General features: G+C 69.5%; 49 protein-coding genes and 1 pseudogene (1 of these 50 running past the window's edge). 27 read left to right on the top strand and 23 right to left on the bottom strand.

Annotated features, from left to right (window positions below):
* Positions 1-91 precede the first annotated feature (91 nt).
* Positions 92-1,297, bottom strand: a complete 1,206-nt coding sequence (locus AB0C19_RS04990) for a chitosanase (protein ID WP_357179556.1) — start codon at positions 1,295-1,297, stop codon at positions 92-94.
* 271 nt (positions 1,298-1,568) lie between these two features.
* On the opposite strand from AB0C19_RS04990, the gene AB0C19_RS04995 reads away from it, so the two are divergent.
* The 3 genes from AB0C19_RS04995 to AB0C19_RS05005 all read left to right on the top strand — a co-directional run bounded on the left by AB0C19_RS04995 (position 1,569) and on the right by AB0C19_RS05005 (position 3,702).
* Entirely contained in the window at positions 1,569-2,168 is a 600-nt protein-coding gene (locus AB0C19_RS04995; protein ID WP_357179559.1) for a sigma-70 family RNA polymerase sigma factor, read from the top strand.
* A complete protein-coding gene (locus AB0C19_RS05000) occupies positions 2,165-2,878 on the top strand; it encodes a hypothetical protein (protein WP_357179562.1) in 714 nt (237 codons plus the stop codon). The genes AB0C19_RS04995 and AB0C19_RS05000 overlap by 4 nt, the downstream gene beginning before the upstream one ends.
* A 140-nt stretch (positions 2,879-3,018) precedes the next feature.
* A complete protein-coding gene (locus tag AB0C19_RS05005; RefSeq protein WP_357179565.1) occupies positions 3,019-3,702 on the top strand; it encodes a hypothetical protein in 684 nt (227 codons plus the stop codon).
* 46 nt (positions 3,703-3,748) lie between these two features.
* Here the strand turns inward: AB0C19_RS05005 and AB0C19_RS05010 are convergent, their stop codons facing one another.
* Positions 3,749-5,374 carry a glycoside hydrolase family 43 protein gene (locus tag AB0C19_RS05010; RefSeq protein WP_357179568.1) on the bottom strand — a complete coding sequence of 542 codons (1,626 nt, stop codon included), beginning with the start codon at positions 5,372-5,374 and terminating at the stop codon, positions 3,749-3,751.
* 206 nt (positions 5,375-5,580) lie between these two features.
* Between AB0C19_RS05010 and AB0C19_RS05015 the strand changes: the two genes are divergently transcribed.
* Positions 5,581-6,600: a LacI family DNA-binding transcriptional regulator gene (locus AB0C19_RS05015; protein WP_357179570.1), complete on the top strand. Its 1,020-nt coding sequence runs from the start codon at positions 5,581-5,583 to the stop codon at positions 6,598-6,600.
* A gap of 6 nt (positions 6,601-6,606) precedes the next feature.
* Here AB0C19_RS05015 and AB0C19_RS05020 read toward each other — a convergent pair whose 3' ends face one another.
* Entirely contained in the window at positions 6,607-7,314 is a 708-nt protein-coding gene (locus AB0C19_RS05020) for an ElyC/SanA/YdcF family protein (protein WP_357179572.1), read from the bottom strand.
* 528 nt (positions 7,315-7,842) lie between these two features.
* The gene (locus tag AB0C19_RS05025; RefSeq protein ID WP_357179574.1) at positions 7,843-9,051 is read right to left on the bottom strand and encodes a PHB depolymerase family esterase; all 1,209 of its coding nucleotides are present in this window, start codon (positions 9,049-9,051) and stop codon (positions 7,843-7,845) included.
* A gap of 446 nt (positions 9,052-9,497) precedes the next feature.
* On the opposite strand from AB0C19_RS05025, the gene AB0C19_RS05030 reads away from it, so the two are divergent.
* A complete protein-coding gene (locus AB0C19_RS05030; protein ID WP_357179577.1) occupies positions 9,498-9,626 on the top strand; it encodes a hypothetical protein in 129 nt (42 codons plus the stop codon).
* A 224-nt stretch (positions 9,627-9,850) separates the two neighbouring features.
* Positions 9,851-11,910 (top strand): annotated as a pseudogene (locus AB0C19_RS05035) (cellulose binding domain-containing protein).
* A gap of 81 nt (positions 11,911-11,991) precedes the next feature.
* On the opposite strand, the gene AB0C19_RS05040 reads toward AB0C19_RS05035, so the two are convergent.
* Positions 11,992-14,751, bottom strand: a complete 2,760-nt coding sequence (locus AB0C19_RS05040) for a BTAD domain-containing putative transcriptional regulator (protein ID WP_357179581.1) — start codon at positions 14,749-14,751, stop codon at positions 11,992-11,994.
* 147 nt (positions 14,752-14,898) lie between these two features.
* Here AB0C19_RS05040 and AB0C19_RS05045 point away from each other — a divergent pair, with 147 nt between their 5' ends.
* Complete coding sequence (locus AB0C19_RS05045) at positions 14,899-15,276, top strand: hypothetical protein (RefSeq protein WP_146766342.1); 378 nt, start codon at positions 14,899-14,901, stop codon at positions 15,274-15,276.
* Positions 15,273-15,650 (top strand): hypothetical protein, encoded by a 378-nt coding sequence (locus tag AB0C19_RS05050; RefSeq protein WP_146766340.1) that lies wholly within the window; start codon positions 15,273-15,275, stop codon positions 15,648-15,650. Before AB0C19_RS05045 ends, AB0C19_RS05050 begins: the two co-directional genes overlap by 4 nt.
* Positions 15,651-15,776: 126 nt before the next feature.
* Here the strand turns inward: AB0C19_RS05050 and AB0C19_RS05055 are convergent, their stop codons facing one another.
* The 3 genes from AB0C19_RS05055 to AB0C19_RS05065 all read right to left on the bottom strand — a co-directional run bounded on the left by AB0C19_RS05055 (position 15,777) and on the right by AB0C19_RS05065 (position 19,621).
* Positions 15,777-18,131, bottom strand: coding sequence for a VWD domain-containing protein (locus tag AB0C19_RS05055; RefSeq protein WP_357179585.1), 2,355 nt, complete (start codon positions 18,129-18,131; stop codon positions 15,777-15,779).
* On the bottom strand, positions 18,128-18,730 hold the full coding sequence (locus tag AB0C19_RS05060; RefSeq protein ID WP_357179588.1) for a hypothetical protein: 603 nt from the start codon (positions 18,728-18,730) through the stop codon (positions 18,128-18,130). The genes AB0C19_RS05055 and AB0C19_RS05060 overlap by 4 nt, the downstream gene beginning before the upstream one ends.
* 147 nt (positions 18,731-18,877) lie before the next feature.
* On the bottom strand, positions 18,878-19,621 hold the full coding sequence (locus AB0C19_RS05065) for a helix-turn-helix transcriptional regulator (RefSeq protein ID WP_357179591.1): 744 nt from the start codon (positions 19,619-19,621) through the stop codon (positions 18,878-18,880).
* Positions 19,622-19,675: 54 nt separating this feature from the next.
* On the opposite strand from AB0C19_RS05065, the gene AB0C19_RS05070 reads away from it, so the two are divergent.
* On the top strand, positions 19,676-20,821 hold the full coding sequence (locus AB0C19_RS05070) for an MFS transporter (RefSeq protein ID WP_357179594.1): 1,146 nt from the start codon (positions 19,676-19,678) through the stop codon (positions 20,819-20,821).
* 49 nt (positions 20,822-20,870) lie between these two features.
* Here AB0C19_RS05070 and AB0C19_RS05075 read toward each other — a convergent pair whose 3' ends face one another.
* On the bottom strand, positions 20,871-23,675 hold the full coding sequence (locus AB0C19_RS05075; protein ID WP_357179597.1) for a M14 family zinc carboxypeptidase: 2,805 nt from the start codon (positions 23,673-23,675) through the stop codon (positions 20,871-20,873).
* Positions 23,676-23,850: 175 nt separating this feature from the next.
* On the opposite strand from AB0C19_RS05075, the gene AB0C19_RS05080 reads away from it, so the two are divergent.
* Positions 23,851-24,207, top strand: coding sequence for a hypothetical protein (locus AB0C19_RS05080; protein ID WP_357180711.1), 357 nt, complete (start codon positions 23,851-23,853; stop codon positions 24,205-24,207).
* A gap of 57 nt (positions 24,208-24,264) precedes the next feature.
* Here the strand turns inward: AB0C19_RS05080 and AB0C19_RS05085 are convergent, their stop codons facing one another.
* Positions 24,265-25,608 (bottom strand): glycoside hydrolase family 18 protein, encoded by a 1,344-nt coding sequence (locus tag AB0C19_RS05085; protein WP_357179600.1) that lies wholly within the window; start codon positions 25,606-25,608, stop codon positions 24,265-24,267.
* 146 nt (positions 25,609-25,754) lie between these two features.
* Between AB0C19_RS05085 and AB0C19_RS05090 the strand changes: the two genes are divergently transcribed.
* The gene (locus tag AB0C19_RS05090; protein WP_266302110.1) at positions 25,755-26,639 is read left to right on the top strand and encodes a bile acid:sodium symporter family protein; all 885 of its coding nucleotides are present in this window, start codon (positions 25,755-25,757) and stop codon (positions 26,637-26,639) included.
* 59 nt (positions 26,640-26,698) lie between these two features.
* Here AB0C19_RS05090 and AB0C19_RS05095 read toward each other — a convergent pair whose 3' ends face one another.
* On the bottom strand, positions 26,699-27,118 hold the full coding sequence (locus AB0C19_RS05095) for a PPOX class F420-dependent oxidoreductase (protein ID WP_196926210.1): 420 nt from the start codon (positions 27,116-27,118) through the stop codon (positions 26,699-26,701).
* A gap of 140 nt (positions 27,119-27,258) precedes the next feature.
* On the opposite strand from AB0C19_RS05095, the gene AB0C19_RS05100 reads away from it, so the two are divergent.
* Positions 27,259-28,152 (top strand): NAD(P)-dependent oxidoreductase, encoded by an 894-nt coding sequence (locus AB0C19_RS05100; RefSeq protein ID WP_357179606.1) that lies wholly within the window; start codon positions 27,259-27,261, stop codon positions 28,150-28,152.
* A gap of 1 nt (position 28,153) precedes the next feature.
* On the opposite strand, the gene AB0C19_RS05105 is transcribed toward AB0C19_RS05100, so the two are convergent.
* Positions 28,154-29,257, bottom strand: a complete 1,104-nt coding sequence (locus AB0C19_RS05105) for a glycoside hydrolase family protein (RefSeq protein WP_357179609.1) — start codon at positions 29,255-29,257, stop codon at positions 28,154-28,156.
* 332 nt (positions 29,258-29,589) lie between these two features.
* On the opposite strand from AB0C19_RS05105, the gene AB0C19_RS05110 reads away from it, so the two are divergent.
* Together AB0C19_RS05110 and AB0C19_RS05115 are read left to right on the top strand one after the other, a co-directional pair.
* On the top strand, positions 29,590-31,380 hold the full coding sequence (locus AB0C19_RS05110; RefSeq protein WP_357179612.1) for a hypothetical protein: 1,791 nt from the start codon (positions 29,590-29,592) through the stop codon (positions 31,378-31,380).
* Positions 31,373-31,924: a hypothetical protein gene (locus AB0C19_RS05115; RefSeq protein ID WP_357179615.1), complete on the top strand. Its 552-nt coding sequence runs from the start codon at positions 31,373-31,375 to the stop codon at positions 31,922-31,924. The genes AB0C19_RS05110 and AB0C19_RS05115 overlap by 8 nt, the downstream gene beginning before the upstream one ends.
* Positions 31,925-31,934: 10 nt before the next feature.
* Here the strand turns inward: AB0C19_RS05115 and AB0C19_RS05120 are convergent, their stop codons facing one another.
* Together AB0C19_RS05120 and AB0C19_RS05125 are read right to left on the bottom strand one after the other, a co-directional pair.
* A complete protein-coding gene (locus AB0C19_RS05120) occupies positions 31,935-32,441 on the bottom strand; it encodes a nucleoside deaminase (protein WP_357179618.1) in 507 nt (168 codons plus the stop codon).
* 429 nt (positions 32,442-32,870) lie between these two features.
* Entirely contained in the window at positions 32,871-33,824 is a 954-nt protein-coding gene (locus AB0C19_RS05125; protein ID WP_357179621.1) for an AraC family transcriptional regulator, read from the bottom strand.
* A 224-nt stretch (positions 33,825-34,048) separates the two neighbouring features.
* On the opposite strand from AB0C19_RS05125, the gene AB0C19_RS05130 reads away from it, so the two are divergent.
* The 4 genes from AB0C19_RS05130 (at position 34,049) to AB0C19_RS05145 (ending at position 39,010) form a co-directional block, all read left to right on the top strand.
* Positions 34,049-35,590, top strand: coding sequence for an NAD(P)/FAD-dependent oxidoreductase (locus AB0C19_RS05130; RefSeq protein WP_357179624.1), 1,542 nt, complete (start codon positions 34,049-34,051; stop codon positions 35,588-35,590).
* Between the two features lie 115 nt (positions 35,591-35,705).
* Positions 35,706-36,905, top strand: a complete 1,200-nt coding sequence (locus AB0C19_RS05135) for a low temperature requirement protein A (RefSeq protein ID WP_357179628.1) — start codon at positions 35,706-35,708, stop codon at positions 36,903-36,905.
* Between the two features lie 158 nt (positions 36,906-37,063).
* Positions 37,064-37,960: an acetyltransferase gene (locus AB0C19_RS05140; RefSeq protein WP_357179632.1), complete on the top strand. Its 897-nt coding sequence runs from the start codon at positions 37,064-37,066 to the stop codon at positions 37,958-37,960.
* Positions 37,961-38,035: 75 nt separating this feature from the next.
* Positions 38,036-39,010: an alpha/beta fold hydrolase gene (locus tag AB0C19_RS05145; RefSeq protein WP_357179634.1), complete on the top strand. Its 975-nt coding sequence runs from the start codon at positions 38,036-38,038 to the stop codon at positions 39,008-39,010.
* 44 nt (positions 39,011-39,054) lie between these two features.
* Here the strand turns inward: AB0C19_RS05145 and AB0C19_RS05150 are convergent, their stop codons facing one another.
* From AB0C19_RS05150 to AB0C19_RS05185, 8 genes are all read right to left on the bottom strand, one after another.
* Complete coding sequence (locus AB0C19_RS05150) at positions 39,055-40,317, bottom strand: MFS transporter (protein ID WP_357179637.1); 1,263 nt, start codon at positions 40,315-40,317, stop codon at positions 39,055-39,057.
* Positions 40,314-41,567 carry an ATP-grasp domain-containing protein gene (locus tag AB0C19_RS05155; RefSeq protein ID WP_357179640.1) on the bottom strand — a complete coding sequence of 418 codons (1,254 nt, stop codon included), beginning with the start codon at positions 41,565-41,567 and terminating at the stop codon, positions 40,314-40,316. Before AB0C19_RS05155 ends, AB0C19_RS05150 begins: the two co-directional genes overlap by 4 nt.
* Positions 41,564-42,838, bottom strand: coding sequence for a hypothetical protein (locus AB0C19_RS05160; protein ID WP_357179643.1), 1,275 nt, complete (start codon positions 42,836-42,838; stop codon positions 41,564-41,566). The genes AB0C19_RS05155 and AB0C19_RS05160 overlap by 4 nt, the downstream gene beginning before the upstream one ends.
* Positions 42,835-44,151 carry an acyl carrier protein gene (locus AB0C19_RS05165; RefSeq protein WP_357179646.1) on the bottom strand — a complete coding sequence of 439 codons (1,317 nt, stop codon included), beginning with the start codon at positions 44,149-44,151 and terminating at the stop codon, positions 42,835-42,837. Before AB0C19_RS05165 ends, AB0C19_RS05160 begins: the two co-directional genes overlap by 4 nt.
* A gap of 47 nt (positions 44,152-44,198) precedes the next feature.
* The gene (locus tag AB0C19_RS05170) at positions 44,199-44,486 is read right to left on the bottom strand and encodes a MoaD/ThiS family protein (protein WP_357179650.1); all 288 of its coding nucleotides are present in this window, start codon (positions 44,484-44,486) and stop codon (positions 44,199-44,201) included.
* 37 nt (positions 44,487-44,523) lie between these two features.
* Positions 44,524-45,426: a formylglycine-generating enzyme family protein gene (locus AB0C19_RS05175; protein ID WP_357179653.1), complete on the bottom strand. Its 903-nt coding sequence runs from the start codon at positions 45,424-45,426 to the stop codon at positions 44,524-44,526.
* On the bottom strand, positions 45,423-45,908 hold the full coding sequence (locus AB0C19_RS05180) for a hypothetical protein (protein WP_357179655.1): 486 nt from the start codon (positions 45,906-45,908) through the stop codon (positions 45,423-45,425). Before AB0C19_RS05180 ends, AB0C19_RS05175 begins: the two co-directional genes overlap by 4 nt.
* A gap of 264 nt (positions 45,909-46,172) precedes the next feature.
* Positions 46,173-47,213 (bottom strand): hypothetical protein, encoded by a 1,041-nt coding sequence (locus AB0C19_RS05185; RefSeq protein ID WP_357179658.1) that lies wholly within the window; start codon positions 47,211-47,213, stop codon positions 46,173-46,175.
* A gap of 486 nt (positions 47,214-47,699) precedes the next feature.
* Here AB0C19_RS05185 and AB0C19_RS05190 point away from each other — a divergent pair, with 486 nt between their 5' ends.
* The 5 genes from AB0C19_RS05190 to AB0C19_RS05210 are packed head-to-tail and all read left to right on the top strand — an operon-like array spanning position 47,700 to position 51,390.
* Positions 47,700-48,197, top strand: coding sequence for a hypothetical protein (locus AB0C19_RS05190; RefSeq protein WP_357179661.1), 498 nt, complete (start codon positions 47,700-47,702; stop codon positions 48,195-48,197).
* Positions 48,190-48,942, top strand: coding sequence for a formylglycine-generating enzyme family protein (locus AB0C19_RS05195; protein ID WP_357179664.1), 753 nt, complete (start codon positions 48,190-48,192; stop codon positions 48,940-48,942). The genes AB0C19_RS05190 and AB0C19_RS05195 overlap by 8 nt, the downstream gene beginning before the upstream one ends.
* The gene (gene araD, locus AB0C19_RS05200) at positions 48,939-49,664 is read left to right on the top strand and encodes an L-ribulose-5-phosphate 4-epimerase AraD (protein ID WP_357179667.1); all 726 of its coding nucleotides are present in this window, start codon (positions 48,939-48,941) and stop codon (positions 49,662-49,664) included. Before AB0C19_RS05195 ends, araD begins: the two co-directional genes overlap by 4 nt.
* The gene (locus AB0C19_RS05205; protein ID WP_357179670.1) at positions 49,661-50,482 is read left to right on the top strand and encodes a 1-deoxy-D-xylulose-5-phosphate synthase N-terminal domain-containing protein; all 822 of its coding nucleotides are present in this window, start codon (positions 49,661-49,663) and stop codon (positions 50,480-50,482) included. Before araD ends, AB0C19_RS05205 begins: the two co-directional genes overlap by 4 nt.
* Entirely contained in the window at positions 50,479-51,390 is a 912-nt protein-coding gene (locus AB0C19_RS05210) for a transketolase (RefSeq protein WP_357179673.1), read from the top strand. Before AB0C19_RS05205 ends, AB0C19_RS05210 begins: the two co-directional genes overlap by 4 nt.
* A 130-nt stretch (positions 51,391-51,520) precedes the next feature.
* Here the strand turns inward: AB0C19_RS05210 and AB0C19_RS05215 are convergent, their stop codons facing one another.
* Positions 51,521-52,624 (bottom strand): aldo/keto reductase, encoded by a 1,104-nt coding sequence (locus AB0C19_RS05215; RefSeq protein WP_357179676.1) that lies wholly within the window; start codon positions 52,622-52,624, stop codon positions 51,521-51,523.
* Between the two features lie 132 nt (positions 52,625-52,756).
* On the opposite strand from AB0C19_RS05215, the gene AB0C19_RS05220 reads away from it, so the two are divergent.
* From AB0C19_RS05220 to AB0C19_RS05235, 4 genes are all read left to right on the top strand, one after another.
* The gene (locus AB0C19_RS05220; protein ID WP_357179679.1) at positions 52,757-53,368 is read left to right on the top strand and encodes a TetR/AcrR family transcriptional regulator; all 612 of its coding nucleotides are present in this window, start codon (positions 52,757-52,759) and stop codon (positions 53,366-53,368) included.
* Positions 53,369-53,580: 212 nt separating this feature from the next.
* Positions 53,581-55,206: an ABC-F family ATP-binding cassette domain-containing protein gene (locus tag AB0C19_RS05225; protein WP_357179682.1), complete on the top strand. Its 1,626-nt coding sequence runs from the start codon at positions 53,581-53,583 to the stop codon at positions 55,204-55,206.
* Between the two features lie 184 nt (positions 55,207-55,390).
* Positions 55,391-56,494 (top strand): LacI family DNA-binding transcriptional regulator, encoded by a 1,104-nt coding sequence (locus AB0C19_RS05230; protein ID WP_357179686.1) that lies wholly within the window; start codon positions 55,391-55,393, stop codon positions 56,492-56,494.
* A protein-coding gene (locus tag AB0C19_RS05235) for a sugar ABC transporter permease (RefSeq protein WP_357179688.1) crosses the window boundary here: on the top strand, positions 56,491-57,230 show its 5' portion. 196 nt of this gene lie beyond the right edge of the window; the window shows 740 of its 936 coding nt (coding positions 1-740); its start codon is at positions 56,491-56,493; its stop codon lies off the right edge, out of view. The genes AB0C19_RS05230 and AB0C19_RS05235 overlap by 4 nt, the downstream gene beginning before the upstream one ends.

Consider the following 57,230-nt stretch of genomic DNA (forward strand, 5'->3'; position numbering starts at 1 on the left):
CCGCTGACAGTCACGGCGACGAAGCAGCCCAGGGCGAGGCGGCTGTACCGGGCGGCGGCGTCGGCCAGCAGCCGACTGCGTCGCCAACCGCTCAGCCGATGCGGAACTGGTCGCCGTAGACGGCGAACACCAGCGGCGTGTTCAGGTTGAAGTTGCCGTTGTTGAGGAACACCCGCTGGGCGGTGTCGACGCGGGAGGTGTCCGAGTGGGCCACTTCCTTCTTCATCTCGACGACCCGCTCGTCGAGGAACGCGTTGAGCCAGGTCCGCTCGTCGCCGCCCTGGGCTGGCGGCTTGGCCCGGTTCAGGGCGCGGCTGCGGATCTGGCGCATGCCCTCGTACCCGTGCATGACCGCCGCGTCGTAGTAGGCGAACTGACCGAGCGCCCGGACCTGGTCGTTCTTGCCGTCGCGTACCGACGGGTTGAAGTAGACCCTGTCGCGTTCGGCCTCCTGGGCGGCCTGGAATACCGAGTCGGTGGCCGCGGTCCGCCAGTCGCGGGGGAAGTTGGGGTCGAGACCGGCGTGCGACGGGGTGCCGTTGACGTTGCGCAGCGCCGGCAGGTAGCCGGCGAGCACGTTGCCCGGCTTGGTGCGGGTGTACGCCTCGACCAGTTCGAGCATGTCTCCGGTGCCGGAGCAGAAGCCGATGATGCCGGCGGTGTAGCCGCGTCCGTCGCCGATGTCCTCGATGTAGGAGAACTGTGCGCGCCAGTCGAGCGAGGAGTTCTCCGCGGCCGAGACGAGCTGCATGGCAACGATCTTCTTCGCCGGGTCGTCGAGGTTGGTTCCGCTCGGGGTGGTGGGCGTGGGGGTGCTGCCGCCGCCCGGCAGGGTCCACCGCTGGTTCGTGGTGCCGCCGCAGGTCCAGATCTGCAACCGGGCACCGTTCGCGGTGCTCCGGTCGGTGACGTCGAGGCACTTGCCGGAGCCGGAGTTGACGAGCGCGCCGTTGCTGGCGGTCCACTTCTGTGCGGCGGTGTTGTTGCAGTCGTACAGCTGCACCTTGGCGCCGTTGGCGGTCGACGCGGCGGTCACGTCGAGGCACTTGCCGAGTGCCCGGATCGAGTTGTCGGTGTTGCCGACGGTCCACGTCTGGGCCGCGCTGCCGTTGCAGTCGTAGAGCTGGACGGGCGTGCCGTTTGCCGAGCTGGCGCCGGCCACGTCGATGCACTTGCCGCCGAGCCCGGTGATCGGGCCGGCGGTCGCGGCGCTCGCCGACGGCAGGCCGTAGCCGACGGCGGCGACGCCGATCAGCAGGGTGCCCACGACGTAGGCGGCTGTTCTCTTGTGAACCATTGGTGTTCCTCGGGGAAGGGGCGGCGTGCCGCCAGCCGGTCGGTTCGCGGTGCCCTACGGCGCCGAACCGCCGCGCCGGGCCAAGCATCAGGAAACTGTATTAACAGATACCAGTACGTCGATTCCTCGTCAATCGACGACCGCGAGGCGTGACGGCACCTGTTCATCCCGTCGTTGGCGGGACGTACCTGCCGGTGGCTATCGTCGGGCCCTAACTGATCTACGGGCCGGTCCATCGGAACCAGCACCGTCCGACGGACAGAAGATGGTCATGGAGTCGAGTCTGCGCGCTCGGGTGCGAGCCGGTGACCCCGGCGCGTTCGCCGAGCTGTTCGACGCGTACGCGCGTTCGGTGTACAACCACGCGTTCCGGCTGACCGCCGACTGGGCCACGGCGGAGGACGTCATGGCCGCCACGTATCTGCAAGCCTGGCGTTCCCGGGAGCGGGTCACCGAGGAGGGCGGGTCGCTGCGGCCCTGGCTGCTCGGCATCGCCACCAACGAGGCCCGTAACCAAGCCCGCGGCAACCGTCGCTACCGCAGGGCCGCCGCCGTGCTGCTCGCCTCCGACTTCACACTGCCCGACCACGCCGACGAGGTCGCCGGCCGACTCGACGACAGCCGACGCATCGCCGCCGCCATCGACGCGCTGGCCCGGCTGCGCCGACCCGAGCGCGAGGTGCTGACCCTGTGCCTGTGGGAGGGCCTCGACTACGAGTCCGCGGCGCAGGCGCTGGGCATTCCGGTCGGCACGGTGCGCTCCCGGCTGTCGCGGGCCCGCGCCCGACTCCGTACCCTCGTCGACGCCCCGCCGCGCGCCGCCCGGCCGCCGGTAGTGGACGCCTCGCTCGTACGGGAGGGCAGCAAGTGAGCGCGCCGGACCCGGCCGAGTGGGCGAAGATCGCCCCTCACCCCGGTGACCACGACCTGCCGGCGGGTCGGCACGAGCTGCACCGCGGCCGGCTGCTGGCGGCGATCACGCAGGAGCCGCGTACCCGAAGAAGGGCTTTCGTGCCGTTGCGGCCCGCGCTCGCGGCGGCCGCGCTGGTAGTGGTCGTGGCGGGGATCGGCGGAGGGCTCGCGACCCGGTCCGGCGACGCGCCCCCGGCCGCGCTCCCGTCACCCGAGGCGACAAGTCCGGCCGCTCGCCCGGCGCAGCCGGGCACGGCCGCCAAGAGCCGTGGGTACGGCACGGTGCGCCAACTCACCGACACGGCCGACCTGGTGGTCCGCGGCGAGGTGGCGTCGGTGACGGACGGGCGGGCGGTCTACCGGGTAGCGGAGGTGCTCTACCGCGCCCCGGGTGCTTCGGTGCCCACCGAGATCATGGTGGCCGCGGAGCCGGCCGGGGCGGCCGGCCGACCGACGGTCCTCTACCTGGGCCTCGCCGACCCGGGTGCGGGCGTCTACCACCCGCTCGGCGGCGAGTTCGGGATCTTCGACCTTGCCGGGGAGACGGCCACCAGCCGGTCAGCGGCGATGTCGGTGACCGGTCTGCGTACCGAGGACGCCACTGCGGCGGGTCGCGCGTTCGTCACCACGGTGGCCGAGCTTCGTCAGGTCGCGCGCGAGCGGCGCTGACCCCCGGAAAGCTCATCCCGAGAAAAGAAGCCCGGAAAAAAATGGAACTCGGTGCCCGGGACGCACAGATAGAAGGCGTAAGCAGTGCCGCGTTCCGGGCGAGACGGCCCGGGACGGCACCGAGACGCGAGGAGCGTTCCATGGCAGTCGACAGTCGCCGTACCCGGTCGCTGCGGGCCACGGCCGCCGCCGTGCTGTCTGCCGCGGCCTTGGCCGCCTGCGGCAGCGGCGGTGGCGCCGGCCCGGCCGCCGCGCCCGCCCCGAGCAGCGCCGCCCCGAGCAGCGCCGCCCCGAGCAGCGCCGCCCCGAGCAGCGCGGCCCCGAGCAGCGCCGCCCCGAGCAGCGCGGCCACGCCGACCGACGTCGCGCCCCCGCCGGTCAAGGGCAAGCTGCGCGGGTACGCCACGGTGCGGCAGCTCAGCGACACCGCGGACCTGGTGGTACGCGGTGAGGTCGAGGTGGCCGGATTCCGGGTCGACGAGGTGCTGCGCGCGACGACCGGATCGACGGTGCGGGCCGGGGCGCGCATCACGCTCGCCCCGCTGCCCGACGGCGTGCCGGACATGGCGCACATGTCGAAGCTCGAGGCCAGCCAGGTAGTGGTGCTCTACCTCGCCCAGGACCCGGCGGCCCCGACGTTCCGGACGCTCAGCGGCGACTTCGGCGTGTTCGACGTGACCGGGTCCGACGCGGAGGCCGTCGCCACGACCCGCTCGCAGACCATGGCCGTCAGCGGCCTGAACGCCGAGGACCCGGCCGCGTCCGGCCACGGTTTCCGCACCACCCTCGGCCAGCTCCGGACCGTCGCCGCCCAGGCCAAGTAGGACGAGTGGGCACGCGGACGGCACCCGCCGAGTGCCGTCCGCGTGGTCACTGTTCCCGGTAGGTGGCCAGGTCGAAGTCGGCGTGCACGCCGTCGCCGCCCAGGTCCTGCACCCACAGGCCGAGAAACGCACCGGTGAAGCCCCACGCCGCCGGCTCACCGTCGATGATCAGCGCGGCGTGCTCGTCGGACAGGATGGTCGCGTCCAGCTCGACCGGTAGCCGCTGCCAACCGGCGTCGAGGTCGTAGTCGAAGCGCACCGCCGGCCCGTCGAAGACGGCCCGCAGGCCGACCCGCGTGACGCCCTCGACATCGACTGTCAGCTCGGGGTACGCGGTGCGCCGCCCATTGTCGGAGCTGAGCAGTTCCAGCACCGTCCGGCCGTCGTCGGCCCGGGTCAGGTAGAGGTGGTGCCAGTTGAGCGTGTTGTAGTAGGCGGTGATCCCGGCGAGCTGACGGTGGTCGGCCGGCTCGAACTCCACAACGGTCTCCAGCGAGCACTCCCGTGCGCCGACGCGTCGCCCGACCAGGCTGGGTGCCTGTCGACCCACCGGCGACTGCCCGCCGTGGACCCGCAGGTACGACGGCCGGGTGTGCAGGTCGACCCAGTCCGGGGTGGCTGGTCGACGCAGCGTCGACCAGCACCGGCCCAACTCGGGGGCGTCGAAATGGTCCGTCTCGGGCTCCGCCGGCCAGGGGTGCGCGGGCAGGTCGGGTGCGATGACGTCGTCCGCGGGCACCCCTCCAGCGATTCGCGGCCAGCCGCCCGACGGCCACTCGACCCGCTGGATCGCTGTCTCCCGACCCAGCACGCAGTTGCCCAGCGGGGAGTACGGGCGGCCAACAAGGTGGGCCAGGTACCACTCGCCGTTCTGCGTGTGGACCAGGCTGCCGTGACCCGCCTTCTGCAACCGCAGGTCGGGCCGTCCGAAGGAGGTGAGCAGTGGCCCGTCCGGGTCCACCTCGTACGGTCCGAACAGCTCCCGGGACCGCGCCACTGTGACCTGGTGCTCCCAGCTGGTGCCACCCTCGGCGGTGATCAGCCAGTACCAGCCGTCGTGGCGGTACAGGTGCGGACCCTCGGTGACCCCGACCGGGGAGCCGGTGAACAGGATGCGGGGGCTGCCGACCAGACGGCGAGCGGCCCGGTCGTACTGCTGGATCTCGATGCCACCGAAGCGGTCGCGGCCGGGCCGCCAGTCCGCGCTCATGCCCAGCAGCCAGGTGGTGCCGTCGTCGTCGTGGAACAGCGCCGCGTCGAACCCGCGCCCGTGCAGTTTCACCGGATCGGACCAGGGGCCGGTGATGTCCTCGGCGGTGACCAGGAAGTTCTGCGGATCCCAGTAGCCGCTGGCGAAGCTGGCCACGTCGCTGTAGACGAGGTGGAACTGACCGTCGTGGTACGTCAGGTCGGGTGCCCACACCCCGTTGGAATCACCGCATCCACGCAGATCGAGCAGGCGCCGGTCGGTGATGATCCCACCCAGGCTGCGCCAGTTCACCAGATCACGCGAGTGGTGCACGAGCACGCCCGGATACCACTCGAAGGTCGAGGTGGCCAGGTAGTAGTCGTCGCCGACGCGCAGGATCGACGGGTCCGGGTGGAACCCGGCGAGGACGGGATTGCGGATCGACCGGGTAGCGGTCGCCACGTTAGCGATGTCGGTCGACACGATCACTCCTCTGGACGGGCTGTCTGAAACTTCCGGAAAATCATCGTCCCGGATCACTGGAAGCCCTGCTTACGCTAGCCGGTCTTTTCGCAATAGGACAGAGGTCTTGACCGCTGGGACAACAGCTCGTAGCGTGCCGGCCATCGATCAGCATTACCGGCGAAGCATTGAAAGTTTCGGAGATCCATAGCTCCGCAGGGGGGACCGTGGGCACGGAGAACGGCCGAAACGTCACCATCGCCATGATCGCGCGGTTGGCCGGAGTCTCCGTGCCCACCGTCTCCCGGGTCATCAACGGCCGCTCCGACGTCGCCCCCGACACCCGGGAGCGCGTCGAGGCGCTCCTCAACAGGCATGGCTACCGCCGCCGCTCACCGTCCCGGCGTACCGACGCCGCCCTCATCGACCTGGTCTTCAACGACCTGGACAGCCCGTGGGCCGTGGAGATCATCCGTGGGGTGGAGGACGTCGGCCAGACCAGTGGCGTCGGCACCGTCGTGTCGGCCATCCACTGGCGCATCTCCTCGGCCAAGCAGTGGCTCGACAACATGCGTACGCGCTCCACCGAGGGAATCATCTTCGTGACCTCGATGGTGAACCCACCGTTGCAGGCCGAGTTGCGCCGGCTCCACCTGCCTGTCGTCATCATCGACCCGGCCGGGGTCGACCCGCAGGAGTCACCCACCATCGGCGCCACCAACTGGGCGGGCAGCCTCAGCGCCAACCAGTACCTGATCAGCCTCGGCCACCGCCGCATCGGCTTCATCGCCGGCCCGCCGCACCTGATGTGCAGCAGGGCCCGGATGGACGGCTACCGGGCCGCCCTCGGCGCGGCCGGGATCCCCGTCGACGACGCACTGATCCGCCCCGGCAACTTCTACCACGAGGCCGGCTTCACCGCGGGTACGCAACTGCTGGCCCTGCCCGACCCGCCCACCGCCATCTGCGCCTCCAGCGATCAGATGGCGCTCGGCGTCTACGAGGCGGTGCGTAAACGGGGTCTGCGGGTGCCCGACGACGTCAGCGTGGTCGGCTTCGACGATCTGCCGGAGGTGCGCTGGTGCTCGCCACCGCTGACCACCGTCCGGCAACCCCTGGCCGAGATGGGCATGCTGGCCGCGCGGACCGTGCTGCGCCTCGCCAGCGGCGAGAGGACCGAGAGCCCCCGGGTCGAACTCGCCACCGAGCTCATCGTCCGCGACAGCGCCTCACGACCGCGGTCCTGACCTCCCTCAGCCGACGCGCAGAGCGTCGTCGACGCCCGTCTCCCGGCGGCCGAGATGCGCCGGGTCCCGGCCGGAGAGCAGTTCCAGCGCTGCCTTCACGCACGCGCCGTTCTCCCGGGACGAACTGAACCACCACGTCTGGGCGTACCGCTTCGCGCTGTCGTCGCCCACGCCGTTGGCGTCGATGCCGAGGCGCCGACACAGCGCCACGGCACGCGGAAGGTGGAAGGTCTGGGTCACCACAGTGGCTTGCCGCACCCCGAAGATCCGCTCAGCGCGCGCACACGAGTCGTACGTGTCGAAGCCCGCGTAGTCCGGCACCACCTTGTGCGCTGGCACACCCCGTTCCACCAGCCAGTTCCGCATCGCGGCGGGCTCGTTGTAGTCGGCGTTCATGTTGTCGCCCGACACGAGGATCGCCCGCACCTTGCCGGCGTCGAACAGCCGCCGCGCGATCTCCAACCGGGCGGTGAGGACGGGTGAGGGAGTGCCGTCGGCGTCCACCTTGGTGCCCAGGACCAGGGCGACCGGGGCGTCCGGCACTTCGGCCTCACCGTAGAGGTGGCCCTCCGCTGTGTCGCGGATCCACGTCACGCTGGCCACCGTGCCGCCGGTCAGGACCACGATCCCCACCGCGAGCGCGAGGACCGTACGGCGGACCAACCGCCGGTGCTCCCCGTACCACCGTCTGGCCGCGCCGAATCGTCCCCGCATGCCGCAAGGCTATTCCGCCCGCGCTCACGACTGTCGTCGGCGTACCCGCGAACCGCCCCGACCAGCAAACGAAGATCGTTGTCTATGGACAATCGCTCACTGTTAACGCTAACGTGACGGACAGTCGTCGATCCTCGACCGACTTCGGGTCGCTGTGACGGAGCTGTCGCCATTGGCCCGAGGGGTGCTGGACGACGATCGTGGCGTGGGGCGGGTGGCACGTGGCCGGCGCGAGACGGCCCGAGACCACCAACGGGCGACCCGCGCGCCACGCGGCCGAGGCATGAACGGCCACCGGGATTCCAGGGCACCGCAGCAGCCGGAAAGTCGTGCGCCGACAACCGGTTTCGCTCACCTGCCCAGCGGACGCCGATGGGCAGGAGTCCGCACCTGGGCCGCCCTGATGGCGACCGTCGGCCCCAACCCTGGCCGCCGGGTCGCGTCCCGCTGTTCGGAGTCCGGGCCCGAGCAGCGGGACGCCACCCGCACGAGCGACCGGCGGGGTACGCCGAGTCGTCGGTCAGCGCGTCAGTTTCGGGACCACCGCTGGCTGTTCGAGCCGTTGCAGCTCGACAGAACCGCGGGGGTGCCGTTGGCGGTTGCGGCGGCGTTGGGCGTCAGGCACAGGCCGGACTGCATGCCGGTCACAGTGCCATCGGTGTTGACGTTCCACTGCTGGTTGGTGCCGCCGTTGCAGTCCCACAACGTCAGCTGCGTGCCGTTGGTCTGCGACCGCGACGGAACGTCGAGGCAGCGGTTGGCGCCGGTGTTGCGCAGCGGCGCCGACGTGCCGCCGGGTGGTGGGGTGGTGGCGCTCGTGGCGTCGAAGCCGAGGAACCGGATGGCCTGCGCGGCGTCGAACGGGATGGAGTGGCCGTACCCCTGGAAGCTGATCGCTTCGACGGGCGCCGTGCCGCCGGTGCCCCCGTACCGGGTACGGGTGGCGCTGGTCTGCGGGGAGTCGGTGAAGCTGGGGGTCTGCGACACGCCCTGCACGTTGGTCCACTGCTTGATCTGCTCGCCGAAGTTGACGTAGCTCAGCGTGGTGTCGGTGGTGCCGTGCCAGATCTGGAAGCGGGGACGCTTGCCGGAGTAACCGGGGTAGGCGTTGCGGACCAGGTCACCCCACTGCTGCCCGGTCCTGACGATGCGTCCGCCGGAGCACTCGCTGTTCCACTCCGCGCCGTTGGTGGTGGCGAAGCACCCGAACGGGACCCCGGAGGAGCTGAACCCGGCGTGGAACAGGTCCGGGTAGAGGCCGACCATGACGTTCGTCATCATGGCTCCGGAGGAGAACCCGCCCACACCGATCCGGTTGGCGTCGACCGGGTAGCGGCTCCGGACGTGGTCGACCATGGACTTGAGGCCGACCGGATCGCTGCCGCCGTCGCGCCGCAGTGCCTGCGGCGACGAGACGTCCCAACACTTGCTGCTCCGGGTCACCGACGGGTAGATCACGATGAAGCCGTAGCGGTCGGCGAGGGTGCTCAGCCCGAAGCCGCTGTGCACCGCCGGACCACTGCCGGTGCAGTAGTGCAGGGCGAGGAGCAGGGCCGGCTGGGCCGCGACCCGGTCCGGCACGTACAGGTGCATCTGGAGGTTCGTCGGGTTGGCGCCGAAGTTGGTCACCTGGGTGAGCGACGCGGCCGACGCCGGGGTGGCGACAGTGACCACGGCCGTCATCGTGGCCAGGGCCGTCGCCAGCGCGGCGGCCAACAGTGCGATCCTTGATCTCATCGGCGGTTCCTCTTGTCGTGAGTCGGGGGACCCGGCGGCAGCCTGGCGCAGGCGGTCGACGACGGCACCCGGGCGGTCCCGAGGCGCACGGCGTCCGCCGCGCGTCACCGGCGGCTGCTGACAAATCCTGATGCGACGTCCACCTGCCCAGGGGCGTCCTGACCATCGAGGTCAGACCAGCGAGGGGGCCTCCCGGTGAGCCACTGACGCTGATCGCCTCGCATCGACTGTGAGCGATAACATCCTGTTCGTCAAGCTGTAACGTATGACGTCTGTCGATCTCATGTCGAGCGTTGACGCCTTCCGCTCGGTGGAGAGTGGGTGCCACAATGAGGGCGGCGCTCAAGCGGTCACCGCTGGGCCCGGGGGAGGGCCTTCCGCAGGAAGCGGACGGTGGGCACGAACCCGGAGGCCGTCTCATGACCCATCTGCCAGACGCTATCGCCATGTCCGGCGTAGTCGATCTGCTCGTCGGTGTGCTGCAACTGGTCGCCGCGGTCGTCACTCTGGTGGCTGCCGTGAGTGTCCGGGGGCGTCGTTCAGGGCGCGGCGAGCGCGGCGAAGACGACGCCTGACGCACCTTGAGATTGTCGAACCGACAGTGCCATTGTGGTATGTCGATGAAGAGCCGCGCGCGGGGCTGACGTCCGTCCACTGGGCAGCCGGGATCCAGATGTGATCTCCGGGGGACGGCGATACGAGCGATGGACCAACCAGAGTCTGCCGTCCACGAGATCGCCCGTCCCCGGGTCGCACCCTGACCGGTCGGGCGGCCCATCTGCGCTAAGGAACCCCGCCCATGCGTAAACCGAAGACCCGAGCAGCACTCCTGGCGGGCCTGCTGCTCGCCGCGAGTGCGCTCGCGGGCGTCAACCCACCGACCGCCAGCGCGGCGGCCGACCCGGTCACCGTGACCGTCAACACCCGCGCGGGACTGGCGACAGTGCCGGACACCGCTCTCGGCGTCAACCACGCCATCTGGGACTCGAACCTCGGCACCGCCGAGACGTCGGACCTGCTCAAAGATGCCGGCGTGCAGATGATGCGCTACCCCGGCGGCTCGTTCGCCGACATCTACCACTGGAAGGACCACACAGCGCCCGGCGGTTACGTAGCGCCGGGGACCGACTTCGACACCTTCATGGCGGCCGTCCGGCGCGTCGGCGCGCAGCCGATGATCATCGCGAACTACGGCACCGGTACGCCCGCCGAGGCCGCCGACTGGGTGCGGTACGCCAACGTGACGAAGGGCTACGACGCGCGTTACTGGACCGTCGGCAACGAGAACTACGGCAACGGCCACTACGGGTCCGCGTGGGAGGCCGACGACCACCCCGACAAGAGCGCGACACAGTACGCGAGGCTTGTCGTCGAGTACGCCGACGCGATGAAGGCGGTCGACCCCACCATCAAGGTCGGAGCGGTGCTGACAATGCCCGGCAACTGGCCGGACGGGATCACCGCCGGCAGCGACCCGGCCCCTGGAACCAGACAGTGCTCTCCATCGCCGGCCCGAAGATCGACTTCGTGGACGTGCACTGGTACCCGGGCGGCACCGCCGCCGAGTCGCTGGCCCGCGTCAACCACCTCCCCGACGCCAACTACCTGCTGCGGCAGCAGCTCTCCCGGTACACCGGCCCGAACGCCGACCGGATCGGCATCAGCTTCACGGAGCTGAACGTCGACGCCGGCCGGAACACCCAACCGGCAGCGCTGTTCCTTGCCGACGTCTACAGCGGTCTGCTGGAGAACGGCGTCTTCACCGCCCACTGGTGGAACGTGCACAACGGCATGGGCACCGTGACGCAGGTGGCCGGTCAGACCGACTACGGCGACTTCGGGATGCTCTCCAGTGGGGCCTGCACCGAGGACGGCTCGGTCTGCCAACCGTCGCTGAACACACCGTTCGCGCCGTACCACGGGCTGAGCATGATGAAGCTCTTCGCGAAGACCGGCGACCAGTTCGTTCGCGCCGGCACCGACGAGCCCCTGGTCACCGCCCACGCCGTCCGCCGGAGCAACGGGGAACTCGCCGTGCTGTTGCTGAACAAGGACCCGGACAACGACCACCCGGTCACCATCGACTACGCCGGGTTCACCCCGTCGGCCGTCGCGCCGACGGTGTCCACCCTCACCAACGGCGCCACCGGCATCGTCACCAGCCAGTCCGGCTCGGCGACCAGCCGGACCCTGCCGGCGTACTCGTTGACAACGCTGGTGCTGCGCCCGGCCGGCGCGGCAGCCGGCCGGCCGGCCGCACCCGGGCAGCCGACCGCGAGCGGTGTCACCGACCGCGCCGCGACGATCACCTGGCCGGGGTCCACCCCGGGCGCCGACCCGATCGCCAAGTACGAGGTGCACCGGCAGCACGGCGCCGTCAGCGAGCAGGTCGGCGAGACGACGACCACCTCGTTCACCGTCGACAACCTCGTGCCGGGCAGCAGGTACACAGTCAACGTGCTGGCCCGCGACACCGCCGGACGGGTCTCCTGGGCCTCACCGCCGCTCACCTTCGCCACCGGCAGCCCCGCCGCGAGTGCGTGCACCGTCCGCTTCAGCGCCAACAACGACTGGGGCAACGGCTACATCGGTGGCGTCGAGATCATCAACAACGGGTCCAGCCCGATCAACGGCTGGACGCTCACCTGGACCTGGCCCACCGGCTGGCAACAGGTGAGCAGTGGTTGGAGCGCCACCTGGGAGCAGGTCGGCACCGGGGTACGGGTCACGCCCACCACCGACAACCGGCAGATCGCCGCCGGCGGCACCGTGAGCGCCGGCTTCGTCGGCGCGTACGGCGGGCCGAACGTGCTGCCCACGGCGTTCACCCTCAACGGCACCATCTGTAGCACCGGCTGACACCACAGTGGTGGTCCGGCCGACCCGTTCGTCTGGTCGACCGGACCACCACGTGCCACCTCCCGATCCGCGGTCGGGGTGTCACGGCGGGCCGACGCCGTCGAGTCGACGGCGCAGCTCGGCGATCTCCACCGGATTGTCCTCGGTGAGCTGGCGCAATGCCCGCAGCCAGTTGCCCCGGGCCGCCTCGACGTCACCCGCGTCGTGCAGGACGTCGCCCAGCCGGGTCAACGTCTCGGCCACGCCCCACCGGTCATCCGACTGCTCGTAGAGCTCCAGCGCCCTCCGATAGCAGGCGCAGGCCTCAGCGGAGTCACCCCGCTGGTGGTGGACGTAGCCGAGGCTGTCCCAGGTCTTGGCCGCCCCGGTCCGGTTGCCTACCTCCTCGTGCAGAGCGAGGGCCCGCCGGCAGTGGTCGGCGGCCCGGTGATGGTCGCCAAGGCGGGCGTGATCCCAGCCGATGGCGTTGAGGGCCTTCGCCCGTCCGACCAGGTGGCCGACCTCGCCGAAGAGGACGAGGGCCCGCTCGTCGCACTCCAGCGCCTGCCGGTGCTGACCCTGCCCCTCGTGCACCCAGCCCAGGTAGAGCGCGACGTACGCCTCGCCGGCGCGGTCGCCAAGCCGCCCGAACAGCTCGCCGGCGCGCCGAAGGTGGTCCAGCCCGTTGGTCACCTCGCCGAGCTGGTGCAGCGCCAGGCCGAGATCGCGGTGGCCGTGTGCCTCCCCGACGAGGTCACCCGCCCGTCGCGCCGCGGTCACTGCGGTGCGCTGGGCCGAGGCCAGATCCGTCCACCGGGACAGCCTGCTGAGGTAGGTCGCGACGGCCCAGGCCAGCCGCCAGGCGTGACCGTCCAAGCCGGATTCGACTGCCTGGTCGATCGCGGCGAGGAGCACGAGCCGTTCCGCGTCGAGCCACAGCTGTGCCTGCTCGCTGTCGGTGAACGACGCGACGGCTGTCCCGGCGGCCGTCGGCGGCAGATCGATGCGGTCCCGATGCGGCTCGATCGTCAACGCGGCAGCGTGAGCCCCGTTCAGCCAGTGGTCGTACAGCCGGCGCATCGCGGATGCCCGTTCGCTGTCGTCCAGCAGCTCGCCGGCGTACGCCCGCAGCAGGTCGTGGCACGCGTAACGATCCGGACCGGTCAGGTCCACCAGGTGGGCCCCGAGCAGCTCGTCGAGCGGTTCACGTACCTGCTGGGCGGGAAGCCCGACAAGGCTGGCCACCGCCGGCAGGCTGACGTCCGGGCCGGCGTACAGAGCGAACAGGCGGAACAGCGCTGCCGCCGGCGCGCTGAGCGCCCGATAGGACGCGGCGATGACCGACCGCACGTCGGCAACGGCGTCGCGGTCGGCCAGGGCGTCCAACCCATGGTGTTGGTCGGCGAGTTCGTTGGCCAGGTCGCGAAGTGACAGGGCCGGATTCGTGGCGGCCCGGGCCGCCACGATCGACAGGGCGAGCGGCAGGCCGGCGCAAGCCCCGACGATGCTGCCCGCCGCGTCAGCCTCCGTCGAGAGCCGATCCCGGCCGAGCCGGCCGGCGAGGAGGTGAAGGGCCTCGTCCCGGCTCAGACAGCCGAGCGGCAGAGGACGGAGCCCTTCGGTCGCCACCAGGCCCGACATCTGATTCCGGCTGGTCACCACTACCGCGCAACTGGCCGAGCCGGGCAGCAGCGGGCGGACCTGATCGGGGTCCCGGGCGTCGTCCAGCACGATCAGCATCCGTCGGTCGGCCACCAGGCTCCGATACAAGCCGATCTGGGAGTCGAGATCGGCCGGCACAGCGTTCGGGGCGACGTCGAGCGCGTCCAGAATCGCGCGTACCGCGCCAGCCGGGGTCATCGGCGGTTCGGTGGGGTGAAAGCCGCTGAGGTTGACGAAGAGTTGACCGTCCGGGTACCGGTCGAGGTGGGTGGCCGCCCAGTGCAGCGCGAGCCAGGTCTTGCCGATTCCGCCGGTGCCGCTCACGGCCACCGCGGTACCGGTCGTTTCACCGCTCGTCAGCAGGGCCGCGTCGAGCTGCGCCAGATCGTCGGACCGGCCGGTGAACGACCCGGACGGCATGGGCAGCTGTCGGGGGACAGGTGACCCGGTCTGAGGCGTGTCCGCCGCGACATCCGGCGCCAGGATCGACAGGTGCAACTGCTGGAGATGCGGGCTCGGCTCCACGCCAAGTTCCTCGACCAACAGGTCCCGAAAACGCCGGTAGTGCTCCAGCGCCTCGGCCGAGCGGCCGGCGCCGGAGAGCGCGAGCAACATCTGGCCGGCCAGGCGCTCGTTCAACGGTTGCCCGGGCACGAGCCGCGACAGGTCCGCCAGAACCTCGTCGTGGTGGCCGACCCGCAGTGCAGCATCGATGCGTTCGAGTTCCGCTGTCAGCTTCTCCTGCTCCAGATCCGTCCGCACGGTGTCGAGCCAGAACGCGTCCAGCCCGGAGAACGGGTCACCGCGCCAGAGGCCGAGTGCCTTGTCGAACAGGGCGAGGCGGTCGTCCTCGGACCGCTCGGCGCGGGCCTCGTCACGCAGCTGGCGGAAGCGGTGCAGGTCCACCGCCATCTCGTCGGCAGCCAGCAGGTAGCCACCGGATCGGCGCGTGATCGTCGCGTCGGGAACGTCGGCCAGGTTGCGGCGCAAGCGGTACAGGTAGCCGTAGAGGGTGTCGCGGGCGCGTTGCGGTGGGCTCTCGCCCCAGACCCGGTCGATGAGCTGGTCGACGGAGACCGCCCGGTTGACGTCGACGAGCAGCGCGGCCAGGACGCATTGCTGTCGGGCATGCCCGAGGGCGACCGGGCGGTCGTCGACTGTCGCCACTACGTCACCGAGCAAACCGAATCGCACCGCCACCCGCATCTCCTCACCCAGGCGCCGTTTCTGTCTTACCCCGGTTCCACCAGCGGATACCAGGTCCGTCCCAGACCGTCCCCAGACCCGACGCCGATAGTCGATCGGGACAGCCCAGGACGGGCTGCCAACGAGATGGAGGAGAACGACATGGGATGGCTGAAACGACCACTCGTCGTCGTCGCCACGACCGCGGCGGTCCTGGTGGGCACGGGCGGCATCGCACAGGCCGGCACCGACCGGGTTGCCACGGTGTCCGGCGCGAAGGTGACGTTCACCAGTTACGGCGACTCATTCTCGGTCTGCGACACCGAGACCGACGGGTTGAACGTCTACAACGAGTACAAGTACATCCGCAAGGACGGCACTGTCCAGCGCGACCTCGAGTACAACGGCCTCGGAAGCGGGACCTGCGCCTCGTACGACCACAACTTCGGCGAGGGCCGCAGCGTCACCTTCCGTGCCTGCCTCGACATGCCGGGAATCATCCCGGATCCCTGCAGCAACTGGGCGGTGGGTGTCGCATGAGGACGCTTGGGAAGCTCAGTGTGGTAGCCGTCGCCGCGACGGCGACGATTCTCGCGACCGGGACCAGCGCATACGCCGGGACCGACGCGGTGTCCGAGGTCACGGGCTCGTCGTCGCGGTTCATCAGCTACGGAGACAAGTTCGAGAACTGCGACACGTCCTCGGACGGCCTCATCTCGTACGTCGCGTTCGAGTACGTCCGCATCGACGGATCCCTACAGACCGGCTCGCACTACAACCCGGGAAGCAGCGGTGACTGCTCCCAGTGGAACCACAATTTCGGTGAGGGGCGCACGGTCCGGTTCCGCTCCTGCGTCGACCAGCCGGCCTGGGCCACCGACACCTGTGACCGGTGGCGCAGCGGGGTCGCCTAGCGCCGGGTGACCTGGGCGTCGACCACAGCGACAGGTCACTGCCACGCGCGAAGGACGCTCAACGGCCCGTCCCCGACCGATGCCCGGTCGGGGACGGGCTGGCGGGGTGGCCGGCGGACGGCAGGTTCAACCGACCTGGCGGACGGTGATCGTCGCCGACCCGGTCTCGTCGGCCCACGGGTCCAGCACGAGCGTGTAGGTGCCACCGGTGGGCAGTGGTCCCACGTCGAACCGCCCGGCACCGCCAATGACACAGCCGCTGCCCAGCACCTCGCCCCCCGGGCCGGTGACGGTCAGAATCGCGCACCGGTCGGGAAGGCTGGCGCCGCTCACCTCGACGGTGAGGCGCTTGCCGCTGTCGGCGGGAAGCCGCAGACGGCTCACCGCACCGGGGCGGCTGACCGACAGGGTGTTGGCCCGTCCATCAGCGACGGTATCCCGCTGCTCGTCGGTGGCGTCGCGCAACCGCACGTCCGCCGAGCCGGTGTCGGTGGAGGTCCCGTCGACCTCCAGCACGTACCGGCCGGTGGCCGGCAGGACGAACCCGTCGACATGTCCCTGACCGCCGATCACGCAGCCGCTGGTCACCTGGTCACCGGCCGGGTCGCGCAGGCGCAGCAGGTTGCACCGATCCGGCACTGTCGCGTCGGTGACCTGGAGGAATACCTTCTGACCGGCGCGGCCGTCGAAGGACAGGCGGCTGACCGCGCCCGGTTGGGCGAGCGTCGCCCGGACCGCGGGCCCGTCCAGCGTGAGCGTCTTCGCCTCGTCGGTGACCGCAACGACCCGTACCGTCGCTCGACCGAGGTCGGCATCCCACGGGTCGAGTACCACCTGATGGTCGCCGGTGGTGGTCAACGTGGTCGTGTCGATGAAGCCGATGCCGGAGATGACGCAGCCGGTCGCCAGTTGACGGCCCTGCGGGTCGAGCAGCAGCAACACCCCGCAGCGATCCGGCACCGTGGCGGCGGGCACCTCCACGAAGATCTTCTGACCGGCCCGGCCCGGCACCTTCATCGCGGCCGTGGCGCCGGCCCGGGTCACTGCCAGGTCGACGTCACCGGCGGCGGGCGCGTCGCGCTGCGCGCGGGCGGCGTCCTCGGCGAACGCCACCTGCCCGGTGAGGCCGACGTCGAGCACACAGTCGGCGAAGATCTGCGGATCGGTGACACCGGCTCGCCGGCAGATGAGTTCGGCGGTGGCCCGGTTGGGTAGGTCATCGACGGTGGTCAGCCGGTCCGGGAACCGCCGGTCGGTGAACGTGCCGGTGTTCTGCCCCGGCTCGTAGTCGAACAGCGACCGTTGCGCCTCGGCACGCCAACTGTCGGCGAAGCCGGGGTACAGCGCCTCGAACGTGGGCGGCTGCGTTACCCGCTTCCCGCCACGGACGGTCAGGTCGTCGCCGGGGTCACCGTCATGGTCGCCGAGCAGACCCTCCAGCGTCCCGGCCCGGGCGGTGGGCGCGCTGACGCTCACGCTCAGCCCCCACACCCCGATCGGCTGTGCGGTCAGCCGAGCGCCCCCCGGCCACTCCACTGTCACAGTGCCGTCTCCCCAGGCGGTGACGGTGCCACCGCGCGGCAGCTTCACCCCGTCGGGCGCGGACACCGGCGCGGCACCGTTCACCCGGACCGCCGGGCCGTCGGGTGTGACGTACACGCCGACCCGGTCACCGGCCACCCGCGCCGCGACGGCCGAGTTGACGGCCACCACCGAACTGGCCGGGAACATCGTCTGTCGTACCTGGACCTCGAAGTCGTCTGTCGTCGAGCGGGTCAGCACGAACTCCCCGGCGGCCTGGAAGTCGTACCGCAGACCGTCGTAGGTGAGCAGGTGCGGGTCGCCGTTGCTGTTCGCGCACCGGTAACCCTTGCCGATCACCGAGATCGAACAACCACCACCGCCGGGTGGTCGGGGCCTGGGCTTGTCGCAGTCCTTGCCGTTCGACGGCAGCTTCATTCCGCTGTACGTCGTGCGCAGTGGCACACCGACCGCCTTGCGGTACGCGTTCTCCGCCAGCACCGCGTGCACCTCGGCGGGGTCCACGGTGCTGGCCTGTTGGCCGCCCTGCGTGCAGAACTGGCCCCGGTCGGTGTCGTTCACCTCATCGAGGGCGTGGTTCATCTCGTGGATGAGGGTGGCGCACTGGTCCTCGGTGAAGCCCGCGCCCTCCTCCGGCAGCGCCCGCCCGTCGTTCTCCGGCACCCAGTTGATCTGCACGTCACTACCCGGGACGTACGTCGTGGTGCTGCTCTCCGAGCCGAAGATGGGTCTGCGCACCTTGATCTGCTTGCCGGAGCGCTCCAACTCGTCGAGCACCGCACCGTTGCCGGAGCCGCGGATCTGTCCGACGCAGCCCGCGTACTCCGTTTGCAGGTCGGCGTTGACGCTGACCACCGCGGATGCCGCCTGTGGGGCGATCAGCACCAGGACGCCCGCCAGCACGACGCCCATTCGCACCGGGCTCCGCAACCCTGTCACCCGCCTCTCACCTCGAACGCGACGGTGCCCTGCTCGGCCGTCGCGGCGCAGGCATCCGCCGGCACACCGCGCAGCGGCGCTCGCAGGTAGCCCAGCACCAGCCGGTACGCCCCCGGTTGGTCGACCGGCCACCAGGTGATGGTGGCCCCACCCCGCCCGTCCGGCGCGCTGGTGGTCAGCGCCGCGCCGACCGGGCTCTGCGGGTCGCTGCCCAGCGTCAGCTCCACCGACCCGCGCGGCGGCACCTTCACCAGGTTCTCGACGAGGTACGCGGTGAAGTCCCGGTAGTAGGCGGCGCCACCGACCGCGGGTGCCACCGCCGTGCCGTCGCGGGTCAACGACATGACCGTCACCGCCCCGTCCGGCACCCGACTGAGTTGGCACTCGGCGTCGCGATTGTTGACCAGTTTGAGGCGCATACTGATCTGCTCACCCACCCGGTACGACGGTTGCCCGGCACTGACTGTCAGTCCGACCGTCGCCGTGCCGCTGGTCGGCTTCGGTGACGGACGTGACCGTCTGCATCCAACCGTGGTGACCATCAGCAGTATCGCGAGACCACCGGCGAGCACCGCCGTCCCCGCGCGGGGTACGCCCATGGGCCGCGAGCCTCCTCCGGGTGCCGACGGTCGGCACAGATCCCGGCCAGCCTGCGCCGACGGGTGCCGGGGCGCTGTCGTGATCCGGCCCGGTGGATGTCCGCTAGCCGACCCGCCGGGTCCTGGAGAGGGCGGTGGCCGTCAGTGCTACCGGCGTTCGTGTCTGCCCGGGGTGTGCCCGAAGGCGCGCCGGAAGACGTCGATGAACGCGCTGGCCGAGGACCATCCACACTGGTGCGCCACGGCGGTGACCGGAACATCCTCGGCCAGCATCACCAGAGCGCGGTGCAGCCGCAGCTGGGTACGCCACTGCGGGAAGGTCATGCCGAGGTCGGAGCGGAACAGGCGGGACAGCGTACGGTCACTCCCGCCGACCTGCCTGCCGAGCGCGGCCAGGGTGCGGTTGTCGGCCGGGTCGGCGTGCAGGATCGCGCAAAGTGCCCTCAATCGGGGCTCGGTGGGCGTGGGCAGGCGCACGGGCTGCGTGGCCGAGGACCGCAACTGGTCGAGCAGAACGGCGCGCAGCCGCGCACGCGCGGGGCTGTCATCCCGGGGAGCGCGGGTGTAGGCGAGGATCAGCTCACGCAGCAGCGGCCCGACGGCCAGCACTGTCGGCTCCGTCAGATTCAGCGGGTCCTCGCTAGCGGGCAGGCCGATCAGGTGCAGTTCAAGTGCACCGTGGGCCTCGTGGGCGTGCGCGGTGCCGGCGGGCACCCAGATGGCGCGGCTGGCGGGGACGACCCAGGCACCCGCGTCGGTGGTGATGGCCAGCACGCCACGGGCGGCGTAGACGATCTGATGGTCGTCGTGGCGGTGCACGTCGATCACGGACCCGGACGCCAGCCGCTGGGCGCGAGTCGGTGCCACCGGCCGGTGGCGGATTCTCGTCATTGGTTGGCAGGTTATCGGAAGCCCGACAGGTCCGGAAGCGGCGAGCATGGCGGCGTGCGGAGAAACAGAACGATCATCCTGCTGTCCGTCGGGCATGGTTGCGTGGACGTCTACCAGGGTGCCGTGGCCGCGCTCGTACCGTTCTTCGTCGCCGAGCGTGCCTACACCTACGCGGCGGCCTCCGGCGTGGTGCTCGCCGCGTCGCTGCTCTCCTCGGTGGCGCAACCGCTGTTCGGTGCGCTGACGGACCGGTGGGCAATGCCCTGGCTGTTGCCACTGAGCACGATCCTGGGCGGACTGGGAATCGCGTGCAGCGGGATCACCGGTTCGTACCCGTTGACGCTGGCGTTCGTGGCCGTCTCGGGGATCGGAGTCGCGGCGTACCATCCCGAGTCCGCCCGGGTCGCGCGGATCGCCAGCGGCGGAAGCCACACCGGGATGGGTTGGTTCTCCCTCGGCGGCAACCTCGGCTTCGCCGTCGCGCCCATTCTGGTCGCCGCCGTCGTCGCCAGCGGCGGTCTGCGACTCACCCCGCTGCTCGTGGTGCCGGCCCTTGCGGGCAGCGTGCTGTGCCTGCCCGTCCTTCGCGCGCTGCGCCCGACGACGGGGGCCGGTCCCGATACCCCGCGGTGGATCGGGACCGACGACAGGGCCTCGTTCGGCCGGCTGTCGCTGGCCGTGGTCTGCCGCTCCATCGCCTTCACCGGTCTGAGTACATTCCTGGCGCTCTACGCGCCGCAGCGCACCGGCGGGGGGACCTCGGCGGGAACGGCGGCGCTGGTGGTGCTCTACCTCGGTGGAGCGGTGGGTACGGTGCTCGGGGGCAACCTGGCCGGCCGCTGGGACCGAGTCACCGTCGTGCGCTGGTCGTACCTGGTGAGCGTCGCCGCCGTCGCGGGGGTGGTGCTTGTCCCCGGGCCGGCGTTCTATCTCTTCGTGGCGCTCACCTCGGCCGGGCTCTACATCCCGTTCTCGCTGCAGATCACCCTTGGCCAGGACTACCTCCCGACCCGCGTCGGTACCGCGAGTGGCATCACACTGGGCCTGACCGTCAGCGTCGGCGGCCTGGTCAGCCCACTGATCGGTGGTGTCGCCGACGCGGTCTCCCTCCAGGTTGCCCTCGCTCCGCTGATCCTGATGCCCGCGCTGAGTTGGCTGCTGTTCCGCACCCTCCCCGAACCGGCCGTGCCGAGGCGCTGAAGCGCCCGCCCCCAGTCGAGGGGACGGGCGCTTCGCTGTGCGGGGTTGGTCAGCCCACCACCGACCGCAGCGGCACCTTGGCGGCGTTCAGCGCGCGTACCAGATCCCTCGCGAACGGGTGTTCGTCCATCTGGAGCCCCTGCGGGTTCGGGATCACGACGTACGCCGAACCGTTCTTCTCGGACGTCTGCGCGTCGGTGGTGAAGCGTTCGACGATCGCTCGGGTGCGCGGCAGGTCGCCGGCCGCCACCTGGATGGTGATCGGCCTCCAGCCACCGCCCAGGTCCGGCGGCACCGGCGCGGCGGCGGCGCTGGCGCGCGCCGCGTCGACGCCGGTCGGGCGCCGCGCGTCCGGCGCGGCGGTCGCCGGGTAGAGCAGCGCGTTGGCGACCAGGTGCAGGCCATTTTCGTTGTACGCGCGGAAGAGCGGATTGAACGCGAACAGCACCGCCCGACCGGCGCCGGTCGGCTCGTCGACGACGGCCGCCGTGCCCTTCAGCGTGTCCGCCCCGACGGTGTAGCCGTTGGCCCAGAACGTGTCACCCGTCGGGTAGGTGAGCACGTTCGTCCCGGTGGTGCTCGGGGTGAGGATCGGGTCGCTGTTGTTGAACTCGAAGTCCTCCGCCGGGCGGCCCAGCGCCACCGGGCTGTCCTGGTCGACGTCGACGCGCAGGTGCGAGCCGATCACCAGGTAGTCCGCCGGTTTGGTCTTCTCCGTGGTGGAGGTGAGCCCGGCTGCGCGGGCGACCCGGGTGCCCCCGTTGCGCAGCCCGAGGTAGGTGTGGCCCTGGCCGATCCAGTCGCGCAGGTTGGCCTGCCCGGTGGCGGTCAGGCCGCCGGTGGCGCTGCTGCCGTCCGGCACCAGCAGCACGGTGCGCCCGGTGAACGCCTCGGTGTTGTCGTTGATGTCGGCAGTGGTGACCGGTTTCAGGTCGAGCCCCCACCGCTTGCCGAGCACGTAGCGGGCCTCGCCGTGTGAGCCGGAGGTGGTGGAGATGCCGGTGCCCTGGAACAACCCCACGTCGGGCAGGTCGAGGCGGGTGCCGGCGGGCCGACCGCCCGGGGTGAGGGTGACGCCGAGGGATTCGGCCAGCCCGTCCACCGTCCGGTTCACACTGGCGGCCGGGATGGCGACCCGGCTGGTCGTGAGGTCACGGACCAGGGGTACGCCACGGCCGAGCAGGCTGAAGGTGAGCTCCGCGGCGGCGGCCGAGTCGAGCGGGTACGTGTACGAGCCCCAGGGCCAGGCCACACCGGTGCGACCGCCGGAGACCTTGCGGACCAGAGCGGCCCTCGGCCGGACGGTGTCTCCGGTGTAGATGGCGTTGATGCCCATCAGCAGCGGGTTGCTCCAGGACGACACGTCGTAGAAGTACGGGAACGGCACGTACGGGTCCTCGCCCATGATGGCCTGGATCCAGTGCTTCTGCGGCTGGTCCATCGGGATCCAGTACGCGCCCCTGGGCACCGTCACGTTGGTGGCGCTGCGCCCGCCGAAGACCTGCGCGGTGGGCACCCGGGTGGCCTGCTGTACCTCGTACACCTCGACGTCCATCCGGCGCAGCCGCTCGACGAGTTGGCGGACGTCGGCGAGCTGCCGGTCGGGCAGCAGGAAGTACGAGCGGATGCTGACGTCCGGAACCGGGAACTGCACGTCGTTTGTGGGTTGCACCACCTCGTTCGGTTCGAGGGTGCCCGCCCTGCCCTGGGCGAGCGCGTCGGTCCAGATGTCGAAGTAGCCGTCGAGCACCTCGCGCTTGTTCGCGGCGGCCCAGCCGAGCGTCGACCACTGGGTGTGGAACTGCTGCTGGACCCGGTCGGCCACCGCCGACGCGCTGCCCTTCTCGTACGTCATGCCGGCCGCGCCGAAGCCGGTGGTGGGCACCGTGTCGCCGTAGCCCATGAAGAACATGTCGTACGTGTCGTAGTTGAAGTAGCACTCGGTGAAGGCGGTGTCGTCGCAGGCCCCGTTGAAGCCGAAGCCGGCCTTGTTGGCCTCGCCGATGCGGTTGATCCAGTCCACGGCCTCACCGGCGATCTCGTGGTGGATCGGGTCGGCGTTGGGCGGGAAGAAGTACTGCTTGCCGCCCATCTCGTGTGCGTCGACGAAGACCTGCGGCGGGTAGCGGCGCAGCAGTTCGAGCTTGCCGTCGGTCTCCTGCTGGGTGCGGGCGAACCAGTCCCGGTTCAGGTCGAAGCCGAACTCGTTCTGCCGGCGGGTCGCGTCGCGGCCGTCCGGGTTCTGGGTGGGGACGATGATGGTGACCAGGTTGTCGTTGCGCTGGGCGACAGCGCAGGACAGGCCCGCCGCCAACTCGTACAGCGTCTTCAGCGCCGCGTCGGCGCCGCTCTTCTCTCCGCCGTGCACGTTAGCGGTGACCCAGACGATGGCCGGGCTGTCCTTCGCCGTCCGGGCGGCCGCTCGCGCGCTGGTCCGGCGCGGGTCGCGCAGGTCCCGGATGTCGTCGGCGATCTCGCGTAGCGCGGCGGGCCGCACGTGGCGCTCGTTGGACACCACCGCGTACGGCAACGGCTGGCCGAGCACACTGGTGGTCATCACGCCGGTGACGACCCGGTTGGAGGCGCGATCGACGGCCCCGAGGTAGGTCCGGACCTCGTCGTTGGTGACGACCCGCTCCTGCCCCGCGCCGAGCGGGAAGCCGAGCACGGCGTCCGGGCTCGGCACTGTGGTCAACCGGGCGGTCGGGTCGTCGCTGCACCGGGAGGGCTGGGCGGCGCTCGCGGCCGGTGTGCCGCCGAGCAGGGCAGTCATGCCGAGCAGGAGCGTGATCGTGGCGGCACTCGCCAGCCGCCTGGCGGGGGCCATCCGGAACGGACGCATCGATGGGGCCATGAGTCGTGTTTCCCCTCTCGGGAACAACCTCGCAGTGGCCGGAGCCTATGAATCGTCGATACGGCGGTCAAGGGTCGATAGATATTGCTGACTACTCGGCGTGCCGGTTCCGACGCGGAGTGGCAGGATGGTGGCGTGGGCTTGTCGTCGTCTGGGAGGAGGAGACGTGCCGGAGATGATCACGCTCTCGGTCCATCCGGATCTTTCGTCCGCCGATGCTCGGCGTTCGCTGGCGTCCTGGCTGCGCGCCGAGGATCGGCTTCGGGAGGGGGTGACCATGACGTCCCCCGACGGGATGTCGGCGGACACCACTGACGAACTGCGGGTGGCGGCCAGCGACGCGGGCACTGTCATGGTGCTGGTGCAGGCGATCGCCGGCTGGCTGACCCACCGCCGCGATGATGTGACGGTGAGGCTCACCCGGCCCGACGGATGGTCGGCCGAGGTGGACGTGCACCGGGCTCGGGACATGGGCCAGGTGACCGCGCTCATCGAGGCCGCGGTGCGCGCGGTGACACCCGCGCAGCGGTAAACGGCCCGCCGCCGGCCGAGAGGTCGGCCGGCGACGGGCCGGGTGGATCGGGTACGGCTACCAGGTCGTCAGGCCGAGGCCGATCGTCTTGGTCAGCGTGGCGTTGTCGTCGTCGCCGTCGAGCGACCAGATCATGGCGCCGGCCAGGCCGGCCCGTCGGATGTAGAGCGTCTTCTGCAACACGACCGCCGGGTCGTCGTACGTCCACAACGTCGTACCGTCGAACAACCAGGCGTGTCCGGCACGCAGGTCGCGGTGCACCGTGTAGCCGTTACCGGCAAGGGTCTTCAACTTCTTGTAGTCCTCGTACCCGGCCTCGAAGGTGGCCGGCGCGGGCCCGGTGGCCGGCTGGAACAGGCCGTTGCCGCCGCCGGTGATGCCGGTCCAGCCGCGACCGTAGTAGGGGATGCCGAGCACGAGCTTGTCCCGTGGGGCACCACGGGAGATCCACCCGTCGATGGCCACCTCCACGGAGAAGTCCGGGTTGTCCGGGGCGCCCGCCGGGACGCGAAGCGCCGACTGCTGGTTGGCCCGCGCGTCCCAGCCGCCGTGGAAGTCGTACCCCTGCACCGTGGCGAAGTCCAGGTACTTGAAGATCTTGCGGCCCTCGTAGCCGGCGTCCATGGTGGCCGGGCTGGCCGGCAGGAACGCGGTCAGCGGGTGGTGCGCGCGGGTCGTGCGCCCGTACGCGTCGAGCTGCCGGCGGAACTCGGCGAGCAGTTTGGTGAAGTTCTCCCGGTCCTCCGGGCGGATGACGTTGCCGGGCTCACCCTCCCAGTTGGGCCACTCCCAGTCGAGATCGATGCCGTCGAAGACGCCGGCCCCGGCGCCCGGGCCGCCGGCGGCGCCGTCACCGCCGGGCAGGTTTCCCTTGAGGTAGAGGTCGATGCAGGACGTGACGAACGCCTTGCGGGAGGCGTCGGTGCGGGCGGCGTTCGAGAAGTACGTCGACCAGCTCCAGCCGCCCAGCGAGATCAGCACCTTCAGTTTGGGGTGCTTGGCCTTGAGCTTGGCGAGCTGGCCGAAGTTGCCGTTGAGCGCCTGGCCCGGCGCGTCCGCGACGCCGTCGACGCTCTCCTCGGCCGGGACGGGACGTTGGTAGTCCGCCCAGGCGTCGCCCTCGCCCGGCCCACCGTCCACATAGCAGCGGCCGTCTTCGCTGACGTTGCCGAAGGCGTAGTTGAGGTGGGTGAGACGGCTCGCCGCCCCGGAGGTTTCGAGCTTCTTGACCGGGAAGGCCCGGCCGTAGATGCCCCACTGGGTGAAGTAGCCGACCCGGTGGTAGCCGGTGCGGCGCTGGTGGTTGTCACCGGCGCTGGCGGCGGTGGGCGGAGCGGCGGTGACCAGCAGTGTCGCCAGGGCGACGACGGCGGTGAGACGGCGGTGGCGGAATGGTCGCATCGGCACACTCCCACGAGACATCAAGCAAAATTAGTAAAGACACTTATCTGATTGATGAAGTTAAGCCGATCACCCTCCGGGGTCAAGAGCCGTCCAGCCACATGGGGGATTGTGACGGCGTTACCGGGTGGTAACGATGTTGTGCCATGGACTCCGCCGTGACTCTGATCGGACTACCCGTCGCCCTCGGCATCATCATGCTCGGTCTGGGTCTCGGACTGACAATGGCGGACTTCCGCCGGGTGGCCCACCATCCACGAGCCGCCGTCATCGCCCTGGTCTGCCAGGTGCTGGTGCTGCCGGCGCTCTGCTTCTGCCTCGTCCTCGCGTTCGACCTGGCACCCGAGCTGGCCGTCGGCATGATGCTGCTGGCCGCGTCACCGGGTGGCACCACCGCCAACCTCTACAGTCACCTGTTCGGCGGGCACGTGGCCCTGAACATCACCCTTACCGCCATCAACTCGGTGCTCGCCGTGTTCACACTGCCGATCCTGGTCAACCTGTCGGCGGCGTACTTCCTCCCCGACGGCAGGAGCATCGGCCTGCAGTTCGACAAGGTGCTCCAGGTCTTCGCCATCGTGCTCGTCCCGGTCGCGATCGGCATGCTCATCCGGGCGCGGATGCCGCACCTGGCCGAGCGGCTGAACCGCCCGGTCCGGATCATCTCCGTCGTCGTACTCGTCGCGGTGATCGCCGGCGCGGTGCTCGGCGAGCGGGAGAACATCGCCGACTACTTCGTCTCGGTCGGCCTGGCCGTGCTCGCCTTCAACCTGCTCAGCCTCGCCATCGGCTACGGGGTGCCGCGCCTCGCCGGTGTCGACCGGAGCGCCGCGACGGCCGCCGGTTTCGAGATCGGTATCCACAACAGCACCCTGGCCATCACTATCGCGCTCAGCCCGGCGCTGCTCAACAGCACCCAGATGGCGATCCCGGGCGCCGTCTACGGCATCGTCATGTTCTTCACCGCGGCGGCCTTCGGCCTCCTGGTGACCCGCGTCGGCGCCCGGTCCGCCACCGCCCTGACACCCTGACGGCCGGTGCCCTGTCGCCCCGACGGCAGCCGTCGAGGCGACAGGGCTGACGGCAGCGGTCAGCCGACCTGGTTGTTGTCCTTCTGCGCGCCCCAACCGTGCCAGCGGTCAATCTCGATCAGGGCACTGACCCGGGCACGTTCCCGGCGTGGGTACGCGTTGCCCGTGTAGTGCTTCGACAGCCGGTCGATGTCCGCCAGGCCCTCGTCGGGGCGCAGTTCGGCGACGTGCCCGATGATGCTGACGTGGGTGTACCAGCCAGCCTCGTCGAGCACTGTGAGGGACACCCGCGGGTCGTTGCGGACGTGCTCCAGCCGCCGGCGGCTCTCGTCCATGTTCACCAGGATCCGGCCGTCCTCCCACAGGTACCAGGTGGCGGCGGACACCGGCTGGCCACCGTTGCGAAGGGTGGTCATGACGGCGGGGTTCGGCTTCTGGAGCATGGCGACCGCGGCCTCGGGAAGCGGTGGCTTGGACATGAAGTCTCCTCGTCGCGACAACGTTTACCCCTGCACGTTACGCACCCGCCCGCCCGATCGCGCTCGGATCGCGATCGCGGCGCGGCGGGCCGAGCCCACCCGGCTGCCGGGCTGATGTCGCCTGCGGCGAAGATGTGGTCATGAGCGAATCCACACTGCCCAGGCGTGTCGTCGTCACCGGTGCCACCGGCAAGCTCGGCCGTGCCGTGGTCACCCACCTGCGCGCCACGGGCGTCGACGTGTTGGCTGTGGACCGCGCCGGTGGCCGCGACCCCCGCGACGTGAACGGCGAGTTCCTGCTTGTCGACCTGACCGACTACGGGCAGGTGGTGGAGGCGTTCACCGGGGGCGCCGACGAGCACGCGGGCGGCGTCGACGCTGTCGTACACCTCGCGGCGATCCCGGCCCCCGGGCTGATGTCGAACGCGACCACCTTCGCGAACAACTCCGCCGCGACGTACAACGTGTTCGCCGCCGCCCGTGCGGCCGGGATCAAGCGGGTCGTGTGGGCGTCCAGCGAGACGGTGCTCGGGCTGCCGTTCGACACCCCGCCGCCGTACGCGCCGGTCGACGAGGAGTACGCGCCACGGCCCGAATCGACGTACTCGTTGAACAAGGCCCTGGAGGAGGAGATGGCCCGGCACTTCTGCCGGTGGGACCCGGAGCTGGTCATGGTGGGGTTGCGCTTCTCCAACGTCATGGACGTCGAGGACTACGCGCCGTTTCCCTCGTTCGACGCCGACCCGCGGCTGCGCCGGTGGAACCTGTGGGGCTACATCGACGCCCGCGACGGGGCCCAGGCGGTCGAGCGCGCGCTCGCGTACGACCAGCCCGGTGCCGACGTCTTCGTCATCGCCAACGCCGACACCGTCATGAGCAGGTCCAGCGCCAGCCTGATGGCCGAGGTCTACCCGGGCGTCGAGATCCGCAAGGAGCTGGGTGAGCACGAGACGCTGCTCAGCATCGACAAGGCCCGCCGGGTGCTGGGGTACGAGCCACGGCACTCCTGGCGGGACCACGTCGACGTGCTGTAGGTCAGCGCGCCGCCTGGTAGGCGCGGCCGACGGCGGTCGCGGCGCTGCCGGTACGGAACAGGCCTGTCTGGTCCTTATCGGTGGCGGGCAGGCCGAACCACGCGTACCGCTGTAGCCAGGACAGGCCACCCAACATCCGGGTCGCCGCGGTGAGGAACGCTGCCTGCTGTGCCTGGGTGGGGAAGCGGACGCCGTTGGAGAAGTCGATCAGGGCGAACTCGGTGAGCCAGATCGGCAGCTTGTACCGGTCGTGCACGGCCTGGAGGTACGACCTGAGCTGGTTGACGGCGTTGGCGGTGGTGAAGTCGCCGCCGTACCAGTGCAGGGCGATGAAGTCGACGCGGTAGCCGCGCTGCTTCGCCCCGGCCATGAACCGGTCGAGCCACTCGCCCGGCCGGTCGCCGCCCCAGGCCACCGCCGGGCTGCCCAGCGGAAGGCCGGTGGCCTGCAACTGCGGCCACAACTCCAACGCCTGCTCGACGGTCATCTCCGCCTGACCCTTCAGGTCCGGCTCGTTGAACCCGAGCAGGTAGCGGCCGTTCTTCTTGGCCTGTTGCAGGTTGGTGGCGGTGACGCTCTTCGCTCCCCAGATCATCGGGACGAACTCGGCGCCCTTCGGGCTGGTGACGCCGGAGTGGGCCACGTCCCAGGTGTAGTACCAACTCGCCCCGGAGTTGGCCAGCGCCTGACTGACGCCGTCGAAGGTCCACACCCCGACGCCCTTGCGCTTCGAGGTCGCCGCCGGGGCCGCCGGAGCGACCGGACGCCCCGTCGTCGGCTTCGCCGTCGGCGTCGCCGTCGGGGTCGCCCCCGCCGGGCTCGGCGTGGCGGCGGGCGTGGTCGCGCTGGGTGCGCCGGGTTGCGGGCTCGTGGGCGGCGGCGCGTCGAGCGCCTGCGTCGCCGCCGGGGCGGGCGTCGGCCCGGTCGGCTGCACCACGACGATCACACCGGTCACCAGTACGGCGACCACCGCGGCCACGAGGAGCGGCCACAGCAGCCGCCTCGCGCCGATCGGAAGGCGGCCGAGCATCCCGCGTCGGGGTTCCGCGTGGACGCCCCGGTTTCCCCTCGCGGCGTCCGCTTCACCCTGGCCGGTTGCGCGCATCGTCTCGACTCCCTCGTGTGTGGTCGCAGCACCATTGGATGCTGCGGTGGCGGGGGAACCCGCCAACGCCTCACCTCAGGAGACTTCCCGGCCGTACCCGGATAACAGTTTCGTCGGCGAAGCGCCGCCCAATTGCGTGGCCCGTGCATCAACGTGCCTGTCGGGATGGCGGCCGGCGAGGTGCAGGCGGGTCGCGCGGAGTGACCGCAGCCGTGGCCCATAGGACCGCTCCTCCCCGCTTACGACGGCACCCGGAAATCGAGCAACGCTGGTAGGTTCTGGGCGCCTTGATCAGTGTCTGCAATGGAGATTGCATGCCGCCCGCTCGATCCATGTTCGTGGCCAGTCGGCGGCAGTTGTCCAGGGCTGCAATCATTGCGGTCGCTGCCAGCGTGGGTGCGGCGTGCGTGCTGCGGAACGTGGGACCACCGGCTGATAGGGCTGAGGTGGTATGGCAGGTCGACCTGGGTTTGTTCTCGGCCATGCTGACGGCGGTGACCATCGTGTTCGCGGTCACGATCACGCCGCAGACCCGGTGGCCGTCCTTCAGTGACCTGATACGGGCGATGGCCGCGATGTCCTGGCTGGCTACGGCCACGGTCGGGATCACGTGTGCGGCGGCGGGCGACATTTGGTCGCGCTCGGGTCTCACGGCGGTCGGAGCGGTGCTCACGGTCGTGCAGCTCGGCTTCGGACTTGACTCGCTGTGGGTCCTGATGCGGTTCCGGTCGGCGGCGGGACGCCGGAAGATTCTGATCAGGCTGGCCACCCGGCGGCTGCATCGGGCAGCGGCTGACGGAACGCCGACGATGGAGCACCACGAGTTGGCCGACCTGAACGACGAGATTGAATACTCGATCGATCGCGGTGACGTGGCCGAGATCGCAGCGCGGGTCACCGAGATCGTCGACGGATGCCCGGACGATCGGACCGCCGATCAGGCACGGTACCGGCTGGCTCTGCTCACCCACTTGCTGGAGCGGCTGGGTCGGTCGGTGCTGTTCGAGTCGCTAACCGGTGACGCGGCTCGCGCGGCGGTGCCACCGTTGGTGCGCGGTGTGCTGCAGACCAGTTGGCGGCTCAGCGAGCTGACGTTCCCGAATCGGACAGCCGCAGAGCGGGACGAGGTGGCTGCCGCGGTGGCGCTCGGGCAGGTGTGTCGCGTGATCGCGTGGCTGCAGCAGTGCGCTCAGGAGCGTCTGCAGACCGACCAGGGCGACCCGGGAAGCCGCCAAATCGGCATTGCGCTGAGCCAAGGTCGGCAGCGGATCGTGCAATTCGTCGACCCGGACCCGCCTGGCCTGTTCCGGGCACCGAACGACCCCTGGCCGTATGGGTTCAGCGATCCTCGCGCCGCCATGCTGTGGTTGTCGACCCTGTGCGAGTTCGGCGGCAGTCAGGCCGGGGTTGGGCTGTACATCCTCTGCGAGGTGCTGACCGGCGAGAAGTTCTTTGGCAACTACTGGGACGACGCCTGCGTGTTCAGCGAGATCGAGCGGCGGGTCGGGCCCTTCGGGGAGCGCTCGGCCACGGCCAGCGACCTCGTCACCGGGTGCGGCGGCCTGGGGACCGTCAGCCTCGACCTAGCCGCCACCGTGATCGCGGGGCTTCGCAACCGCAACTTCGTCCCGCCTGCGGGCTGGGAGTCCGATGCGAACTACTCGACCGACAAGCGATATCTGCGCAGCCAGTTAACGATGTTCGCCACCTACGACTGCCTCGCCGATGAGGAAGCTGCGCTCGACTGGGTGGCCGAAGCGCTGCTTAGCGCGCCGACGAGGCGCTGCGTGGAAAATGTCGTCCAGGACGCGTACGCCCGGCATGCGGAGCCGAGCCGGATTCCCATCCGGTCCCTGGGTGAACGCCCTGGCGCGGTCGTCCTGGCCGCGCTGATCCGGCTGGCGATGCACCGACCGCCGCAGGCTGAGGCGTTTCTGCGTCGGCTGCCGCCGCCTTTGTTGGGTGGGGCGCTGCAGCAGGCCCGGTTCACCCTCCGTGCGTTCACCGCCGCGGAGCCAGTGGCTTCCATCTGGACGGCGAGCGCTCGGCGGCTGCTGCCCTCGCGACCAGACCAGGAGAGAGAGCTGATGAACATCGTCACCGAGGTGCTGGCCCGTGACTGACGACGCGGATACGCAGTGGGTGGAAGCCACGAACGCGGTCGAGGCGGCCGAGACGGTCTGGATCGTCCAACTGACGGACCGTTGGCTCATCGATCCAGCGACCGCCGGTATCAGGGACGCCTTGGACCTGGCACTGTTCCAGCGGCTGCTGAGAGCTCCGCAGCGCATCGCGATCCGCCGGCTGTTGCACTACGACCCGCCGAGCGACCTGGGCGGCGAAATCGGCTATGAACGGGCCAAGTCCGAGCATGAGGACTGGGTAGCCAGGGTGCGGCGGCAACTTGCCTACGTCGGCGCGGCCGGAAGCATGAACCGCAACGACGCGCCGGAGTGCGACTACCTGATCCGGCTCGTCATCCTTCCAAGGGCGGGACGACAGGTGACCGTTGCCCCACCGGACGGGATCTGGATCGACTCCCAGCCGCCGGACCGGGTGCTCGAAACGTGGGCCGCCGACGGCTTAATCGTGCTCGACCCGCACGAGGTAAACGTCGTTGGGCCGTACAGCGACCGCAACCCGCTGTGGGTGGGAATCATGACGTGACGCGGCGTGGTCACAGTTTCGGGACGACCGGTTCCGGAAATTGGGCCGCCCATGACTTGAGCACTGCGGCGGCTTGGTCGTGGAGCGGGCCCTCTGCGCCCTCGACGCGCAGGGTCCGCATTTTGGATTCGACGGTCAGCTCGCGGTAGAGCTGGAGGTCCTCGAAACCGTAGGCGCCGACATCGTGACTCGACGCGCCGTAGACGAGCCGTGGAATCTGCGCCCAGTAGCAGGCGACCAGGCACATCGGGCACGGCTCACTGCTGGCGTACATGGTGGCGTCGGGCATCAGGTGGCGTTGAAGCTTTTTGCCGGCCCCACGGAGGGCCATGACCTCGGCGTGCGCGGTCGGGTCCCGCAGTTCGACCACACTGCTGGTGCCTTCGGCGACGACCGCCGTGCCGATGACGACGATGGCGCCGAACGGGGTTTTTCCCTCGTCTTCGAGTGCGTATCGTGAGATCTCTATCGCGCGGCTGAGGAACTCTGTGTCGGTCGAGCTGAGGCTTGCCGGCATGGTCGTACCCTTCTCGGGTTGTTCCGTGTCAAGTCAGCGTTGACGCTCATAGGAAGATACGCGCGTCGGTAACAGCAACGATTCTGACATTCCGCTCAACCGCAGCGGTGTGGTGGTACTAGCAACTGGTGACTTCGGCGCCGGGCTTGACGTAGCGCCTGACGGTGCCCGGATTGCGGTGCCGTGTTCTGGCCATGATGAGCTGCGGGGACGACCTTGTCGGCGAGGTGGGTGGCCGCTGAGTGGCGTAGCTGGTGGAGGTCCCAGCCGTTGTATTGATGGAATAGGACGCGGACGCGGTCGTGTCCGACCCGGGCGCAGCCGGCGGTGGGGCACAGGGCGCCGGCGCTCTGGTGGACGGCGATCCATCCGGTGTCGCCGCTACTCGAACGGATCGGGCCGGGACGGTACGACGCGGGACGGGCCCGGTCAGTGCCGCAGGGTCGTGGACGGCGTCTCGCCGAAGCGGCTCCGGTACTCGGTCGCGAACCGGCCGAGGTGCACGAAGCCGTGTTGTAGGGCAACCGTCGTCACGGACGCCCCCGGCGCGGCCGAGCGGAGCGTGCGGTGCGCCGCGTCGAGCCGGCAGGCTCGCAGGTACGCGGTAGGGGTGGTCTGCAACTCACGGCGGAAACAGTCCTGCAGCGTTCGTACGCTCACCCGTAGCGCCTCGGCGACGTCACCGACTGTCAGTGCCTCCCCGTGGTGTTCGGAGATCAGGGCGCAGGCCCGGCGGACGAGACGCCCGGGGTGGGCGTGCTGGGCCGGCTCGGCCAGCAGGTGGGAGTGACTGTGCTGATGGGCCAGCAACAGCTTGCCGACGAGCCCCTGTTCGAAACGGGCGGCTACCTGCGGGTGGTCGAACAGGGACGCGTCCGCCGGCTGGGACAGCTCGTCGGCGAGGAACGCCACCCCGCGCGCCCACGCCTGCGCTGTCGGCGTGGTCATGAGCATGCCGACGTCGAGGCGGACCGGCTCGTCCACCGGGTGGCCCAGCAGGCGGGCGAGTTCCCGGTCGACGGCCCGCCGGTCGGCGTAGAAGATCCGGTGGGGCGATCCCTCGGACCACCGCATGTCCGAGGAGTCGTAAGGAGACAGCACCGAGGCGACGTCGGGGGTCGAGGTCACCGTCTGACCGGCGTGCCGGACCATCGTGCTGCCGGCGCCGGGGATCTGGACGAGGTAGAAGCTCTCCAGCGCGGGCGGTTGAATGCGTACCGCCTGCCCGTAGTCCAGGTCGATGACGCCCACTCCGCCCGCCCGGCGAGCCGCCATCCGCAGTTGCACGCTGTGCACACCCGCCTGCGGGGTGAGCCGGTGTGGACAGAAGACCCGACCCACCTCGGCGCGAGCCCGGTCGACGTCGTCCGTCCGGACCGTCACCGCATCCATCCGACACCTCCCGGGCGTCCCGTCGCGCTGACCGTAAGGCGTGACCGGGCCGGACCAGACCCGAAAGCCGTCGACCCGACAGGAAAAGGGTTCGGCTGCGTGTCGCGGACAGCGCCCGCGTCGAGCGGATAGCGACCTTCCCGCTCTGCTCGCTAGCGTGCGAGCACCGCGGGCGGTCAGCGCCGGCACGGTTCGTACGTCCTTCGGAGGAGACCATGAGGATTGCCGTCGTCGGCGCCGGATTCGCCGGTGTGAGCGCAGCGAAGGTGCTGCGGCAGAGCGGATTCGACGTCACAGTGTTCGAGCGCGCGCCCGACGTCGGGGGGGTGTGGAGTCGCACCCGGCGATACCCCGGCCTGCACACCCAGAACGACAAGGGCACCTACCACCTCTCCGACCTGCCGATGCCCGCCGCCTACCCGCAGTGGCCGTCGGGAGAGCAGGTCCAGCGGTACCTGGAGAGCTACGTGGAGAAGTTCGGGCTGGCCGGCGCGCTGCGCCTGTCCACGGAGGTCGCCTCGGCCGAGCTGGTGAACGACGAGACCGGGTGGCTGGTCACCTCGCGGCCGGCGGGCGCCCAGGATCCACTGACTGTGGAACGGTACGACCACCTGATCGTCGCCAACGGCATCTTCTGCGACCCGTTCGTTCCGTCCTTCGACGGGCAGGCGAGCTTCACCGCCGCCGGAGGGCGCGTACTGGCGACGGGGGAGTTCCACGACATCGAGGCGGCCCGGGGTAAGAACGTCCTCGTGGTCGGGTACGGCAAGTCGTCCTGCGACGTGGCGGTCCCGGTGAGCGAGGTCGCCGCCCAGACCCACGTGGTGGCGCGCGAGCTGCTCTGGAAGATGCCCCGCAAGCTCGGCGGTGCGCTCAACTACAAGTACCTGCTGCTCACCCGGATGGGTGAGGCGCTCTTCCGCTACCTGCACCTGAGGGGCTTCGAGCGGTTCCTGCACGGCCCGGGGAACGGTCTGCGCCAACGCATGGTCGACAGCGTCGGCTCGGTCGCGACCCGGCAGTTCAACCTGCGCGAGCTGGGTCTCGTGCCCAAGGGCAGCTTCGAGGACATCGCCCGCAGCACCGTCAGCCTCGCCACCGAGGGCTTCTTCGAGCGGGTCACCGACGGCCGCATCGCCGTGCACCGGGAACAGGTGATCACCGAGTTGCTGGTCGACGATGGTCGGCCCGCCGCCCGACTGGCCGACGGCACTGTGCTCCCCGCCGACCTGGTGATCTGTGGTACCGGCTTCCGCCAGCACGTGCCGTTCTTCGACGACGCGTTGCACGCCCGGCTCCAGGACGACGCCGGCAACTTCATGCTCTACCGGCAGATCCTGCCGATCGGCGTGCCGCGGCTGACCTTCGCCGGCTACAACTCGTCGTTCTTCAGCCCGCTCAGCGCGGAGATGGCGGCGGTCTGGACGGCCGCGTACCTGCGGGGTGGGCTGACCCTGCCGACCGAGGTCCGGATGCGTGACGAGGTGCGCGCCCGGCTGCTCTGGATGACGAAGCGCACCAACGGACGGCACGCTCGCGGCACGAACATCATCCCGTTCTCCATGCACAACGTCGACGAGGTGCTCGACGAGTTGGGGCTCAACGTCGGCCCGTTGACCCGGGCCCGGCAGTGGCTGTTCCCGGTCGACCCGGGCTCGTACCGCAGGGTGACGGCAGAGATGATCCGGCGTACCGCCGACCCGGTATCCGCCATCAGCGACGGGGACCCGTTAAAGATGGATAAAATACGCAGATAGGGATCAGGTGGGGCCGGTCGGCGAGGGAGGCTCGGGGACGATGGCAGCGGAACAGGGTCACCGCCGTGGCGTGCCCATGCCGGCGGCCCTGGCCGGCTGAGCTGTCCCGCCGTCCGTGCTGACGCGCACCGAGTTCTTTCGTGGGCTCGGGGACAGTAGGAGCCCCCGCTCGGCGACCGTCCTGGAACTGCTGTTCGACATCGTCTACGTCTTCGCGCTGGCCCGCCTCGCCGGGCGGGTCGCTGACGACCTGACCATCGTCCGGCACACACTGCTGTCCGAGGCGGGCCAGACCGTCCTCTTCTTCACGGCGATGTGGATGATCTGGTCGCTCAACGCCCTGCTGGCGAGCACCTACGACCCTCGGCGCCCCGACCTGCAGGTTGTCCTGCTGGCGACGATGTTCGGCACGCTGGTGCTGGCGGTGACCCTGCCGCAGGCCTTCGGCCAACGCGGCGTCGTCTTCGCCTGCACCTACGTCGTCATCCAGGTCGGCCGACCGCTCTTCCTGGCGTTCGCCCTGCGGGGCCACCCGGCGCACACGTTCTCGCTCCGGGTGCTGACCTGGCACCTGGCGTCCAGCGTGCTCTGGATCAGTGGCGGCATCAGCGGCGGTCTCGGTCGGGGCATCTTCTGGTCCATCGCCCTCGCCATCGAGATGATCGGCGCCGCCACCACCTACCCCCTTCCCCGCGTGGGCCGGAGTCAGCTCAACAGCCTGAGGGTCACCGTCTCGCAGGAGCATCTCGCCGAGCGGTACAACCAGTTCTTCATGATCGCTCTCGCCGAGGTGGTGCTCGAAGCCGGCGCGGCGGTCAGCTTCCCGGGCTTCACCACCGAGGGGACCATCGCCCTCGTCGCCTCGTTCGTGGCGGTCGTCTCGTTCTGGCGGATCTACTTCTACCACGTCAGGACCGGCCATGCCTCGACCCCGAGCGGGGAGGGAATCCAACTGTCGCGGTGGGCGAGCTACAGCCTGCTGTTGATCGTCGGTGGCATCATCTGCACCGCTGTCGGCTTCGGACAGGTCATCGAGGACCCGCACCCGCCCATCGACTGGGCCCTGGTGGCCATCATCTTCGGCGGACCGGTGCTGTTCCTGGTCGGGCGGAGCACCCTGGAGCGGGCGAACCGATCCGCGCCGCGGTGTCGGGCGCTGTACTACGGCGTTGTGGCGCTGGCCGTGGCGGCCCCGCCGATGGTGCTGCTCCCGCCGGTCGCCGTGGCGGCCGTCGCGGCGGTGATCCTGGCCGGCATCACGGTGTACGACCAGCGTGCCCACAAGCGTGGGTCGGAGACCAACCCGACGCTGTGACGAACCGTTGCGTGCCGGCGACCCCTGCGCGTATGGTCGTCGGGCACGCCGTCGAGCTGGAAGGAGGTCAGAACAATGTCCGATGTTCTGCGCCCCCTCCGCGCTCCGGCGTCCGCGCGGATCTGATCCGGGGCGCGCGCTTCCCGGAGGACCAACCCATGACTGATCTGGTCATCCGTCCGCTCGTCGCGGACGAGGAAAACCTGTTCGACTCCATGCCTGATCCGCTGCCCCAGCTGCGCCAGGTCGCGTACGCCGACGGGATCGCCGGCGGCGGTTACCGTCCCGAGCACACCTGGGTCGCCCTCCGTGCCGACCGGGTGGTCGGTCGGGCAGCCTGGGTCCTCCCGCCGGGCGCCGTCGGTGCCCCGTGGTTGGAACGGTTCGACCTGGACGCCGAGCCGGAGGTGGGCGCCGAGCTGCTGCGCGCCGCCCACCAGGCACTGGGCGGTCCCGGTCTGTACCACGCCGCGCTGCCGGCGCACTGGCGGCGTCGGCCCGAGGTGCTGGCTGTGGTGCGGGCACCTATGGAGGCCGCCAGGCTCGCCGGGCTGGTCGAGCGGGGGGAGCGGCTCCGCTGTTCCTGGACGGGCACACCCCTACCGGCGTCCTCCGGACGGTACGACTTCCGCGCCCCAGTCGACGTCGCGGAGGTCAAGGCCCTGGTCGCCAGGATCGCCGAGCCGGACGTACTGACCGGCGTCGAGAACGCACTAGCGGTCGGCGGCGTCGACCTGGCCACCGACCCGCTCGCCTGGCTGGGCGACGCCCTCGAGGGATGGCGCGTCGCGATGGACGCGGGTAAGCCGGTGGGCCTGGTCGGAACGGCCGGCGACGCCTGCTTTCCACTCATCGCCTATCTCGGCCTGCTCGACGAGGCCGTCCGACCCGAACTGCTGGCTGAGGCGGTCCGGGTGCTGGCCGCCGGCGGTGCCCGCGAGGTCATCGCCGACGTGGACGCCCACCGAGTGACGGTGCTGGCGGAGTTGGAGCGGACCGGCTTCCGGCAGTTGCGCTCCCGGGTCGTCTTCGCGCCCCCGAACAGCCAGGAATAGCTGACCGGGTGCGCCCGGTCACCCGGGCGCACCCCCTCGGCCGGCGTCGAGCGCGGCCCCTGTCAGCATCTGACCATGCCGGAGATCATCGCGCTTCTCGTCGGCGGGTTGGCGCTCGTCGGGGCGGCGGTCGCCGGGCTCTACCTCTGGCCGGTGGGCCGCCGTGGGCTACGGGTCCCGCCGGCCCGACCGCTCGACTTCGACACGGCCACCCGTGCCGCCGCGGCCATCATCGCCGCCGAGACGGCCGACCCGGAGGTGCGACCGGAGTCGCGCAGTCGCCTGCTGAGCCACGGCTCCCGGACCGGCCGCGCCGTGCTGCTGTTGCACGGGTACACCCTCGCGCCCGAGCAGTACGCGGGGCTGGCCGAGAAGTTCTTCGACAGTGGGTACAACGTCTGGGTGCCCCGGGCGCCCCAGCACGGGACCGTCGACCGGCGGGCCCACCACCGGGTCGAGGCCGGTGAGCTGACGACGTACGCCGCGCAGGGCTGGGCCGTCGCGGCGGCGCTGGGAGACGAGGTCGGCGTCGTGGGGATCTCCGGCGGTGCCGTGCTGGCCGCCTGGCTGGCCCAGGTGCCGGGCAACGTCGTACGACATCTGCTGTTGCTGTCACCGTTCTTCGGCCCGAATCCGCGGCAGGCGCCGGCCTACGCGGTGAAACCGCTCATCGTGCTGTACGGGCGCCGCGTTCTCCGGGACCGCGTCACGTCGCGTGGCTACTCGCTCGCCGCCGTCACCCAGTACCTGACGATCGCCCGTACCCTGCCGAATCCGCCCCGGCGGACCGGTCTGCGGACCGCGGCGGTCGCGATCAGCCCGCTCGACGGCGTGGTGGACCTCGGGGCGGCGGTCGACGTGCCGCGCCGGATTGCCGACGCGAACGCGGTGCCGCTGCGGGTGTGCACCCTGCCGGAGCGGTTGGGCGTAGGTCACAACACCCTCGCCCTCGCGGCCCTGGGCGCCGAGGGCGACGAGCTGCTCCGGCTGTACGTCGCGCTCTACGAGGGTGAGACTGACGACGCGCTCGTCCGCACCACCCGGCAGTAGGTCGAGCCCGGTCGCCGCCAGGCTGGCGGCGACCGGGACGGCCCTCAAGATGAGACCGCGGGATCCGTCTCCACCATGGCGTCCTCGTCGCGCATCCGCAGGAAGGGCAGGGCGGTGACGATGGTGCCGACACCGACGTAGACGAAGGCGACGCTGATGATGTGGCTGCCCAGATAGCCGAAGACCAGGTAGGAGACGGGCATCACGGCCACCGCGATCATGTAGACCAGGGCGAACACCCGGCCCATGTACGCCGGGTCGACGACCTGTTGGACGTAGGTGAAGAAGTACGTGTTGAACGCGCCCATCACGGCGCCCTGGGCGAAGGCGAGCACTATCAGCGTGGAGAGGAAGGGAGCCAGCGGGATCAGGGCGAGCGCTACGCCCGCCGCCACGATGTACCAGGCCAGCAGGGCCGGCTTCGGTGTCACGTCACGCCTGGCGAGGAAGAAGACCGTGATCGCCACGCCGCCCAACGCCTCGGCGGTCAGGACGGCCGAATAGGCGCCACTCCCGGCGTGCAGCACCTCGCTGACATACAGCGGGAGCAGGATGGTGAACGACACCAGAAAGAAGTTCACCAGACCGCAGAGCAGCAGCAGACTGCGGACCAACCGTTTGCGACCGAGGTACCGCAACCCAGCGCGTAGGCCATCCAATACGGACTCGTCCCTCGATGAGCGCGCTGCCGGCCGGAAGCTGATGAAAGCCTGCGCCAGCGCCGAGATGGCGAACGAGGCGGCGTTCACCAACAGCGCACCCGCGATGCCGACAGCCGGTACGGCGATGAGAGCGGCGCCGAGCAACGGGCCCACCACCTTCGTCGTCTCGGCGAAGTTCGTGGTCAGCGAGTTTGCCTTGGTGAGGCGGTCCTTGGCGACCAGGGCCGGGACAATGGACCGGACGGCCGGCTTGAACAGCGAGGTGCACGCGCCCAGGACGGCCGCGCACAGCACGAGGGCGGGTATGTTCACCACGTCCTGATACGCCATGACGGCCACCGCGCCAGCGGCGATCGCACTGACCGCATCGGTGACGATCAGCACCCACTTCTTGTTCCACCGGTCCACCAGGACGCCACTCAGTGGGCTGAGCAGGGCGATCGGCAGCGTGGACGCCGCGAGCACGTAGCCCGCCACCACAGTGGCACCGGTTTCCCGGACCAACCACCAGGCCAGAACGACGTCGAAGACCACCGTTCCGGCACGTGAAACGAGGTTGCTGATGGCCACCGTGACGAAGTCACGGTTCCACAGTGGCCGGCGGTCGACGGTCTCCGTCGTCGTGCCGGGCGATACGGTCGTCAAAACGTAACCTCGATCATGTTGTCGTACCGCCGCACGTAGTCGGCGATCGGTGGGTCGCTCGGACCTGGCCGGTAGACACCGAGCACGGAGACGAAGTAGTCGGCCTCCAGTCCTTCCGGGTAGAGCACGCCACCGGGTTGCTTGTAACTGAGGCACCGGTCGACCTCGCCACGTCCGGCCAACTGCTCCAGGCCGGTGATCGCGCGGATGACACCACTGCCGCGGTGCGGAAGGTTGTACCAGAACGGGTACTCGTTGTCGGGCAGTGCTTTTGGCGTCAGGCCGCCCGCGCGTGCCCGCAGTTCCGCACTGTCGGCACAGGTGGCGGCCAGGTAGTACAGCCGGTGGAAGTCGACCCCGGAGGCACTGGTGAAGAGCTGGTAGAACAGGCCACCCGCGCCGGGTCGGTTGGTGGTCTCCAGGACGAACGGCTCGTCGTCACGGAACCGCACCTCCGTGTGGGTGGCACCGTTGGTGACGCCGAGCGCCCGCACCGCCCGGTACGAGATCTCCCTGATTCGATCGGCCCGCGCGGCCGGCAGTTGGGGATCCATGTGGTAGAGCCGGTCGGGATAGTAGGGGCCGGGCGCGTTGCCCTTGATGAGGATCCCGTCGCAGAGTGGTTCTCCGTCGAACCAAATCGTGTCGATGGAGTACTCCGGCCCATCCACGTACTCCTCGATCAGAAATCCGGTGTTGGCGAGGCGCTCCTTGGCCACCACCGTGGAGTTCACCAGGAAGATCTTGCGCAGATGCTCGTCCAACTCGGCTCTCGTGGTCACCTTCCGCACACCGCAACTCGCGAAACCCTGAGAAGGCTTGGCGATCAGCGGGAACTCAAGGCCGTCGAGGGCCAGGTCGGGACCGCCGATGGCGTTGCGAAAGAGCCCTCTTGGCGTTCGTACGCCGGCGGCCAGCCAGATCTCCTTCATCCGCGCCTTGTCCCGCGATGCGGCCACCGCGGCCGGCGGTGTACGTGCCACCTTGAAGGCGTCGGCGATCGCCGACGCCTGCGTCAGGAACATCTCCTGGGTGGTCAGTACGGCGTCCGGCTGACCGACCAGCCGGGCCAACTCCTGCACCGCACGGTCATGCTCGGTTCTCGGGTCGACAAGAATGGCGCGCTGACGATCACGGTGCCGCCCCTCCGGCGACAGAACCCAGACCTCGTCGCCCTCCTCGCTGGCGATGCGTTCCATCTCGTCGAGGAAGAAGTCCGGAGTCTCGACGCAGACGACGGCGCGCCTCATGCGGGAGCCGTCCGGACGGTGAGGTGGTCGGTGATCGACTCGGACAGCATCGCCAGCAGGTCCCCTTCCTGCTCGGCCGCCCGCCGTACGAGTGCCAGCACAAGCCGGTCGACACCGAAACCAACACAGATCGACAGGGCCGGACGCCCACCGCTGGTCGTGCCGAACGGGACCGTGAAATGGGTCTGGTGTTTGTTGACGGAGGACGCGGCCATTGGCGCGCCGTCCGGCAGCCCGCGGACCATCAATTCGATCTTGTTATCCGACACGAGCTGCGAGAACATCCGCTGCGGTGCCCCGTCGTTGAAGAAGATGTCGTTCGCGCTCTCCATCCGGAAGTCCAGCCCGAACAACGTGGCCATCGCCACCACGAAGTCCACCATCTCGCCGTGCGCCCGCTCCAGCGCGAGCTCGTCGCCGACGAAGACAGCCTCCCGCATGAGGAACTCGCGGAGCCGGTTGTCGTGGTTGAGGTTCCCCGACTCGTCACGGAAGCACGCGCCGGCCAGTGTGAACACAGCCGGCTCACCGATCGGGATCTCGGTGTTTTCGATGAGGGGGTAGCAGTGCAGGCACATGGCCGGGTTGAGCACCTCGCCCGGCGTGCTGAGGAAGTCCCGGAGACCCTCGTCGCGGTGAGTGCCGTTGCCCCCGTGCTCCTTCCAGTACGGCAGGAAACCCGCGAAGGTCTGCGGCGTCGGGTTCAGCGGGCTGACGAAGCTCAGATGTTGACGGGCGGTGTCGAAATATCCCGCACGGTCGACCACCGCGGTCGGCAGCATCGAGGGAACCCGAAGCTCCTCCGCGCCGTAGGCGTACTGGTAGAAGCGCCGGACGAACTGGTCGATCCCACGTGACAGCGCCGCGATCTCGTGGCCGTAGAGATTGAGACCGCGGCCGGCTGGGGTGCGCCGCGCGGCCAGCGCGCGCCGCGGTGGCAAACTCCGGGCCTCGTCCAGTTCGGCGGCAAGCTGGCGTGCCGCCGCGTCGAACGCCGCCGGATCGTGCCGGGCGGGCCGGTCCTGCGGCGGGTCGTCGGAGTCGTAGTAGACCCGTGTGGGTACGGCCGGCAGCACGGCGAACCTGTCGGCGATCTCGTTGACCAGCGCCGACACCGCCTCCTCGTGGAGGTTCACCGCGGGTGACTCCACGACGACCTGCTCCGGCGTGAACGAGACCGAGGAGACCGCCGGGAAGTGGTAGAGCACCTGAGTGCGCAGCGTGTGCTGCACGGCGGGGTTTGTCACCGCCCGGGACACCGGGATGATCATGCGTTGGCCTCGGCCCGCGCCTCGGCCAGGTACCGCTCGATGGAACCCATTGTGCGCAGGGTGGCGATGTCGAAGGTGGCGTAGTCGATCTGGAGGCCGAAGATCTGCTCCAGGTTCAGGACCAACCCCATCACCGCCATCGAGTCGAGCCCGAGCTGCGTCAGCGGCACGTCCCGGTGTGCCGGGTAGTCACCGATGACCTTGGCGATGACGTCGTCCGAGAGATAGCCGCCGAACAATCGCGGGATCCAGTCGGTCTCCACGGCCTGCTCGCCACCACCTACCGTCAGTGCCGCGAGCACATCCAGGTTGACCTGCTGGTAGGCGGGGAGAAGCGAGCGCAGAGCACGAACCGAGTCGACGTACATCCGGTAGATCCGTGGCTCGGGGCGCTGGACGAGGAGGCTGGCGAACTTCTGCACGTCGTTCAACGCCCGCTCGATACCACCCATCTCCGCCCGCGTACGCGCGACCAGGTCGTCGGGCAGCGACGCGGCCAGGTCGGGTGTCGTCAGCACGTAGTCGAGGTAGAACTGGATCGGAGCGAAACGATTCCGGACGTGCTTGTTGAGCCGGAACTGCTGTTGCTTCGGCACGGCACCGTCGACCAGGACGTCGTCCTCGTGGTTGTCCAGGTGGACCAGCAGCTCGTCGAGGCCGCTCTGGTCGGCCACGACCGGCGTACCGTGCCGGGTCAGCTCGCCGTTGACGAAGCGGTAGCCGTAGAGGTCGTGGAAGAGGTGGTGCAACGCCTCCGCGGGAGCGAGCCCGGCGAGTCCTTGGATGACGTCCGAGTGCTTGATGACCGTGAGACCGATAGTGCCGTCCTCGTCCGGAGCGACCTTCTCCATGAGCTCCGCGAAGGTCAGCGGCGAGCAGGTCCGGTTTAGTGTCTCGTTGACCTTGGTGAAGTAGACGGTGCCTGACTCGTCCATGCCTTCGAGCAGCACCGACGTCACGTACGGGGTGCCGTCGGTGTGCGAGACCCACATGTTCACCGAGACCTTGTGTCCCTCGGTGAACAGGTTGTGAAGCGCGGTGCGGAAGCCCTCCACAGTGGTGCTCCCGCTGTCGCGCACGTACGTGTCGAGCAGATCCGCGAAGCCGTTGTGCAACGGGTACAGCGGCTCCGCTCCGAGGGCGTGCCGCCAGCCGAGGAACCGGTCCAAATGAACCAGTGGGAAGGCTTCGAACCCGTACGACCCGGAGTAGATGTAGTAAAAGTTGCGCTCGTAACAGACGTATTCGATGGCGCGTTCGTAAAGGTCCGGCGGAAGCGACGACGCTTCGAACTCGCGGATGTTGCTGGTCATGTGACTTTCCTAACGTAAGCGGCGCGGACGGATGACGGGACCGTCGGTCATCCGCCGGCGAACTGGATCAACAGAGCGAGTTCGTCGCCGTCGTCGAACGTGATCTGCGAATACTGTGAATTGTGGACCAGCTCATCGTTCACCACGAGAATGATGTTCCTGCGGACCGAACCGTCGGCTTCGAAGATGCGGGAGCCGGCCGCCGGATGGCAGGTGGTGAAGAAGGTGTGCAGATCGGCGACGCTGGTGGCCGACACACGTATCTTGCTCGACTTGGTGGTGCCGTTTTTCGTGACCAGGTCGGAGATGAAGTTTGGCAGCGTCAGGGTCAGCATGAATTTCGACTCTTCTCGGTGTGGTTTGTCGGCTCGGCTACTCGACGGGATCGAGATCCGCGGCGATCCGGAACCCGATGTCGTAGGCCCAGTAGTCCGCCGGTTCGTGGTGGCGGAACGCGCAACGGCACATGTCGGTGAAGGCGTGCAGACTGCCACCGCGGCACACTCGCTCGGTGGTGTCCTCAAGATTGCGGGGATTGCGGGCGGGGGACCGCTGGTAGAAGTCGGCGGCATAGGAGTCCGCGCACCACTCCCACACGTTGCCGAAGAGATCGTGCAGGCCGTACGCGTTGGCTTTGCGAGTGCCCACCGGATGCAGGTCACCCTGCGAGTTCTCGCTGCACCACGCATAGGCGCCAAGATCCTGCACGGCGACGTCGCCATAGGGATCCGACCGCCCACCCCGGCTGGCGAACTCCCACTCCGCCTCCGTCGGCAGGCGTACACCCGCCCAGCGGCAGAACATCTGCGCGTCGTACCAGGTGACGTCGGCAACCGGCAGGTCGGGATCGGCCCCGGGAGCGTGGTCGGGCCGGAACATTCGGAACACCGAGTTCGTCACCTGCACCCGGCCGATCGCGAAGGCGTCGAGGGTGACCTCGTGCTCAGGCTCCTCGCCGCAGTACACGGGTGTCGTGCCGGAGCTGGTGCCCATCGGGAACGAGCCTCCGGGCAACCGGACCAGATTCGCGAGACACGACGCTTCCAGCTGCTGCCGACCCGCCTGAAGCCAGGTTGCGGTCAGTTCGGCGTACTCGTCGGGTTGCAGGCGAGCGGCGGCCCGCCACGCGTGGGACAGCGTCTCGCCGTCGGTGACGACCGGTTTTCCGTCTTCGGTCAGCCGGAAGATCGCGCCGAGTTGGCGGGCGAGCTCGGCGCGATCGGTCGTCGTGGTCAGGTCCCGGTACGCCGAGCGCACGGCGGTGGGCCCTGTCACGCGACGGCCCGCGGCTGGTCGGAGCCGTCGACGACGACGTGTGGCAGTTCGGTGACCCGGCCGGCGTCGGTGACCTCGAATGTCCGGACCAACGGGTAAGAGAGATTGCGAAGCACGACCAGCAGGTGCCACAGATCCGGGGACGGGTGGAAGTCGACGTCCACCGACGTCAGGATTCCCGGGTGGCGTTGGTGGCTGTGGAAGACGCCGACCTTGACCAGGCCGGCATCACGGATGGCCCGCTCGACCCGCCAGGTCTCCTCCGGAGTGCACAGGAAGCCGGCGTCGTCGTGATCGACGTAATAGTTGCCGTACGCGTGGAATTCGGTCAGCCACTCGTCCCGGATGTTCTCTTCCATGATGATGTAGTCGGTCGGCGGACCAAACCGTCGGGTGGAGAGGAAGAATCCAAAAAGCTTGGCGGGGAAGCGCCGACTCACGTCCTCGACGAAACGGTCGAGAAGGCGGCGCTCAAGAATCACGGCTTCTATGTGAGGCTCCCACGATCGGACCACCGCTGAGGCGGTGGCAATGAGAGAGGGCTGGGCATCGGATCGCCGTTGATTCCGATGCGTCGATCGCGACATGTGTACACGGACCCGCGATCAAACAGTTCCACTGTGGACGGTATCATTCAAACAAAAGGAAGATCAACGTGTGCCGACGGGGCGCTTTGTCGTCCTGCCGACAACGTTGCCGGATCGGGGCGAGAGTGGTCCTGCTCTACTGCGGAGTGCGGTCCACTCTCACCGCGTAATCGAACGTAGAACGTCGAGATTGACCGCCTGGTAGGCCGGCAGTACGTCCCGAAGGCGGAGGATCGCTGCGATGTGCAGATCGAGCATGGCCGGAACCGGTTTCTGCACGAGCAGGCTGGCAAATTTCAGGACGTCGCCGAGGGCCGTGTCCATGGCGGCGACAACCGATTCCACTCGCGCCAGGAGGCCCGGCATGAGGGCGGCTGCCAGTGTTGTGTCGGCCCGGACGTGCGCGAGATAGAACTGGATCGGCATGAACCGGTTGCGGATGTGCTTGTGCAGGCGGAACTGCTGCTGTTTCGGGACGCCGTCCGGCGTGAGGATCTGCTCGGCCGAGCGTCGCAGATCCGCCGCCAGTGCCTCGAACGCGTCCAGATCGAGACCCACCTTCTGGGCGCCGAGATGGAGGTCGTCGCCGTGCCAGCGGTAGCCGTACAGGTCGGCGAAGATTCGGCGCATCGCGTCGGTGCCGTCCATCGTGGCGATCTCGGCGAGAGCCGAAGAGTGGCGCAGGACGTCGAGCTCGACCTGGCCGTCCTCCGGATCCAGGAGGCTCAGGAACTTGTCCCGGGCCAGCGGGCGGCAGGTCACGTTGGTCGTCTCGTTGATCTTCGTGTAGTAGACGACCTCCTGGTCATCCATGCCCTCGAGCAGGGCGGATGTCACGAACGACGATCCGTCGGGGTAGGTGACCCACATGTTGACCGTGGCCTTGTGGCCCTTCGTGAACAGCTCGCCGAGGACCTCGAAGATGTGGTCCAGGTCGGTAACGATCCGTTGCCGGACGTGGCGGTCCAGAAACGGTTCGAGCGCGTTGTATCGGGCGACCAGCGGCTCGACCCCGGCCGAATGTTGCCAGGAGGCGAAGCGGTCGAGATGGAGCAGGGGAAAGTGCCGCAGCCCGTAGCTGTGGGTGAAGACGCGGTAGAGGTTGCGCTCGTGGCAGACGTACTCGACCGCGCGAGCGAACATGTCCGGGGGCAGCGAGCCGGCCTCGAGGGGCTCGGTGTTGACCGTCCGGGTGGTCACGAACGGACTCCTCGGTCGCCGCTGCACCGAACGAGCGATGCGGGCGTAGCGGTGTGCGTGAGACACGGCTCGCCGCGAGGCGGCCGAGGACCTGACCGGCGGCCGGCCAGGCCGAAAAATGGAACGCCGAACATGGCCATCGTGAGCGTTTCCCCCCGTGGGCAGCGACGATGATCGGTTGAGCAGGGCTTGCGGTCCCCCCGACGGGCGATGGCCCGAAGGTTAACATCTGGTAAACGGACGTAGACGTTGGTCTTTCTAGCATGGTGCCGAGTGGGGTGTCAACTCGGTAAAAGCCCCGAGTGCGCCCTGTCGGGAAAATGTCCGAAAAGCGGGGCCGCGAGCATCCGCGTCAGCGTCTACACTGCGCCGGTATCGTGGCTGGTGCGACTACGCCACGTCGTTAGGTGAAAGCGGATAAGCTATTGACGGGTACGGATTGTGAGCGTTAACATTGCCCCCGCCACAGCGTCGAAGGATCGTACTGTGACAGAGCTACTGCGGCTGGATCGCCATTTACTCGACCGCTTCCTGATGGCGGTGGAAGAACGCTTCCCCCGCAAGACTTTCGGCTATTTTCTGGCCGATGAGCCAGGTGGAACACCCACCGATTTCGTCTTTTTCGAGGACAACGTCCGGGATGACTGGCGCGCGGAGTTCATCAAATACGGTCAGTACTTCATCGACCACGACGACGCCGGGTTCCTGGCCACTCCGGAGGAGTCCTGGCGGGTCGCCCGGCATATCCGTGACGCGGGCCTGCACGAGGTTGGCGTCTTCCACAGCCATCAGCGCCATCCGGGTCTCCTGGCCACAGTGGACGTCGACCTCCATCCCTCCCCCCAGCTCTGGCATCTCTTGATAGTGCTGCGAAATCGGAACTATCCCCAGGTCCGCGCGTTCTCCCTGGCTGACGGGGGGCGGGTCGCGGAGATGGAGATCGACCTCATCGACGAACGGGGACGCACTCTTGACCATGTCTGACACGGCCGCACGGGCGGTCGAGACGAGCCGTTACGGCCGCGAACGGGTCCTCGCCCGACAGATCCGCCGACGTGAACTGCTCGACCCGCTGCTGGCCACGGTAACGGAAACGACCTACACGATGGGCACCGAGAAGCAGGCCGAGATGGTGTACTGCGGCGAGACGCCGTCCCACGAGGTCACGATCTCGTCCTTCGCGATAATGCGTACCTGTGTCACCAACGAACTGTATGCGCAGTACGCGCCGGACCACGTCGTCGGCCTGGATCCTCAGCTGCCGGTGGTGAATGTCACCTGGTTCCAGGCGGCGATGTTCTGTGATTGGATCGGCGGTCGGCTACCAACCGAGGCGGAATGGGAAGGGGCCTGTCGCATCGATTGTCCGGACGTGCCGGTCGATCTCGAGACCAGGGCCTGGTTCAGTCACAACTCTGGGGACCGGGTGCACGCGGTGGGCACCCGGTGCCCCAATTCGGCCGGCATCTTCGATCTGTTGGGGAATGTTTGGGAATGGTGTTACGACACGTATGACAGCACCTATTACCAGACCTCGCCGCTGCTCGACCCGGTCAACGCCACGGCGCATGGCAACCGGGTGTGTCGTGGTGGGGCCATGAACTCCTTCTTCGACATGTGCCGGCCGGCGTACCGCCATCACGAACCTGCGGACTACTGGTCGGCCGACATCGGCTTCCGTGTCGCCGCCGACCTGCATCCCCGAGCTGAGAGGCAGCATCTTCGATGAGTACGGCCGGATCGACCGACCTGCGCGACGCAGTCCTCACCGCGAACCGCATCATTCCCCAGGCCGGCCTCGCCGCGCTGACCTGGGGAAACGTGAGCGGGGTCGACCGGGAGGCAGGCATCTATGTGATCAAGCCTTCCGGTGTGGCGTACCAGGACCTCACGGCCGATCTCCTTGTCCCGGTGGACCTGGAGACCGGTCGGGTCACCGTCGGGAACCTCAAGCCCTCCGTCGACAGCGAGACCCATCGCGCGCTCTACCTGCAATGGTTGTCGATTGGCGGGGTGACCCACACCCATTCCACGCACGCCGTCGCCTTCGCGCAGGCCGGCCGGGACATACCGGTGCTCGGTACCACGCATGCCGACACGTTCGCCGGTCCGATCCGGGTGACCCGGGACCTGACGGCCGACGAATGCGACAGTGACTACGAATTCAACACCGCTCGCGCGATCATCGAGCTCATCGGGGCAGAGGCCGAGGCGCTGGCCGGGCCGGTCGCCCTCGCCGCCAACCACGGACCGTTCACCTGGGCGGCGAACCCGCTCAAGTCGGTGGAGAACGCGATCGTCTGCGAGGCGGTCGCCGAGATGGCCCTGAAGACGCTGTCGCTGAACCCCACCGCGTCCGCGCCACAGTGGTTGCTGGACCGCCACTTCACCCGCAAGCATGGCGCGGGCGCCTACTACGGCAACCAGCTCACCACAGGGAGTCCGCTGTGACTGTCTCCACACTGCGAAGTGGCGACACCGGCGCCGCGAGCGACACGCACCTACATGCCCGAGCACGACATGCCCGTCGGCTCGCGGTCCGGATGGCGGCCGGCCCGACCGGCTGTCATCTCGGCGGCAGCCTCTCGGTCATCGACATACTCGTGGCGGCGTTCGACTTCGTCAGCGGCGTACCCGAATCCGAGGTCGTCCTCAGCAAGGGTCACGCCGCCGCGGGCCTCTACGCCGCGTTGCACGCCTCGGGAATCCTCGCCGAGGACCCGTCCGAGCAGTACGGACGGGACGGCAGTCCGTTCACCGGGCACCCCAACCCCGCGCTTCGCGGTATCCGCTTCCCAACAGGCAGTCTCGGCCACGGACTGGCATACGCGGTGGGCTGGAGTATGGCCTGCCGACTACGCGACAACGGTGGATTGACGGTGGCCGTGGTCGGTGACGGTGAACTCCAAGAGGGGCTCACGTGGGAGGCCTGCCAGGTGGCGGCCGCGCAGAGGCTGGGGAACCTGATCGTGGTCGTCGATCGCAACGGCTACCAGAACGACGGCGCGGTCAACGACATCTCGGCCATGCCGCACCTGTCGGACAGGTTCCGTGCCTTCGGGTTCGACACGGTCGAGGTGGATGGGCACGACCCGACCCAACTGAACCAGACACTCACCGCCCACGACGCCCGCGGCGACAGGCCGCTTGCCGTCATCGCTCGGACGGTGAAGGCCAAGGGCATCGCCGAACTCGAGGGCCGGGCTGGCTCGCACTACGTCACAGCCTCGCCTGAGCAGGCACATCGGTGGACGCAGGCCCTGCGGTGAGCGCCGCCCCGGTCCCTTCACGGGAGATCTACCGCAGAGAACTGACCGAGATGGCCCGCCAGGACGATCGCATCCTGTGTCTGGAAGCCGATCTGGGTGGGCAACGGCATCCCTTCGCGGACGCCCATCCGGACCGGTTCTTCAACCTGGGCATCGCGGAGGCAGCGATGATCGACATCGCGGTGTCGCTGGCGAGCGCGGGCTACCGGCCCTTTGTCAGCACCTTCGCCACTTTCGCCGTGCTGCGGGCCGGCGAGAGCATGAAACTCGGTCTCGGCTACCTGGGCGCACCAGTGACGATCGTCGCGCCCTACGCCGGGGTCTCCGGGGGTTGGCTCGGCACCACACACCACTGCCTGGAGGACTTCGCCGTGGTCCAGAGCATGCCCGGCATCGCGCTCGCCGCGCCGTACGGCGGCGACGAGACCCGGGCGGTGCTGCACAACGCCCTTGCGGGAGGCCGTCCGCACTACATCCGACTAGGGCGCAATCAAGGCTACGAGAGTCTGGCAGGTGACCGCCGGTCCCCGGACTTCGTGACCTGGGACCATGAGGGCGACGGCGAGACCTGTCTCGTTTCCGTCGGTGAGAAGGGCACGGAGCTGAGTCTGCGTGCCGTCGCGGAGCAGCCAACCCTGTCCCACGCCCACCTGTGCTACCTGGACCAGGGCGCACTGGCGCAGGCGGCGCTACACCTCAGCGCGAAGGCCGCGCGCTTCGTTGTCGTCGAGGAACATCGGCCCGGCGGGAGCGTGGCGGCGGCACTGGCGCTCCTCATGCCCGATCGCGAGGTATGCAGCGTGAACGCGGGCGAAGGCTGGATCTCCTCCGGGGGCAGCCACGACGACATCCTGCGCCAACTGGGCATGACACTCCCAGCGCTGCTGTCGGTGGCGAACCGGGATTGACCGAGGCGCGCGCCTGCTGGTCGCACTCCCCAGGGAGACGCTTCGGTGGAGGGCCAGTAGGCGCAGAGGCCTTCGCGGTGATGCCGTCGCCGCGAAGGCCTCTGTCTCGTGCCTTGGCCCGAGGTCCGCTCTACGCGGTGGGCTGGGTGGCGCTGTTGAACACCGGAGGGGCGTAGCCGGCCGGCTTGTCGCCGATACCGAGGCCGGGGCTCACCACCCAGGACTGGTACTGCGGGGTGAACATCACGTAGGGCACCCCCAGTTCCGGCGCGCTGGCCTCGTCGAGGCGGCGACGGGCATCGGCCGGGATCTCGAAGTCGAGCGCCTCGAAGTTGCTGCTGACCTGTTCGGCGCTGCTCGCCCCGATGATCACCGAGGCGACGGCGGGCTGGGTGGCGACCCAGTTGATCGCGACCTGGGCCATGCTGCGGCCCAGGTCGGCGGCGACGCCTTCCAGAGCCTCGATGACCTTCCACTCGCTGGCGCTGACCTGGCGACCTCCGGTGTCCGGGTTGGTCAACCGGCCGGTCCCGCTCAGGCCGTCACCGGTGCGCCGGTACTTGCCGCTGAGCAAGCCGCTGGCGATCGGGCTCCACGCGGTGAGGCCCATGCCCATGGTCTGGGCCATCGCTACGTACTCCGCCTCGATGCCCCGGTTGACCAGGGAGTACGGCAGCTGAAGGTTGATCATCGGGGCCAGCCCGTGTGCCTCGGCGTAGCTCTGCGCCCGCGTCGCGTACCAGGCTGGTACGTCCGAGAGCCCGGCGTAGCGGATCTTGCCGGCGCGGACCAGGTCGTCGAGGGTGTGCACGACCTCCTCGACCGGGGTGATCCGGTCCCAGGTGTGCAGCAGGTACAGGTCGATGTAGTCGGTGCCGAGCCGGCGCAGTGACGCCTCCACGGCCCGCATGATGTGCTTGCGTCCGTTGCCGCTGGCGTTCGGGTCGCTCGGGTCGACGGTGTTGGTGAACTTGCTGGTGAGCACGAGCCGTTCGCGGACGCCGGCCCGGTCGATCAGGCGGCCGAGGATCTTCTCGCTCTCGCCGGCGGTGTAGAAGTCCGCAGTGTCGATGAAGTTCCCGCCCGACTCGAGGTATTGCCGGAAGATCGGCTCGGCCTCCTCCTCGGTCTTGCCGTACGCGGCGTGGAACCCGTCGACGCCGAAGTTCATAGTGCCCAGCGCCAGCCGGCTCACCCGCAGACCGGACCGCCCGAGCAGGTAGTAGTGGTTCATCGTGGTGCCCTCCCGATCGTGGTGTCGGCCCGCTGCGGACCGTGCGTACCCGACCTTCGCTCGACAAAAATGGACCTGCAAGTCCAAAAGCCGAGGTAGGGTCGGACCCGCAGGTCCAGAGCAGGAGGTCTCATGACACGGGCGTTGACCCGCAAGGGCGAGGCGACCCGGGCGCGGATCGTCGCCGGCGCCGCCGCCGAGATCCGCGAGCGCGGCGTCGACGAGGTACGCCTCGAGGATGTGATGGCCCACACCGGCACCAGCAAGGGCCAGCTCTTTCACTACTTCCCCGACGGGAAGGAGGGATTGCTGCTCGCGGTGGCCCAGCACGAGGCGGACCAGGTGCTCATCGACCAGGAGCCGATGCTCAGCAACCTGACGTCCTGGCCGGCCTGGTTCGCCTGGCGCGACCGACTGATCGAGCGGTATCTCGCGCAGGGGGTGAAGTGCCCCCTCAACGGTCTGCTCGGACAGACCGGCCGGCGGGCGCCCGGCGCGCAGGCCATCGTGACCGGGCTCATGTGGCGCTGGCAGAAGGCGATCACCGAGGGGATCCGGCACATGCAGTCGACCGGCGACATCGACCCGGCGCTCGACGCCGACCGGGCCGCCGCGGCACTGCTCGCCGGCATTCAGGGTGGGGTACTGCTGCTGCTCTCCACCGGAAAGATCGACCACCTCGAGGCCGTCCTCGACCTCACCATCGACTCGCTGCGGGCAGGCCCGCGGACGGGCGGGAGCTGAGCGGGGGCCCGCGACGCCGAGTTATCCTTGCGCCCGAGTTTTCGGAGATCGGAGCAGACGTGGCAGGTGACGACGACATCTCCGGGTGAGCACCCGGACCGGCCGCCGACGGGCGTGTGAACGCGCCTTCGTCGCCGCGGCCTTCGTCGTCATGTCCTGCTTCCGTCGGGGTGCCGGTGCGCGCCCCGGATCGTCGTTCTCCGAGGTTCCCCATGTCTGTTCGACCTGCTCTCATCGCCCATGACCTCGTGCGGGTCCGTGGCGACCGCCGGGTGCTCGACGGCGTCTCCCTGACCGCCGCGCCCGGTCACCGGATCGGCCTGATCGGTGAGAACGGCACCGGCAAGACGACCCTTCTGCGGGTCCTGGCCGGCGTCGACGTACCCGACTCCGGCACCGTCACGCGCCCACCGGACGTCGGCTTCCTGCACCAGGAACTACCCTTTCGGGCACCCACCACCATCGCCGCCGTCCTCGACGACGCGCTGCGCGACGCCCGCGCCGACCTCGCCGAGCTGGACCGGATCGGCGTCGCGCTCGCCGACTCGCTGGAGGGCACCGAGCAGCACGACCGGCTGCTGGCCGCGTACGCCGAGGTGCTGGAACGGGCGCAGGACCGCGACGCCTGGGACGCCGACCGGCGTGCCGGCACGGTCCTCGACGGCCTCGGCCTCGGCGGGCTGCCCCACGACCGGACGTTGGGCGCGCTCTCCGGCGGGCAACGCGGCCGGCTCGCCCTCGCGGCGATGCTGATCCGCCGACCGAGCGCGCTGCTGCTCGACGAGCCCACCAACCACCTCGACGACGCGGCGGCGGCGTTCTGCGAGGACCAGCTTCGTGCCATGCCGGGGGTGGTAGTGGTGGCCAGTCACGACCGGGCCTTCCTGGACGCGGTCTGCACCGATCTCGTCGACCTGGACCCGGCGGTCGACGGGCCGGTCCGCTTCGGCGGCGGCTACACCGCGTACCTGACGGCGAAGCGGGCCGAGGCGCAACGGTGGCGACGGCGCTACGACGACGAGCAGGCGCTCCTCGCCGAGCTGCGCGAGGCCGCCGCCGTGACCGGGCACCAGGTCGCCCACGGCCGGGGCCCGCGCGACAGCGAGAAGATGGGGTACGGGCACACCGCCGGCCGCGTGCAGAACCAGATCTCCCGTCGCGTCCGCGACGCCGCCCGTCGACTGGAGACGATCGAGCGCGACCCCGTTCCGGTGCCGTCGGAGCCGTTGCGCTTCCACGTGCCGGCGCTCGCCGTCGGCGACACCGACGGGGTCATCGTCACGGCGGACCGGCTGGAGATTCCGGGCCGACTGCGGGTGGCGCACCTGGAGCTCAAGGCCCGCGACCGGTTGTTGGTGACCGGCCCCAACGGCGCGGGCAAGTCGACTCTGCTCGCCGTCCTCGCCGGCCACCTGGCCGGTACCGGAACGCTCTGGCGACGACCGGAGTTGCGGGTCGGCCTGCTCGCCCAGGACACCGTCTTCGCCGATGCGCGGCGGACGGCCCGGCAGGTCTTCGAGGCGGCCGTCGGGATGGAACGGGCCGCTGTCGTACCGCTGTCGTCCCTTGGGCTGCTCGCCCCGGCGGACCTCGACCGCCCGGTGGCCGACCTGTCGGTGGGGCAGCGCCGTCGGCTCGCCCTGGCGGCGCTCGTCGCCGATCCGCCGGAGCTGCTGCTGCTTGACGAGCCCACCAACCACCTCTCGCCGACGCTCTGCGACGAGCTGGAGGACGCCCTGGGCGTCGGCCCAGGTGCCATCGTCGTGGCCAGCCATGACCGCCGACTCCGCTCCCGCTGGCCAGCCCGAGAGCTGCCCCTGACGTTGCCTCGCCCTTAGGTCGGTGATCAAGAGGTTCGCGTCACGCCACGCCGAGCGGGATGACGCAAACCTCTTGATCAACGGCGGTGGGTTCGCTGGTACGGGGGTTGGAAACGTTTTCGTAACGGGGGGTTGACCTCTCCGCCGCCTACGGAGCAGACTCCCCGGAAACGTTTACAGCTATCGGGTGGAGGTGCCGAACGTGGGTCGTAAACGTTTACAGGAACCGGCTGACGGTCGGCCCACGGTGCACACCGTCGCCGCCCGCGCCGGCGTCTCCATCGCGTCCGCCTCGCGGGTGCTCAACGGCGTCGGCGGCAGCCCCGAGACGATCCGCAAGGTTCGCGAGGCGGCGGCCGAGGTGGGCTACGTGCCCAACGCGATCGCCAGGTCGTTGCAGTCCCAGCGCACCGGTCTGATCGCGCTCGCGGTGGAGGACATCGGCAACCCGGTCTACGTGGAGATGATGCGGGCCATCGAGGCCGTGGTCGCGTCCTCCGGGCGGCAACTGCTGGTGCACGCCACCGGCGGGCGGATCGACAACGAGACCGCTCTGCTGCGACGACTGGCCAACCGCTACGTGGACGGCATGATCGTCTCGCCGATCCGGGTCACCGACGACCACCTCACCGCGCTGGTGGACAGTCCGGTGCCGGTGGTGGTCGTCGGTCAGCTCGGCGCGGACGCTCCGATCGACAACGTGCGTACCGACTCGCGGCACGGTGTGGCGCTGGCAGTGGACCATCTCGTCGCCACTGGCCGACGGCGGATCGGCTTCGTCAACGGCCCGCTCGACACCGTCCCGGGCGCCGCCCGCGACGCCGGGTTCCGGGCCGCCCTGGCCCGACACGGCATCCCGCTCGACGCCGAGCTGATCGAGGTCGGCGACTTCCAGTACGCGGCCGGTCGTGCCGCCACCGAGCGACTACTCGCCCGCGCTGACCCGGACGCTCTGGTCTGCGCCAACGACCTCATCGCGGTCGGCGCGTTGCACGCCCTGCTGGTCGCCGGTCGTCGGGTGCCGCAGGACGTCGCCCTGGTCGGCATGGACGACACCGAACTGGCCCGGATGATGTTTCCCCAGCTCTCCAGCGTCTCGCTCGGCTCGGCCGAGCGTGGTCGCCGAGCCGCCGAACTGCTCCTGCAACGCATCGCCGACGCCACAGTGCCGCCGCGGCGCGAGCAGGTGCCGCCAAGTCTCGTCGTACGCGCGTCCAGCGCCGCGACCCTGCCGGTCCCTCGACCCGCCACCGGGCCGGCCGGCCCACCTACCACCGTCCCGTCCAGCGAAGGGGTGACCGCATGACCACCCTGGCCGAGCGGCCGGACGTCGAGCGGGCCGAGCCGGCCCGCCGACCGAACCGGTTCCGCTCCGACCGCACCACCATCTACCTTCTGTTGCTGCCGTCGCTGCTGCCGATCCTGGTGCTGTCGGTGTTCCCGCTGCTGCGGGGCATCTACCTCGGATTCACCGACGCCCGCGCCGGTCGCAACGTCGAGGTCAGCTTCACCGGCCTGGCCAACTACCGCGAACTCCTCGGTGACGAGCTGTTCTGGAACTCGTTCAAGATCGGCCTGCTCTGGGCGGTCGGGGTGACGGTGTTGCAGTTCCTGCTCGCCCTCGGGCTGGCGCTGCTGCTCAACCAGCAACTGCGGTTCCGCGGTGTGGCGCGGGTGCTGGCCGTCGTGCCGTGGGCGATGCCGCCCGTCGTGGTCGGCATCCTGTGGAAGCTCGTCTACCACCCCGACGCCGGCCTGATCAACGAGTTCTTCCACCGCGTCGGCGCCGACGGACTGCGGACGAACTGGCTGGGCGATTTCAGCACCGCCCTGCCCGCGGTGATCATCGTCGGGGTCTGGGCGGGCATGCCGCAGACCACAGTCGTCCTGCTCGCCGGCCTGCAGGGCGTGGGTCGCGAGCTGCACGAGGCGGCGGCGGTGGACGGGGCCAGCACCTGGCACCGGTTCCGGCACGTCACGTTGCCCGCGCTGGCACCGGTGATCGTGGCGATCACCTCGCTGGACTTCATCTGGAACTTCAA

The organism is Micromonospora sp. NPDC048842, assembly GCF_040649935.1.
Classification (GTDB): Bacteria; Actinomycetota; Actinomycetes; order Mycobacteriales; family Micromonosporaceae; genus Micromonospora; species Micromonospora hortensis.

Excerpts from the sequence above, each read along its gene's own strand:
- AB0C19_RS05050 (WP_146766340.1), top strand. The coding sequence starts at position 15,273 with ATGAGGACGCTTGGGAAGCTCAGTGTGGTAGCCGTCGCCGCGACGGCG.
- AB0C19_RS05215 (WP_357179676.1), bottom strand. The coding sequence starts at position 52,624 with ATGAACCACTACTACCTGCTCGGGCGGTCCGGTCTGCGGGTGAGCCGG.
- AB0C19_RS05025 (WP_357179574.1), bottom strand. The coding sequence starts at position 9,051 with ATGAGATCAAGGATCGCACTGTTGGCCGCCGCGCTGGCGACGGCCCTG.
- AB0C19_RS04990 (WP_357179556.1), bottom strand. The coding sequence starts at position 1,297 with ATGGTTCACAAGAGAACAGCCGCCTACGTCGTGGGCACCCTGCTGATC.
- AB0C19_RS05120 (WP_357179618.1), bottom strand. The coding sequence starts at position 32,441 with ATGCCGGCAAGCCTCAGCTCGACCGACACAGAGTTCCTCAGCCGCGCG.
- AB0C19_RS05105 (WP_357179609.1), bottom strand. The coding sequence starts at position 29,257 with ATGCGCGCAACCGGCCAGGGTGAAGCGGACGCCGCGAGGGGAAACCGG.
- AB0C19_RS05225 (WP_357179682.1), top strand. The coding sequence starts at position 53,581 with ATGTCTGTTCGACCTGCTCTCATCGCCCATGACCTCGTGCGGGTCCGT.
- AB0C19_RS05045 (WP_146766342.1), top strand. The coding sequence starts at position 14,899 with ATGGGATGGCTGAAACGACCACTCGTCGTCGTCGCCACGACCGCGGCG.
- AB0C19_RS05020 (WP_357179572.1), bottom strand. The coding sequence starts at position 7,314 with ATGCGGGGACGATTCGGCGCGGCCAGACGGTGGTACGGGGAGCACCGG.
- AB0C19_RS05090 (WP_266302110.1), top strand. The coding sequence starts at position 25,755 with ATGGACTCCGCCGTGACTCTGATCGGACTACCCGTCGCCCTCGGCATC.
- AB0C19_RS05220 (WP_357179679.1), top strand. The coding sequence starts at position 52,757 with ATGACACGGGCGTTGACCCGCAAGGGCGAGGCGACCCGGGCGCGGATC.
- AB0C19_RS05170 (WP_357179650.1), bottom strand. The coding sequence starts at position 44,486 with ATGCTGACCCTGACGCTGCCAAACTTCATCTCCGACCTGGTCACGAAA.
- AB0C19_RS05085 (WP_357179600.1), bottom strand. The coding sequence starts at position 25,608 with ATGCGACCATTCCGCCACCGCCGTCTCACCGCCGTCGTCGCCCTGGCG.
- AB0C19_RS05165 (WP_357179646.1), bottom strand. The coding sequence starts at position 44,151 with ATGACCAGCAACATCCGCGAGTTCGAAGCGTCGTCGCTTCCGCCGGAC.
- AB0C19_RS05100 (WP_357179606.1), top strand. The coding sequence starts at position 27,259 with ATGAGCGAATCCACACTGCCCAGGCGTGTCGTCGTCACCGGTGCCACC.
- AB0C19_RS05110 (WP_357179612.1), top strand. The coding sequence starts at position 29,590 with ATGTTCGTGGCCAGTCGGCGGCAGTTGTCCAGGGCTGCAATCATTGCG.
- AB0C19_RS05080 (WP_357180711.1), top strand. The coding sequence starts at position 23,851 with ATGATCACGCTCTCGGTCCATCCGGATCTTTCGTCCGCCGATGCTCGG.
- AB0C19_RS05140 (WP_357179632.1), top strand. The coding sequence starts at position 37,064 with ATGACTGATCTGGTCATCCGTCCGCTCGTCGCGGACGAGGAAAACCTG.
- AB0C19_RS05030 (WP_357179577.1), top strand. The coding sequence starts at position 9,498 with ATGTCCGGCGTAGTCGATCTGCTCGTCGGTGTGCTGCAACTGGTCGCC.
- AB0C19_RS05095 (WP_196926210.1), bottom strand. The coding sequence starts at position 27,118 with ATGTCCAAGCCACCGCTTCCCGAGGCCGCGGTCGCCATGCTCCAGAAG.
- AB0C19_RS05155 (WP_357179640.1), bottom strand. The coding sequence starts at position 41,567 with ATGAGGCGCGCCGTCGTCTGCGTCGAGACTCCGGACTTCTTCCTCGAC.
- araD (WP_357179667.1), top strand. The coding sequence starts at position 48,939 with ATGAGTACGGCCGGATCGACCGACCTGCGCGACGCAGTCCTCACCGCG.
- AB0C19_RS05145 (WP_357179634.1), top strand. The coding sequence starts at position 38,036 with ATGCCGGAGATCATCGCGCTTCTCGTCGGCGGGTTGGCGCTCGTCGGG.
- AB0C19_RS05160 (WP_357179643.1), bottom strand. The coding sequence starts at position 42,838 with ATGATCATCCCGGTGTCCCGGGCGGTGACAAACCCCGCCGTGCAGCAC.
- AB0C19_RS05065 (WP_357179591.1), bottom strand. The coding sequence starts at position 19,621 with ATGACGAGAATCCGCCACCGGCCGGTGGCACCGACTCGCGCCCAGCGG.
- AB0C19_RS05195 (WP_357179664.1), top strand. The coding sequence starts at position 48,190 with ATGTCTGACACGGCCGCACGGGCGGTCGAGACGAGCCGTTACGGCCGC.
- AB0C19_RS05130 (WP_357179624.1), top strand. The coding sequence starts at position 34,049 with ATGAGGATTGCCGTCGTCGGCGCCGGATTCGCCGGTGTGAGCGCAGCG.
- AB0C19_RS05060 (WP_357179588.1), bottom strand. The coding sequence starts at position 18,730 with ATGGGCGTACCCCGCGCGGGGACGGCGGTGCTCGCCGGTGGTCTCGCG.
- AB0C19_RS04995 (WP_357179559.1), top strand. The coding sequence starts at position 1,569 with ATGGAGTCGAGTCTGCGCGCTCGGGTGCGAGCCGGTGACCCCGGCGCG.
- AB0C19_RS05075 (WP_357179597.1), bottom strand. The coding sequence starts at position 23,675 with ATGGCCCCATCGATGCGTCCGTTCCGGATGGCCCCCGCCAGGCGGCTG.
- AB0C19_RS05005 (WP_357179565.1), top strand. The coding sequence starts at position 3,019 with ATGGCAGTCGACAGTCGCCGTACCCGGTCGCTGCGGGCCACGGCCGCC.